At 69.3% G+C, this 57252-nt stretch carries 49 protein-coding genes (1 of these 49 only partly in view); 39 read left to right on the forward strand and 10 right to left on the reverse strand.

What is annotated here, in order from left to right; all coding sequences use genetic code 11:
• From D7X96_RS04130 to D7X96_RS04155, 6 genes are all read left to right on the forward strand, one after another.
• Nucleotides 1-714, forward strand: a 714-nt coding sequence (locus D7X96_RS04130) for an aspartyl/asparaginyl beta-hydroxylase domain-containing protein (protein ID WP_147468222.1), incomplete at its 5' end; no start/stop codon positions are given.
• Nucleotides 715-732: 18 nt separating this feature from the next.
• Nucleotides 733-1629: an ADP-ribosylglycohydrolase family protein gene (locus D7X96_RS04135; protein ID WP_120547522.1), complete on the forward strand. Its 897-nt coding sequence runs from the start codon at nt 733-735 to the stop codon at nt 1627-1629.
• Nucleotides 1630-1643: 14 nt separating this feature from the next.
• Entirely contained in the window at nt 1644-2696 is a 1053-nt protein-coding gene (locus D7X96_RS04140; protein ID WP_167510796.1) for a Gfo/Idh/MocA family protein, read from the forward strand.
• Between the two features lie 71 nt (nt 2697-2767).
• A complete protein-coding gene (locus tag D7X96_RS04145; RefSeq protein ID WP_121723449.1) occupies nt 2768-3172 on the forward strand; it encodes a DoxX family protein in 405 nt (134 codons plus the stop codon).
• An 87-nt stretch (nt 3173-3259) separates the two neighbouring features.
• Complete coding sequence (locus tag D7X96_RS04150; protein WP_120547517.1) at nt 3260-4201, forward strand: DUF808 domain-containing protein; 942 nt, start codon at nt 3260-3262, stop codon at nt 4199-4201.
• A gap of 127 nt (nt 4202-4328) precedes the next feature.
• Nucleotides 4329-6401: a PQQ-dependent sugar dehydrogenase gene (locus tag D7X96_RS04155; protein ID WP_121769044.1), complete on the forward strand. Its 2073-nt coding sequence runs from the start codon at nt 4329-4331 to the stop codon at nt 6399-6401.
• A gap of 55 nt (nt 6402-6456) precedes the next feature.
• Here D7X96_RS04155 and D7X96_RS04160 read toward each other — a convergent pair whose 3' ends face one another.
• Nucleotides 6457-8925 (reverse strand): phosphoketolase family protein, encoded by a 2469-nt coding sequence (locus tag D7X96_RS04160; RefSeq protein ID WP_121769045.1) that lies wholly within the window; start codon nt 8923-8925, stop codon nt 6457-6459.
• A gap of 169 nt (nt 8926-9094) precedes the next feature.
• Here D7X96_RS04160 and D7X96_RS40380 point away from each other — a divergent pair, with 169 nt between their 5' ends.
• A complete protein-coding gene (locus D7X96_RS40380) occupies nt 9095-10606 on the forward strand; it encodes a Cof-type HAD-IIB family hydrolase (RefSeq protein ID WP_208647264.1) in 1512 nt (503 codons plus the stop codon).
• Here the strand turns inward: D7X96_RS40380 and ppk2 are convergent.
• Nucleotides 10587-11393 carry a polyphosphate kinase 2 gene (gene ppk2, locus D7X96_RS04170; RefSeq protein ID WP_244219441.1) on the reverse strand — a complete coding sequence of 269 codons (807 nt, stop codon included), beginning with the start codon at nt 11391-11393 and terminating at the stop codon, nt 10587-10589. The genes D7X96_RS40380 and ppk2 overlap by 20 nt on opposite strands.
• Nucleotides 11394-11598: 205 nt before the next feature.
• On the opposite strand from ppk2, the gene D7X96_RS04175 reads away from it, so the two are divergent.
• The 16 genes from D7X96_RS04175 (at nt 11599) to D7X96_RS04250 (ending at nt 30235) form a co-directional block, all read left to right on the forward strand.
• Complete coding sequence (locus D7X96_RS04175) at nt 11599-13170, forward strand: efflux transporter outer membrane subunit (protein ID WP_244219442.1); 1572 nt, start codon at nt 11599-11601, stop codon at nt 13168-13170.
• Between the two features lie 10 nt (nt 13171-13180).
• Nucleotides 13181-14191 carry an HlyD family secretion protein gene (locus D7X96_RS04180; RefSeq protein ID WP_120547513.1) on the forward strand — a complete coding sequence of 337 codons (1011 nt, stop codon included), beginning with the start codon at nt 13181-13183 and terminating at the stop codon, nt 14189-14191.
• Between the two features lie 26 nt (nt 14192-14217).
• The gene (gene rbbA / locus D7X96_RS04185; protein ID WP_120547512.1) at nt 14218-17022 is read left to right on the forward strand and encodes a ribosome-associated ATPase/putative transporter RbbA; all 2805 of its coding nucleotides are present in this window, start codon (nt 14218-14220) and stop codon (nt 17020-17022) included.
• A gap of 2 nt (nt 17023-17024) precedes the next feature.
• Nucleotides 17025-18149, forward strand: a complete 1125-nt coding sequence (locus tag D7X96_RS04190) for an ABC transporter permease (protein ID WP_121769047.1) — start codon at nt 17025-17027, stop codon at nt 18147-18149.
• A gap of 100 nt (nt 18150-18249) precedes the next feature.
• Complete coding sequence (locus D7X96_RS04195) at nt 18250-19410, forward strand: zinc-dependent alcohol dehydrogenase (RefSeq protein WP_120547510.1); 1161 nt, start codon at nt 18250-18252, stop codon at nt 19408-19410.
• A 14-nt stretch (nt 19411-19424) separates the two neighbouring features.
• On the forward strand, nt 19425-19928 hold the full coding sequence (locus D7X96_RS04200) for a hypothetical protein (RefSeq protein WP_120547509.1): 504 nt from the start codon (nt 19425-19427) through the stop codon (nt 19926-19928).
• Between the two features lie 77 nt (nt 19929-20005).
• Complete coding sequence (locus D7X96_RS04205) at nt 20006-20773, forward strand: hypothetical protein (protein WP_121769048.1); 768 nt, start codon at nt 20006-20008, stop codon at nt 20771-20773.
• Nucleotides 20774-20881: 108 nt separating this feature from the next.
• Nucleotides 20882-22339, forward strand: a complete 1458-nt coding sequence (locus D7X96_RS04210) for a hypothetical protein (protein ID WP_121769049.1) — start codon at nt 20882-20884, stop codon at nt 22337-22339.
• 27 nt (nt 22340-22366) lie between these two features.
• Nucleotides 22367-23281, forward strand: coding sequence for a class I SAM-dependent methyltransferase (locus tag D7X96_RS04215; protein ID WP_121725539.1), 915 nt, complete (start codon nt 22367-22369; stop codon nt 23279-23281).
• Nucleotides 23278-23808, forward strand: a complete 531-nt coding sequence (locus D7X96_RS04220) for a hypothetical protein (RefSeq protein WP_120547506.1) — start codon at nt 23278-23280, stop codon at nt 23806-23808. The genes D7X96_RS04215 and D7X96_RS04220 overlap by 4 nt, the downstream gene beginning before the upstream one ends.
• A gap of 131 nt (nt 23809-23939) precedes the next feature.
• Nucleotides 23940-24161, forward strand: coding sequence for a hypothetical protein (locus D7X96_RS04225; protein WP_120547505.1), 222 nt, complete (start codon nt 23940-23942; stop codon nt 24159-24161).
• Nucleotides 24162-24196: 35 nt separating this feature from the next.
• A complete protein-coding gene (locus D7X96_RS04230) occupies nt 24197-24418 on the forward strand; it encodes a hypothetical protein (protein WP_120547504.1) in 222 nt (73 codons plus the stop codon).
• Between the two features lie 48 nt (nt 24419-24466).
• The gene (locus D7X96_RS04235) at nt 24467-27451 is read left to right on the forward strand and encodes a DUF1611 domain-containing protein (protein WP_121769050.1); all 2985 of its coding nucleotides are present in this window, start codon (nt 24467-24469) and stop codon (nt 27449-27451) included.
• A complete protein-coding gene (locus D7X96_RS04240) occupies nt 27451-29253 on the forward strand; it encodes a peptidase domain-containing ABC transporter (protein WP_233609913.1) in 1803 nt (600 codons plus the stop codon). The genes D7X96_RS04235 and D7X96_RS04240 overlap by 1 nt, the downstream gene beginning before the upstream one ends.
• A gap of 17 nt (nt 29254-29270) precedes the next feature.
• Nucleotides 29271-29540 carry a hypothetical protein gene (locus tag D7X96_RS04245; RefSeq protein ID WP_121723730.1) on the forward strand — a complete coding sequence of 90 codons (270 nt, stop codon included), beginning with the start codon at nt 29271-29273 and terminating at the stop codon, nt 29538-29540.
• Nucleotides 29537-30235 (forward strand): S8/S53 family peptidase, encoded by a 699-nt coding sequence (locus tag D7X96_RS04250; protein WP_120547500.1) that lies wholly within the window; start codon nt 29537-29539, stop codon nt 30233-30235. Before D7X96_RS04245 ends, D7X96_RS04250 begins: the two co-directional genes overlap by 4 nt.
• A 7-nt stretch (nt 30236-30242) precedes the next feature.
• Here the strand turns inward: D7X96_RS04250 and D7X96_RS04255 are convergent, their stop codons facing one another.
• Entirely contained in the window at nt 30243-32861 is a 2619-nt protein-coding gene (locus tag D7X96_RS04255; protein ID WP_158626546.1) for a carboxypeptidase-like regulatory domain-containing protein, read from the reverse strand.
• A gap of 171 nt (nt 32862-33032) precedes the next feature.
• Here D7X96_RS04255 and D7X96_RS39875 point away from each other — a divergent pair, with 171 nt between their 5' ends.
• The 3 genes from D7X96_RS39875 to D7X96_RS04265 all read left to right on the forward strand — a co-directional run bounded on the left by D7X96_RS39875 (nt 33033) and on the right by D7X96_RS04265 (nt 36261).
• On the forward strand, nt 33033-33485 hold the full coding sequence (locus D7X96_RS39875) for a hypothetical protein (RefSeq protein WP_158616179.1): 453 nt from the start codon (nt 33033-33035) through the stop codon (nt 33483-33485).
• A 131-nt stretch (nt 33486-33616) separates the two neighbouring features.
• Complete coding sequence (locus tag D7X96_RS04260) at nt 33617-35779, forward strand: xanthine dehydrogenase family protein molybdopterin-binding subunit (RefSeq protein WP_120547498.1); 2163 nt, start codon at nt 33617-33619, stop codon at nt 35777-35779.
• A 2-nt stretch (nt 35780-35781) separates the two neighbouring features.
• Entirely contained in the window at nt 35782-36261 is a 480-nt protein-coding gene (locus D7X96_RS04265; protein WP_121769052.1) for a (2Fe-2S)-binding protein, read from the forward strand.
• Between the two features lie 41 nt (nt 36262-36302).
• Here the strand turns inward: D7X96_RS04265 and D7X96_RS39475 are convergent, their stop codons facing one another.
• Together D7X96_RS39475 and D7X96_RS04270 are read right to left on the reverse strand one after the other, a co-directional pair.
• Nucleotides 36303-38030, reverse strand: a complete 1728-nt coding sequence (locus D7X96_RS39475) for a hypothetical protein (protein WP_158626547.1) — start codon at nt 38028-38030, stop codon at nt 36303-36305.
• A 363-nt stretch (nt 38031-38393) separates the two neighbouring features.
• The gene (locus tag D7X96_RS04270) at nt 38394-39509 is read right to left on the reverse strand and encodes an aldo/keto reductase (protein WP_121769053.1); all 1116 of its coding nucleotides are present in this window, start codon (nt 39507-39509) and stop codon (nt 38394-38396) included.
• 97 nt (nt 39510-39606) lie between these two features.
• On the opposite strand from D7X96_RS04270, the gene D7X96_RS04275 reads away from it, so the two are divergent.
• The 3 genes from D7X96_RS04275 (at nt 39607) to D7X96_RS04285 (ending at nt 42285) form a co-directional block, all read left to right on the forward strand.
• Nucleotides 39607-40509, forward strand: a complete 903-nt coding sequence (locus D7X96_RS04275) for a LysR family transcriptional regulator (RefSeq protein WP_121769054.1) — start codon at nt 39607-39609, stop codon at nt 40507-40509.
• 120 nt (nt 40510-40629) lie between these two features.
• On the forward strand, nt 40630-41007 hold the full coding sequence (locus D7X96_RS04280) for a hypothetical protein (protein ID WP_147442682.1): 378 nt from the start codon (nt 40630-40632) through the stop codon (nt 41005-41007).
• 30 nt (nt 41008-41037) lie between these two features.
• Complete coding sequence (locus D7X96_RS04285; protein ID WP_121769055.1) at nt 41038-42285, forward strand: hypothetical protein; 1248 nt, start codon at nt 41038-41040, stop codon at nt 42283-42285.
• Here the strand turns inward: D7X96_RS04285 and D7X96_RS04290 are convergent.
• Nucleotides 42242-44473, reverse strand: a complete 2232-nt coding sequence (locus D7X96_RS04290; protein WP_121769056.1) for a YfhO family protein — start codon at nt 44471-44473, stop codon at nt 42242-42244. The two genes, D7X96_RS04285 and D7X96_RS04290, sit on opposite strands and share 44 nt — an antisense overlap.
• Before the next feature lie 395 nt (nt 44474-44868).
• Here D7X96_RS04290 and D7X96_RS04295 point away from each other — a divergent pair, with 395 nt between their 5' ends.
• The 4 genes from D7X96_RS04295 to queD all read left to right on the forward strand — a co-directional run bounded on the left by D7X96_RS04295 (nt 44869) and on the right by queD (nt 46479).
• A complete protein-coding gene (locus tag D7X96_RS04295; RefSeq protein ID WP_120547491.1) occupies nt 44869-45435 on the forward strand; it encodes a hypothetical protein in 567 nt (188 codons plus the stop codon).
• A 63-nt stretch (nt 45436-45498) separates the two neighbouring features.
• Nucleotides 45499-45816, forward strand: coding sequence for an ArsR/SmtB family transcription factor (locus D7X96_RS04300; RefSeq protein WP_120547490.1), 318 nt, complete (start codon nt 45499-45501; stop codon nt 45814-45816).
• On the forward strand, nt 45813-46019 hold the full coding sequence (locus D7X96_RS04305; RefSeq protein ID WP_121769057.1) for an SRPBCC family protein: 207 nt from the start codon (nt 45813-45815) through the stop codon (nt 46017-46019). Before D7X96_RS04300 ends, D7X96_RS04305 begins: the two co-directional genes overlap by 4 nt.
• A 61-nt stretch (nt 46020-46080) precedes the next feature.
• Complete coding sequence (queD, locus tag D7X96_RS04310) at nt 46081-46479, forward strand: 6-carboxytetrahydropterin synthase QueD (protein ID WP_120547488.1); 399 nt, start codon at nt 46081-46083, stop codon at nt 46477-46479.
• A gap of 8 nt (nt 46480-46487) precedes the next feature.
• Here the strand turns inward: queD and D7X96_RS04315 are convergent, their stop codons facing one another.
• From D7X96_RS04315 to D7X96_RS04325, 3 genes are read right to left on the reverse strand one after another with little or no spacing between them, the layout of a single operon-like run.
• Entirely contained in the window at nt 46488-47189 is a 702-nt protein-coding gene (locus tag D7X96_RS04315; protein ID WP_121769058.1) for an SDR family NAD(P)-dependent oxidoreductase, read from the reverse strand.
• Nucleotides 47182-47682 (reverse strand): 6-pyruvoyl trahydropterin synthase family protein, encoded by a 501-nt coding sequence (locus D7X96_RS04320; protein ID WP_121769059.1) that lies wholly within the window; start codon nt 47680-47682, stop codon nt 47182-47184. Before D7X96_RS04320 ends, D7X96_RS04315 begins: the two co-directional genes overlap by 8 nt.
• Before the next feature lie 39 nt (nt 47683-47721).
• Nucleotides 47722-49338: an NADP-dependent glyceraldehyde-3-phosphate dehydrogenase gene (locus D7X96_RS04325; RefSeq protein ID WP_121722410.1), complete on the reverse strand. Its 1617-nt coding sequence runs from the start codon at nt 49336-49338 to the stop codon at nt 47722-47724.
• 143 nt (nt 49339-49481) lie between these two features.
• On the opposite strand from D7X96_RS04325, the gene D7X96_RS04330 reads away from it, so the two are divergent.
• Genes D7X96_RS04330 through D7X96_RS04350 form a run of 5 tightly spaced genes read left to right on the forward strand, consistent with a single transcriptional unit; the run spans nt 49482 to nt 55402 of the window.
• Nucleotides 49482-51713 carry a YfbK domain-containing protein gene (locus tag D7X96_RS04330; protein ID WP_502260778.1) on the forward strand — a complete coding sequence of 744 codons (2232 nt, stop codon included), beginning with the start codon at nt 49482-49484 and terminating at the stop codon, nt 51711-51713.
• A gap of 12 nt (nt 51714-51725) precedes the next feature.
• Nucleotides 51726-53558 (forward strand): sensor histidine kinase, encoded by a 1833-nt coding sequence (locus D7X96_RS04335; protein ID WP_121769060.1) that lies wholly within the window; start codon nt 51726-51728, stop codon nt 53556-53558.
• Nucleotides 53555-54256, forward strand: a complete 702-nt coding sequence (locus tag D7X96_RS04340; RefSeq protein ID WP_120547483.1) for a response regulator transcription factor — start codon at nt 53555-53557, stop codon at nt 54254-54256. The genes D7X96_RS04335 and D7X96_RS04340 overlap by 4 nt, the downstream gene beginning before the upstream one ends.
• The gene (locus D7X96_RS04345; protein WP_120547482.1) at nt 54253-54615 is read left to right on the forward strand and encodes a carboxypeptidase-like regulatory domain-containing protein; all 363 of its coding nucleotides are present in this window, start codon (nt 54253-54255) and stop codon (nt 54613-54615) included. Before D7X96_RS04340 ends, D7X96_RS04345 begins: the two co-directional genes overlap by 4 nt.
• 40 nt (nt 54616-54655) lie before the next feature.
• Nucleotides 54656-55402, forward strand: a complete 747-nt coding sequence (locus tag D7X96_RS04350; protein WP_121769061.1) for a type 1 glutamine amidotransferase domain-containing protein — start codon at nt 54656-54658, stop codon at nt 55400-55402.
• 9 nt (nt 55403-55411) lie between these two features.
• On the opposite strand, the gene D7X96_RS04355 is transcribed toward D7X96_RS04350, so the two are convergent.
• On the reverse strand, nt 55412-56281 hold the full coding sequence (locus tag D7X96_RS04355; RefSeq protein WP_121722407.1) for a hypothetical protein: 870 nt from the start codon (nt 56279-56281) through the stop codon (nt 55412-55414).
• A 249-nt stretch (nt 56282-56530) separates the two neighbouring features.
• Between D7X96_RS04355 and D7X96_RS04360 the strand changes: the two genes are divergently transcribed.
• A protein-coding gene (locus D7X96_RS04360) for a glycoside hydrolase family 19 protein (protein ID WP_121769062.1) crosses the window boundary here: on the forward strand, nt 56531-57252 show its 5' portion. Its footprint extends 490 nt past the window's final position; the window shows 722 of its 1212 coding nt (coding positions 1-722); the start codon lies at nt 56531-56533; its stop codon lies off the right edge, out of view.

Below are 57252 nucleotides of genomic sequence, written 5' to 3' on the forward strand. Positions count from 1 at the left end.
CCCACCATCTTCCCCCCGTTCCCCGGCCTGGACGAGCAGCCGTGGCGCGACCCGCCGCCCCCGGCCGCGAAGGCGCTGGAGGGCTGTCTGGACGCGGTGACGCGCGACCTGGAGCGGTTGGAGAACGCGGACCTGCTGCACTACGACTCTGGCATCGTCGGCACCGGCCGCTGGTCCGTGCACCCCATCTATTTCGGCGGTGAGCGCACCGACCGCCTCTTCTGGCCCCAGCTCGCCATGGAGGAGACGGCCGCGGCGGTGCGGTCGCTGGACGGCGAGTGCACCGACTTCCCGCTGGCGGACGTGCTCTTCTCCTCGCACGCGCCCGGCACCACGCTGACGCCGCACTGTTCGTGGGACGGCTTCCGGATGCGGCTGCACCTGGGGCTCAAGGTGCCGGAGGGCTGCGGCATCCGCGTGGGCACGGAGCGCCGGCACTGGCAGCCGGGCCGAGTGCTCACCTTCCACGACTCCTTCGAGCACGAGACCTGGAACCGGGGCACGGAGCGCCGCGTGGTGCTCATCGCGGACTGCTGGCACCCCGGCCTCACCCTGCCCGAGCGCGAGGCCCTGCTCGGCCTCACGCGCAAGTTCGAGGTCCGCGCGATGCTTGCGCAATTGCGCGTGCCGGAAGCCATGTCCGAACCGCTCCTCGTCCGCTTCGCGGAGCAGGAACGCACGGACGTCCAGGTGCGCCGCTTCTGGCGCATGTGAGCGCGAGGTGATGGAGCCATGACTTCAGAGCGGATGGCCCGCGCGCTCGTTTCGCTGGACGGCGTGTCCGTGGGAGACGCCTTCGGCGAGCGGTTCTTCGGCCCGCACGAGCTGGTGCAGCCGTGGGTGGAGGAGCGCATCCTGCCGAAAGCGCCCTGGGCCTACACCGACGACACGGAGATGACGCTGTCGCTGGTCCAGGTGCTGGAAGACCATGGCCACGTCGAACAGGACGCGCTCGCGGACCTCTTCGCGAAGCGCTACCGCAAGGACAAGAACCGCGGCTATGGCGGGACCGCGCACGACATCCTGTGGAAGCTGGGACTGGGGCTGCCCTGGCGTGAGGTGTCCGCGGAGGTCTTCGAGGGCCAGGGCTCCATGGGCAACGGAGCCGCCATGCGCGTGGCGCCCCTGGGCGCGTACTTCGCCGGAGACCTGAGCCGGGTGGTGGCGGAGGCGCGCGCGTCGGCGGAGGTGACGCACCTGCACCCGGAGGGACAGGCGGGGGCCATCGCCATCGCGGTCGCCGCCGCGTGGGCGTGCGACTGGCAGCGGACCCACGGCACCGCGCTGGAGCTCTTCGACACGGTGCTGGATTGCACGCCCGCCGGGACCACGCGGCAGGTGCTGGAGAAGGCCCGCGCGTGGCCGCTGGAGGCCAGCCCCTCCTCGGCGGCTCGCACCCTGGGCAGCGGGCAGAAGGTCATCTCCGAGGACACCGTGCCCTTCTCCATATGGTGCGCGGCAAGGCACCTGGATTCGTTCGAGGAGGCCCTCTGGTGCACCGTGGCCGGCTTCGGAGACCGGGACACCACCTGCGCCATGGTGGGGGGAATCGTCGCGCTGAGCGCGGGGCACGCCTCCATTCCCAGGCCGTGGCTCTCCGCCCGGGAGCCCCTGCGCCGGCGGGTGTGACTAGACTTGGTGCCGTGAGCGACTTCCCGAGCACCCTCCCCTCCGTCGAAGCCCTTCCCCTGCGCGGAGGGCCCACGCTGCGCTGGGGCGTGATTGCTCCCGGGCGCATCGCCGGAGGCTTCGTCTGGGCGCTGCACCGGCACACCGGCCAGCGCGTCCACGCCGTCGCCTCGCGCGACCCCGAGCGCGCCCATCGCTTCGCGTCCCAGTACGGCATCCCGCACGTCCACGCGTCCTACGAGCAGCTGGTGGCGGATCCAAACGTCGACATCGTCTACGTGGCCTCTCCCCACAGCCTGCACAAGCACCAGGCCCTGCTCGCCATCGCCGCGGGCAAGCACGTGCTCGTGGAGAAGCCGCTCGCGCTCGACGCCGCCGAGGCCCGGGACATCGAGCGGGCCGCTCGCGCCGCGGGCGTCTTCGCCATGGAGGCCCTGTGGTCGCGCTTCCTTCCGCAGTCGCTGGTCATCGAGCGGCTGCTCCATGACGGCGTGCTCGGAGACGTCCGGCTGGTGATGGCGGACTTCGGGGGCCGCTTCGACTTCGACCCGGAAGGCCGCGTCTTCAACCCCGCGCTCGGCGGCGGCGCGCTGCTCGACATCGGCATCTATCCCATCTGGCTCGCGCACTTCGTGCTCGGTCCGCGCGCGCACGTGCACGCCACGGGCTCCCTCACCCGGACGGGCGTGGACGGACAGGCGGCGCTCGTCCTCACCTACCCCACGGGCGCCCAGGCGCTCCTGCACACCACCCTCTTCGCGGAGACGCCCCAGGAGGCCGTCATCGCGGGGACGCACGCGCGCCTCCAATTGGAGTCACGCTTCTTCACCCCCACCCGCTTCACGCTGAAGGCCGCCCGGTCGGGCCAGCAACTGCACTGGAGCGACCCGTCCGGCATCCACGGCAGCGAGGGCCTCGCGTGGCAGGCCGCCGCGGTCGCGTGGCACATCGCCGAAGGACGCACCGAGTCCCCGCTGCATCCGCTCCAACACAGCATCGCGTTGCTGGAGACCATCGACGCGGCGCGCGCGCAGCTGGGCGTCGCCGGTTGTGCGGCGGGGGCATAGGCCCGCTGTTATGGTGCGCCGGCGCGTACCGGGACCTCCCCCATCCCCCGGGCGCATGCCCGGAGAACGCCATGGGTTTCCTGCGCCCCCACGCTGACCGCATCTACGCCCTGCTCCGCATCGCCGCGGGGCTGATGTTCATGCTGCACGGCATGCAGAAGGTCTTCGGCATGTTCGGCGGGATGCCCGCCGGAGCGCCGCCGTTCATCGTCTACGGCGCGGGAGGCATCGAGTTCCTGGGCGGGCTGCTCGTGGCGCTCGGGCTGTTCGCCGGCCCCGCGGCCTTCATCTCCAGCGGCACCATGGCCGTCGCCTTCTTCCTGGGGCACGTCATCCCCAACGGGGGCAACCTCAACCCCCTCAAGAACCAGGGCGAGCTCGCGGCGCTCTACTGCTTTGTCTTCTTCTATATCTCCGCGCACGGCTCCGGCATCTGGAGCGTGGACGCCGCGCGCAAGGGCGCACCGCGCGTGTGAGCGCCGGGCCGTGCCCTGGAGTCTCCGGTGTGCTAATTCGCGCTGGCAGCAGGGTGACGTCCCCACCCCCCAGCCCGGAAGACATCCATGGCAGGCAGCAGCCTGATTGCGCTCATCGACGACATCGCCACCATCCTGGATGACGTCTCCATCCTGACCAAGGTGGCGGCGAAGAAGACCGCGGGCGTGCTGGGCGACGACCTGGCGCTCAACGCCCAGCAGGTGACAGGCGTGAACGCGGACCGCGAGCTGCCCGTGGTGTGGGCGGTGGCGAAGGGCTCGCTGGTCAACAAGGCCATCCTGGTGCCGGCGGCGCTGGCCATCAGCGCGCTGGCGCCCTGGCTGGTGACGCCGCTCCTGATGGTGGGCGGCGCCTTCCTGTGCTTCGAGGGCTTCGAAAAGCTCGCGCACAAGTTCCTGCACAGCAAGGAAGAGGACGAGGCGCACCACGCGGAGCTGCGCCAGGCGCTGGAGAACCCGAACGTGGACCGGGTGGCCCTGGAGAAGGACAAGATCAAGGGCGCGGTGCGCACGGACTTCATCCTCTCCGCGGAAATCATCGCCATCACGCTGGGCACGGTGGCGGCGGCGGACTTCGCCACCCGCGTCACGGTGATGGTGGGCATCGCGCTCATCATGACCGTGGGCGTGTACGGGCTGGTGGCGGGCATCGTGAAGCTGGACGACGCGGGCCTGTACCTCAGCCGCAAGGGCAGCGGCTTCGCGCGCGGCCTGGGCGCGGGCATCCTCCGCGCGGCGCCGTGGCTGATGAAGTTCCTCTCCGTCGCGGGAACGGCGGCCATGTTCCTGGTGGGCGGCGGCATCCTGGTGCACGGCGTCTCCAGCCTGCACCACGCGGAGGAGTCCTTCACCGCGTGGGCCGGGCGCGTCCCGGGCGTGGGCAACATCCTGGGCGGCCTGGCCCCCATGCTGCTCAACGCCGCGGTGGGCCTGGGCGCGGGCCTGGTGCTGGTGGTGCTCTTCACCGCCGGCCAGAAGCTGTTCAAGGGCAAGGGCGCGAAGAAGTAGCGCGCGAACGGAATTGAACCCGGGTCCCTGTTGATAGACGCCCAACAGACGCGCATGCGCCCTGGAGAGTTCACTTGAGGGTTTCCAGGAATTTCCTGAAAAAGGAGGAATGCAAAGGAGCGTCTTGATGCACGTGCGTCACCTGGTGGCAGGAGCATTCCTGGTCGCCGCTGTGGGTTGTGAAGGAAGGCAGGAGGAAGGCCCCGAGCTCCAGACGCAGGCCGCCGCGGTCGTCTCCGGCAGCCGGCTCATTGGCGCGCAGTCCGGCCGCTGCCTCGACGTGGCGCAGAACAGCCAGACGCCGGGGCAGGAGCTGCACATCTACGACTGCAATGGTCAGGCGAACCAGCGGTTCCTCTTCACGCCCGAAGGCGAGCTGCGCGCGTTCGACGGCGCGCGGTGCATCCAGCCGGAGACCGCCAGCTCCGGGGCCCAGGCCGTCAGCATCCTCTGTGACGGGACGGCGAACCAGCGCTGGGTCCGCAACGCCAATGGCGCGGTGATCCACACCGCGACCTCGCTGTGCCTCGACGTGTCCGGCCAGGCCACGGCCAACAGCTCCAAGGTCATCGTCTGGACCTGCAATGCCCAGACGAACCAGCAGTGGACGCTGCCGCCCGACTCGCAGCCCCCCACCGTGCCCACGGGGCTCGCCCTGTCCAACGTGACGTGCAGCTCGGCCACGCTGTCGTGGTCGCCGTCCACGGACAACGAGGGCGTGGCCTTCTACGACGTCTACCATGACGGCCAGCTGATGAAGTCCGTGTCCGGCGCCATCGTGTCCACGCCGCTGACGGTGGTCCCCGGCGCGACCTGGGGCCTGTATGTGAATGCGCGGGACGCCCGGGGCAATGTGTCCCAGGGCAGCGCCACGCTCTCCATCACCCCGCCGCCGTGCCAGGTGGACACCCAGGCGCCCAGCATTCCCACGGGCGTCACCGCCACCGCGTCCGGCACCAGCGTGACCGTGAACTGGACCGCGTCCACCGACAACGTGGGCGTGAGCGCGTACGACGTGTTCCGGGGCGGCGTGAAGATTGGCACCGTGTCCGGCTCGCCGCCGGGGACGGCCTTCGTGGACAGCGGCCTGTCGCCGGCCACGGCCTACGCCTACGCCGTGCTCGCGCGCGACGCCCAGGGCAACGCCTCCGCCCAGAGCGCTTCCGTGACGGTCACCACCGGCACTGCCTGCGCGAACGCCGTGTGCTCCGTCATCCAGGTGGCCACCGACACGGACATCCCGTGGGGCCTGGTGAACCTGCCGGACGGCACGGTGCTCTACGGCCGCCGCGACGCGCAGAACATCATCCGGTTGGATCCGGCGACGGGGACGAAGACGTCCGTGGGGGCCGTCCCCAACGTGCAGAGCACGGACGGCGAGGGCGGGCTGATGGGGCTGGCGCTCTCCCCCACCTTCTCCACCGACCGCTGGCTGTACGTGATGCACACCTCCCCCACCGACAACCGCATCGTGCGGCTGCGGTATGAGAACGGCGCCCTCGACACCGCGTCGCTCCAGGTGCTGGTGCAGGGCATTGGCCGCAACAAGTTCCACAACGGCGGCCGCCTGCGCTTTGGCCCGGACGGCAAGCTCTACGCGTCCACCGGTGATGCCCAGAACGGCGCGTACGCGCAGGACATCAACAACCTGGCCGGCAAGGTGCTGCGCCTCAACGCGGACGGCACCGTCCCGTCCGACAACCCCTTCGGCAACTACGTGTGGAGCTACGGCCACCGCAACCCGCAGGGGCTGGCGTTCGACTCGCAGGGCCGGCTGTGGGAGCAGGAGTTCGGCAACTCCGTGATGGACGAGACCAACCTCATCCAGAAGGGCGGCAACTACGGCTGGCCCAACTGCGAGGGCACCGTGTCCCAGGGCGGCTCGGGCTGCGCCACGGCCGGCTACATCGCGCCGAAGCAGACCTACTCCACGGCGGAGGGCTCCTGCTCCGGCATCGCGGTGGTGCGCGACGTCCTCTACGTGGCCTGCGCCCGTGGCACGCGCCTGTACCGCGAGGTCATCAGCGGCACCAGCCTCACCAACGTGCAGCAGTTCTTCGTGGGCACCTACGGCCGGCTGCGCACCGTGGAGCCCACGGCTGACGGCAACTTGTGGATGACCACCACCAACCAGGGTGACAAGGACAGCATCCCCAACAACAGCAACGAGCGCATCTTCCGCGTCGTGCTGGGGCAGTAGCCGCCGCACGGCCCACGCATGGCGCCTGCTTGTGCCATGCGTGGGACGGCCTTGTTCAGTCCGGCCAGGTCCAGTCCGCGATTTCGGGGCGGTCCCGGCCGTGCTCGTGCGCGTAGGCCAGGTTGTCGAGGATGGCGTTCCTCATCTCCTCCTTCAGGTGCCCCGCCTTCGCGTGCAGCCCCGGCACCCGGTCGATGACGTCGATGACCAGGTGGAAGCGGGACGTGTCGTTGAGGATGGCCAGTTCGAAGGGCGTGTTGATGTTGCCCTTCTCCCGGTAGCCATGCACGTGCAGGTCCCTGTTGTCGATGTAGCGGTAGGCCAGCTTGTGGATGAGCGAGGCGTAGCCGTGGAAGCTGAAGATGATGGGCTTGCCCGGCGGGAACAGGCTCTCCAGCTCGCGCTGGGTGGACCCGTGCGGATGCTCCGCGGACGACTGGAGCTTGAACAGGTCCACGACGTTGATGAAGCGCAGCTTCAGCTGGGGTGCGCGCGCCCGCAGGATGGAGGCGGCGGCCAGGGCCTCCTGCGTCGCGACGTCGCCGCAGCAGGCCATGATGACGTCCGGCTCCGCGTCCTCGTCCGTGCTGGCCCGCTTCCAGATGCCGAGCCCCTTGGCACAGTGGGCGACGGCCTCGTCAATGCTGGTGAACTGCAGGTGCTTCTGCTTGTCCGCGACGATGACGTTGACGCAGTCGGTGCTGCGCAGGCACTGGTCCGCCACCACCAGCAGCGTGTTGGCGTCCGGCGGCAGGTAGATGCGCGTGACCGAGCCGGACTTGTTCGTCACCAGGTCGATGAAGCCCGGATCCTGATGTGAGAACCCGTTGTGGTCCTGACGCCACACCGTGGAGGACAGCAGGATGTTCTCCGAGGCGACGGGGGCCCGCCACTTCACGTGGTTCTTGCTGATGTCCAACCACTTCGCGTGCTGGTTGAACATGGAGTCCACGACGTGGGCGAAGGCCTCATAGGTGTGGAAGAGGCCGTGGCGCCCCGTGAGCAGATATCCCTCCAGCCAGCCCAAGAGCGTGTGCTCCGACAGCATCTCCATGACGCGGCCGTCCCGCGCCAGATGCCCCCCGTCCGCGTCCTCCGGCAGCAGCGCGGACATCCACGTCTTGCCGGTCACCTCGTAGAGGGCCTGGAGGCGGTTGGAGGCGGTCTCGTCCGGGCCGAAGACGCGGAAGGTCGTCGGATTGTCCCGCATGATGTCCCGCAGGAACTCGCCGAGCGGCCGCGTGTTCTCATGCAGCGTGGTGCCACGCGTGCCGACCTTGACCGCGTAGTCGCGGAAGTCCGGCAGCCTGAGCGCCTTGCGGAGCAGGCCGCCGTTGGCGTGGGGGTTCGCGCTCATCCGCCGGTTGCCCTTGGGCGCCAGTGACCGGAGCTCCGGCATCAGCCGTCCCTCCACGTCGAACAGCTCCTCGGGGCGGTAGCTGCGCATCCAGTCCTCGAGCGCCTTGAGGTGCGCCGGGTTGCCGCGCACGTCGCCGAAGGGGACCTGGTGGGAGCGCCAGGAGCCCTCCAGCCGGTGCCCGTCCAGCTCCTTCGGGCCGGTCCAGCCCTTGGGCGAGCGCAGGATGATCATGGGCCAGCGCGGGCGCGTGGGGGTGTCCGTCAGCCGGGCCTTCTTCTGCACGGCGCGGATGTCCTCCACGGCGCGCTCCAGCGTCTCCGCCATCTTCTGGTGCATCTGGGCCGGGTCGCTGCCCTCGACGAAGTACGGCTTGTAGCCGTAGCCGACGAACAGGGCCTCCAGCTCCTCCGGGCTGATGCGGGCGAGGATGGTGGGGTTGGCGATCTTGTACCCGTTGAGGTTCAGGATGGGCAGCACGGCGCCGTCCCGCACGGGGTTGATGAACTTGTTCGAGTGCCAGGCCGTCGCGAGCGGTCCGGTCTCCGCCTCGCCGTCCCCCACGACACAGGCGACGATGAGGTCGGGGTTGTCGAAGGCCATGCCGTAGGCGTGGGAGAGGCTGTAGCCCAGCTCACCGCCTTCATGGATGGAGCCCGGCGTCTCCGGGGTGACGTGGCTGCCAATGTGCCCGGGGAAGGAGAACTGCTTGAAGAACTTCCGCATCCCCTCCGCGTCCTGGCTCTTGTCCGGATAGACCTCCGAATAGGTGCCCTCCAGGTACACCGGCCCGAGCACGCCCGGGGCGCCGTGGCCCGGCCCGGCCACGAAGATGACGTCGAGGTTCTGCTCGACGATGAGCCGGTTCAGGTGCACCCAGGTGAACGAGAGCGCGGGGCTCGCGCCCCAGTGGCCGAGCAGCCGGTGCTTCACGTCCTTCGGCACCAGGGGTCTGCTCAGCAGCGGGTTGTCCTGGAGGTAGATCATCCCCACCGCCAGGTAGTTGCACGCGCGCCAGTACGCGTTCATCAACTCCACTTCCCTGGCGGTGAGCGGTCCGCCGCCGCGGGTGCGCTCCCGGCCTGGAGCGGAGGGCCCCGGGCCGTGCTCCCTGGCGGACACCGGCGGCCCATACTCAGACGCTTCCGTTCCTTCGGGGTGTGCCATGACATGCCTCCCGTGCCTGGAGAGCCAAACCTGAGGGTTGTCCCGGTGCGCCGACAACCAGCGATGGGGCGCTCGGCAACGGGGCTGCTTCCAGGCGGCGGGCGGCTTTCGTCGCGATGCCATCTTGAGCCCCGGGCCGCACTGTCATTGGCGGAGGGCGGAGGCAGCCATGACCATCAAGTTGCTCATCGCGGACGTCGACGGGACGCTGGTGACGAAGGACAAGGTCCTCACCTCGCGAACCCGCGAGGCCGTGGCGCGGCTGCGTGACAGCGGCATCCTGTTCACCCTCACGAGCGGGCGTCCGCCGCGTGGGATGGCCGGGCTGGTGGCCCCGCTGGGCCTCACCGCCCCCGTGGCCGCGTTCAACGGCGGCATCTACGTCAAGCCCGACCTGACGACGGTGCTGGCGCAGCGGCCCCTGCCTCCCGGCATCGCCAGCGACGCCGTCGACTTCATGCTCCAGGCGGGCCTGGATGTCTGGGTCTATCAGGGGGCGGGTTGGTTCCTGCGCGACCCCAATGCCTTCCGCGTGGCGCGCGAGCGGAGCACCATCGGGTTCGACCCGGCCGTCGTCGCGGACCTGCACGAGGTGCTCGACGCCGCCATCAAGATCGTCGGCGTGAGCGAGGACACGGAGAGGGTCGCGCGCTGCGAGGCGGAGCTCGCCGTGCGGCTGGGCGCGGACGCGTCCGCGGCGCGCTCGACGGCCTACTACCTGGACGTCACACACCCCGAGGCGAACAAGGGGATGGTCGTGCGTGAGGCCTCGCGCCTCCTTTCGCTTCCCCTGGAGGAGATCGCGGTCATCGGGGACATGGCCAACGACCTGCCCATGCTGAACACCGCCGGCCTGGGCATCGCCATGGGCAACGCCAGCGCCGAGGTTCAGCGCTCCGCGCGCCATGTCACCCGCACCAACGAGGAGGACGGGTTCGCCCACGCGGTGGACGCCTTCCTCCTGGGCCAGCCGCCTCTGGCACGCACGAAGCTGGGACTCCCGCCGCGCGCGCGCGCCTGCCTCTTCAGCGTGGACGGCGTCCTCACCCAGACCGCCAGCCTGCATGCCAGGGCCTGGAAGCAGCTGTGCGACTACTACCTGCGGCAGCGCGCGCGGTCCTCGGGGCAGCCCTTCATCCCCTTCGACCTGGTGCGCGACTACAGCCGCTGCTTCGATGGCAGGCCCTCCCTGGAAGGCATCCACGCGTTCCTCGACGCCCGCGGCATCGCGCTGCCGGAGAGCACGGTCCACGCCTTGAACGACCGCAAGGGAGAGGTCCTGCTGGAGCTGCTGCGGCAGGAGCGCGTGGAGACGTATGAGGGAGCGGTCCGCTACGTCCAGGCGGCGCGCGCGGAGGGACTCCGGACCGCGGCCGTCTCCGCCAGCAGGCACGGCGTGGAGATGCTCCGGTCGGCGGGCATCGCGGACCTCTTCGACGCGCGGATTGAAGCCACGCCGCCCCCGGAGCTCCACCTCGCGGCGGCGCGGGCGCTCGGCGTCACCTGCGACGAGGCGGTCCTCTTCGAGGACACCCCCGAGGGCGTCGCGGCTGGCCGGGCGGCCCACTTCGCGTATGTCATTGGCGTGGACCGGCCAGGCCAGCCCTCCGGACTGCGCCGCCACGGCGCGGACCTGGAGGTGACGGACCCCGCCGCCCTCCTCAGTACCTTTCCGGGATGAAGTGCTTGCCCTGAAGGGACGCCTCGTCGTCGTACGCGCCCTTCTTGGAGCGGGGAGGCAGCTTCACCTTGGGGCGCTTCACGCGCCGATGGGGAATCTTCTCCAGCAGGAAGCGGATGCAGTTGAGCCGCGCCTTCTTCTTGTTGTCGGAGCGCAGGATGTACCAGGGGGCGTACGGCGTGTCCGTCGCGGCCAGCATCTGATCCCTCGCCTGGGAGTAGTCGTACCAGCGCGTCCAGGACTTGAGGTCCATGGGGCTGAGCTTCCACTGCCGCAAGGGGTCGTCGATGCGCGCCGCGAACCGCCGCGCCTGCTCCGCCTTGCCGACCTCCAGCCAGATCTTCAGCAGGAGGATTCCGCTTTCGACCATGTACTTCTCGAAGACGGGACAGCCGATGAGGAAGCGCTCGTGCTCCTCGGGCGTGCAGAAGCCCATCACCGGCTCCACGCCGGCCCGGTTGTACCAGCTGCGATCGAAGATCACGATTTCCCCCGCCGCGGGAAAATGCGGCACGTACCGCTGCAGGTACATCTGGGATTTCTCCCGGCTGGAAGGCGCCGGGAGGGCCACCACGCGGAACACCCGGGGACTGACCCGCTCGGTGATGGCGCGAATCGTTCCGCCCTTCCCCGCCGCGTCCCGGCCTTCGAACACGACAATGACACGCATCTGCTCCTGCTTGACCCACTCCTGGAGCTGGCAGAGCTCGGATTGGAGCTTGCGCAGCTCCTTTTCATAGGCCTTGCGCTTCAGGGGCTCCGAGTGCGTGTCCTGTGCCATGGACATAGGGTTGCTACCGGATGCGGCAGGTGACAGCCCTTCTGCCCCCGGGTCCGTGTCTGGCTTGGGCCAGCGGACATCCGGCACTGCCCTCCAGGGCATTTGGACGCGTCTCACTTCCGCGCGGCGCCCCCCGTGTTGAATCTCCGCCCCCATCGAGGTGTCGCGGATGCGGGGGACGGACAACGCCATGCAGGGGATGAAGCCAGGATTGCCATCCTTCGTCGGCGCCGTGCCGCTGCTCGGCGCCCTGTCCGTGCTCTCCGGATGCGCGGTGGGCCCGAACTTCACGAAGCCCCAGGCGGAGATCGCCAGGGAATGGCACACCCAGGGGGATCCGCGCCTGTCGACGCAGGCCGAGGTGGACACCCGGTGGTGGAGGTCGTTCGGAGACCCCTCGCTCGACCGACTCGTCGAGCTCGCGGCCCGGCAGAACCTGCCGCTCCAGATTTCAGGGCTGCGCATCGTTGAAGCGCGCGCCCAGCTGGCCATCCTCACCGGCCGGCAGTATCCGCAGGCCCAGGCCCTGGTCGGCAGCGCCGCCGCGGTGGGGCGCAGTGAGAACTCCGCCGCGGCCAACCCCGTCGACTTCGACCTGGGCGCCATCGACCGGCACTTCCTGGAGTACCAACTGGGCTTCGACGCCATCTGGGAGGTGGACTTCTGGGGCAAGTACCGGCGGGGCGTGGAGTCGGGCACCGCGGGCCTGCTCGCGTCCGTGGCGGACTACCAGTCCTCGCTCGTGTCGCTCACCGCGGAGGTCGCGCGGACCTACGTCCTCATCCGCACCTTCGAGGTGCTCATCGAGCAGGCGCAGGAGAACGTGCGGCTCCAGGAGGAGGGATTCCGGATCGCCGAGGCGCGCTTCACCAACGGCGCCACCTCCGAGCTGGACATGACGCAGGCCGCGACCCTGCTGGAGAGCACCCGGGCCACCATCCCGCAGCTGGAGGCCGGGCTGGACCAGGCGCGCAACGCCATGAGCACGCTCTTGGGCCAGCCCACGGGCCAGGTGGAGGCGCTGCTGGCGGGCCCCAAGCGCATTCCGGTGGCGCCCGCGACGGTGGCCGTGGGCATGCCCGCGGAGATTTTGCGGCGGCGCCCGGACGTCCGCAGCGCGGAGCTGTACGCCGCCGCGCAGTGCGCCCGGATCGGCATCGCGGAGGCGGAGCTGTATCCCAGCTTCTCCCTCTTCGGGACGATTGGACTCCAGGCGAGCACCAGCGCCGGTGCGTCCGGCAACCTCTTCTCCCTGGGCAGCCTCTTCTATTCCGTGGGCCCGCGCATCGTCTTTCCCTTCCTCAACTACGGCCGCCTGAAGAACGGGGTGCGTGTGGAGGACGCGCGGTTCCAGCAGCTGCTCGTCAACTACCGCAACACGGTGCTCAAGGCGGGCCAGGAGGTGGAGGACGCCCTGACGGGCTTCATCCACGCCCAGCAGACCCTGGCCTTCCAGCAGGCCGCCGTGAAGGCCGCGCAGCGGTCGGTGGGGCTCGCGCTGGTGCAGTACCGCGAAGGCGCCGTGGACTACCAGCGCGTGCTGGACGCGCAGCGCTCGCTGCTGGAACAGCAGAACAACCAGGCCCAGACGAGCTCCTCCATCGCCACCCACCTGGTCGCCCTCTACAAGGCGCTGGGTGGCGGCTGGGAGGTCCGCCGCAATCAGCCTGTCGTCCCGGAGCCGATGCAAGCCGAGATGGAGCAGCGGACCCACTGGGGCGACATGCTGTCCAAGCCGCGGACACAAGAAACCAAGACGGTCTCGCAACCCGTCAAGCCATAGAGAGTCCGCCATGCCCTGGAAGCCGAAAGGGAAAACCAAGTGGATCATCGGGCTGGTCGCCCTCGCCGTCGTCGCGTTCATCGGCTTCCGGTACTGGAAGGGGAAGAAGTCCGCGCTGCCGGAGGGCATCGTCTCGGGGAACGGCCGCATCGAGGCGAAGCTCGCGGACGTCGCCGCCAAGGAGCCCCTGCGGGTGAGGGAGATCCTCGTCAACGAAGGCGACCTCGTCCGGCCAGGACAGGTGGTCGTGCGGCTGGACACCACCACGCTGGAGTCCAGCCTGGCGGAGGCCAACGCGAACGTCGCGGCCACGCAGGAGAAGCTGGCGGTGGCCCAGGCGGGCATCGTCCGGCAGAAGAGTGAGATCCAGCTCGCCACCATCGAGGTCGATCGCGCCCGGAGGCTGGTGGCGCGAGGCGCCGGCTCGCAGCGGGACCTGGACGTCCGGGAGAGCGAGCTGAAGACCACCCGGGCCAGCCTGGCGGAGGCCGAGGCCACGCTGAAGACCTCGCAGGAGGAGATTGAGGTCGCGCGGGCCAGCGCGGCGACCATCCAGACGCGCATCAACGACGCGACGCTCCGGTCTCCGGTGACGGGGCGGGTGCTCTACCGCCTCGCGGAGCCCGGCGAGGTGCTCGCCCCCGGCGGACCGGCGCTGACGATTCTGAACCTGGAGGACGTCTACATGGAGATCTTCCTCCCCGCGAACGAGGCCTCGCGCATCCGGATTGGCGCCGAGGCGCGCCTCACCGCCGACTTCGAGCCCGACCGCTCCGTGCCCGGCTACGTGTCCTTCGTGTCACCGGAAGCGCAGTTCACGCCCAAGCAGGTGGAGACGAAGAGCGAGCGGGAGAAGCTGGTGTTCCGCGTGAAGCTCCAGGTCCCCCGGGAGCTGGCCGGCCGCTACGTCGAGCGCATCAAGACGGGCATCCGCGGCGTTGGCTACGTCAAGGTGGACCCCAACGCGGCGTGGCCGTCCCGGCTCCAGAACGTCATCACGGCGGAAGCCGAACCCCACTAGCTGCAAAGACCCGGGAGGGCCTGGCCATGGTCTCATCCGCGTCTCCAGCATCGCCCGCCGGCGCTTCCGGCGGGCGCGTGGTCTCCATCCAGAACGTGGTCCACCGCTACGGCAAGGCCGTCGCGCTCGACGGCCTGTCGCTGGACGTCCCCAGCGGCATCCGGGTGGGCATCGTGGGCCCTGACGGCGTGGGCAAGTCCACGCTGATGGCGCTGGTGGCGGGCGCCAAGAAGCTGCAGCAGGGCCGGGTCCTGGTCCTGGACGGAGACATCGCGGAGGCGCGGCACCGGCGCGACGTGGGCCCGCGCATCGCGTACATGCCGCAGGGCCTGGGCAAGAACCTCTACCTGGAGCTCAGCGTCTACGACAACGTGGACTTCATGGCCCGCCTCTTCGGGCTGTCCCCGGAGGAGCGCAAGGCGCGCGTCCCGCAGCTCTTGGAGGCCACGGGGCTGGGCAGGTTCGCGGCGCGCCCCGCGGGCAAGCTCTCCGGCGGCATGAAGCAGAAGGTGGGGCTGTGCGGCGCGCTGGTGCACGACCCGGACCTGCTCATCCTCGACGAGCCCACCACCGGCGTGGATCCGCTCTCCCGGCGGCAGTTCTGGACCCTCATCGAGGACATCCGCGCCGGGCGCCCCGGCATGAGCGTCATCATCTCCACGGCCTACATGGACGAGGCCCAGCAGTGGGACTGGATCGTCGCCATGGACGCGGGGCGCGTGCTGGCCACGGGGTCGCCCGCGGAGCTGATGCGGCGCACGGGCACCCACGACCTGGAGAAGTGCTTCATCGCGCTCCTGCCGGAAGAGAAGCGCCGGGGCCACAAGGAGATCACCATCCCGCCCCGCGTGGCGGGCAACGCGGAGCTGGCCATCGAGGCGCACGGGCTGACCCGCCGCTTCGGGACCTTCACCGCCGTGGACCACGTCACCCTGAACATCGAACGCGGGGAAATCTTCGGCTTCCTCGGGTCCAACGGCTGCGGCAAGTCCACGACCATGAAGATGCTGACCGGCCTGCTGCCGCCCACGGAAGGGACGGCGAAGCTCTTCGGCAGCGCCGTGGACGCGGGCAGCATGGAGGTGCGCAAGAACCTGGGCTACATGACGCAGGCGTTCTCGCTCTACGGCGAGCTGAGCGTGAATGAGAACCTGGTCCTGCACGCCCGGCTCTATCACCTGCCCCCGGACAAGGCGAAGGCGCGCATCGAGGAGCTGGTGGAGCGGTTCGGGCTGACCGCGCACCTGGACGCGCCGGCCGGGGACCTGCCCATGGGCCTGCGCCAGCGGCTGTCGCTGGCCGTCGCCGTGCTGCACGGACCGCAGATCCTCATCCTGGACGAGCCCACGTCGGGCGTGGACCCGGTGGCCCGGGACAGCTTCTGGGAGCTGCTCATCGACCTGTCGCGCAAGCAGGGCGTCACCATCTTCGTGACAACGCACTTCATGAACGAGGGCATGCGCTGCGACCGCATCTCCCTCATGAACGCGGGCCGGGTGCTGGCGGCGGACACCCCCCAGAAGCTCATCGAGTCCCGGAACGCGGACAGCCTGGAGACGGCCTTCATCGGCTACATGGAGGACGCCATCGCGGAGAAGGAGCGCGCCGAGGGCAAGGCCACGGCGGCCACTCCCGCTCCCGCTCCCCAGGCGCCACCGCCCCCGTCTCCTGGCGAGCCCCGGGTGGAGCGGGCCGGACTCAAGCTGCGCGTTGGCCGGCTGATGGCGTATGCCGCCAACGAGGCCAATCAAATCCTCCGCGACAAGGTCCGGCTGGCGTTCGCGTTCATCGGCTCGGCGGTGTTGATGCTCGTCTTCGGCTTCGGCATCACGACCGACGTCGAGAACATCCGCTATGCCGCGCTGGACCTGGACCAGACGCCGGAGAGCCGCGCGTACCTGGAGCAGTTCAGCGCGGCGCAGCCCTACTTCGCCCCCACGCAGCCCGCCCGGTCCGCGGACGAGGCGCTGCGCCGGCTCCAGTCCGACGACGTCTCGGTGGTGATGGAGATTCCGCCCCGCTTCGGCCTGGACTTCCGCCGGGGCTCCGGCCCGGAGGTGCTGGCGCAGGTGGACGGCGCCATGACCTTCCGTGGCGACACCGTGGAGCAATACGTCCAGGGGGTCCACAACCGGATGCTGCGGGACCCCGCGAGCGGCTTCCAGTCCGCCAGGGCTCAGCAAGACACGGCCAACATCGAGGAGCGCTACCTCTACAACCCCACCTTCCAGAGCATCTACTCCATCGTGCCGAGCGTCCCGGCGCTGCTGTTGCTGCTCATCCCGGCCATCCTCATGACGGTCAGCATCGTGCGTGAGAAGGAGCTGGGGTCCATCATCAACTTCTACGTCACGCCCACGGGAAGGCTGGAGTACCTGCTTGGAAAGCAGCTGCCCTACGTCGCCATCGGGATGGCCAACTTCTTCATCCTGACCGCGCTGTCGCTGGTCGTCTTCGGCGTCCCCATCAAGGGCAGCTTCCTGACGCTGGTGGTCTGCGCGCTGTTCTACGTCATGGCGACGACCGGCATCGGGATGGTGACGTCCACGTTCACCGGCAGCCAGGTCGCGGCCGTCTTCGTCACGGCCATCCTGACCATCGTGCCGACCATCCAGTTCTCCGGCCTCTTGCAGCCGGTCTCCACGCTCCAGGGCGGAGCCAAGCTCGTCGGCTCCATCTGGCCGGCCACCTATTACATGCACGCCAGCCTGGGCGCCTTCACCAAGGGGCTGGGAGCGGGCCTCATCCTGAGGGACGTCGCCTTCATGGCCGTGTGCGTGCCCCTCCTTCTGGCCATCAGCGTCGTCGGCCTGAGAAAGCAGGAGAAATAGCAGTGAACTCGCTGCTGAACATCCTGTGGCTCGGGCTCAAGGAGATCCGCAGCCTGCTCAGCGACGCGGTCCTGGTCGTGTTCGTCGTCTATGCCTTCACCCTGGCCATCTACGTCCAGGCGACGGGCACCTCCAGCGAGGTGAACAACGCCTCCATCGCCTTCGTCGACGAGGACGGGTCCGCGCTGTCCAAGGAACTGCTCAACGCGTTCTACCCGCCGCGCTTCATGTCGCCGGAGATCATCAACGCGGATGACATCCAGCCGGACATGGACCGGGGCCGGTTCATGTTCGTCGTGGTGATTCCGCCCCGCTTCGAGCACGACCTGCGCGCGGGCCGCACCCCGGACATCCAGGTCAACATCGACGCGACGGCCATGCAGCAGGCGGGCATCGGCTCCGGCTACATCAAGAACATCATCAACGACCGCATCTCCTCTTTCATGAGGCGCACGGAGGCGACGGGCCCCAAGCCCGTCAACCTGGTCGTCCGCAAGCTCTTCAACCCCAACGGGGTGTCGTCCTGGTTCAAGAGCGTGGTGGCCATCATCAATCAAATCACCCTGCTGACGGTGGTCCTCACGGGCGCCGCGGTCATCCGCGAGCGCGAGCACGGCACGCTGGAGCACCTGCTGGTGATGCCGCTGACCTCGTTTGAGATCGCCATGGCGAAGGTCTGGGCCAACAGCCTGGTCATCCTCGTGGCCACCGGGGCCTCGCTGTTCCTGGTGGTGCACCTGGTGCTGAAGGTGCCCTTCGCCGGTTCGGTGGTGCTGTGGTTCGTGGGCGTCGTGCTCTACCTGTTCTTCGCCACGGCGCTCGGCATCTTCCTGGGGACCATCTCCCGTTCGATGGCGCAGTTCGCGCTGCTCATCATCCTGGTGGTCCTGGTGCTGATGCTGCTGTCGGGCGGCAGCACGCCGGTGGAGAGCCAGCCGAAGTGGCTGCAGTACCTCACGTACCTCCTGCCGGCCCGGCACTTCGTCAGCTTCTCGCAGGTCATCATCTACCGGGGCGGAGGGCTGTGGGCCGTCTGGCGCCAGTTCCTGATGGTGGCCGCGATAGGCGTGGGGTTCTTCGTCTACAGCCTGGCGCTGTTCCGGAAGTCCATCGCGGTGAGCAAGTAGGCCCCGGGCGCGTTCGAGGCGGCGGGGGCCTTCCCCCCTGCTCGCTTCGCATTGGACCCAGGTCCATGTTCCCCGTTTTCGCGATGCTTAGCGTCAGGGCATGCGTGCTCTGACCTATGAAGGCCCCTACCGGGTTTCGGTGCGGAACAAGCCGGACCCTCGCATCGAACATCCCCAGGACGGCATCGTCCGGGTGACGTCCGCGGCCATCTGTGGCTCGGACCTGCACCTGCTCCACGGGCTGGTGCCGGACACCCGCATCGGCTTCACCTTCGGCCATGAGTTCGTGGGCGTGGTGGAGGAGCTGGGCGCCACGGCCCGCAGCCAGGGATTGAAGAAGGGCGACCGCGTGATGCTGCCCTTCCAAATCTTCTGCGGCGGCTGCTACTTCTGCCAGCGCGGCCTCACGTCCTGCTGTGACAGCACCAACCCGGCGACGGACGCGGGCACGGGCATCTACGGCTATTCCCACACGTTCGGAGGCTACGACGGCGGGCAGGCCCAGTACGTGCGCGTGCCCTTCATCGGCGTGGACGCGGAGAAGGTGCCCGAGGAGGTGCCGGACCTGGACGCGCTGCCCATCACGGATGCCTTCACCACCGGCTACCAGGGCGCGGAGATGTGCGACCTGAAGGGCGGAGAGACGGTGCTGGTGCTGGGCTGTGGCCCCGTGGGCCTCTTCGCCATGTGGAGCGCCTGGGCCATGGGCGCGGGCCGGGTCATCGCGGTGGACAAGGAGGACTACCGGCTGGAGTTCGCGCGGCAATGGCTGGGCGTGGAGACGCTCAACTTCAACGACGTGGACCTCGTCACCACCGTGAAGGGAATGACCGAGGGGCGCGGCGCGGACGCGACCATCGAGGCGGTGGGCTGCGAGGCGGCGGGCTCCCCGGTGCACCGCACGTTCGGAGTGCTCATGAAGGCGGAGGCCGGCTCCCCGGTCGCCGTCAACTTCGCCATCCATGCGACGCGCAAGGGCGGCGTCATCTCGCTCATTGGCGCGTACGGGCCTCCGGCCGTGGGCGTGGACCTGGGCACGTACATGAACAAGGCGCAGACGATGCGCACCGGTCAGGCGAGCGTGAAGCGCTACATGCCGCACCTGATGGAGCACGTGCGAGCCGGGCGCATCCAGCCCTCGCGCGTCTTCACCCACCGCCTGCCGTTGGAGAAGGCGCCGGAGGGCTACCACACGTTCGCGCAGAAGAAGGACGGCTGCATCAAGGTCGCCCTCTTCCCCAACGGTGAACACCTGCACTGAAGAGGAGCCGTGTGATGAATCCCACGCCCGATGACAACACCGAATCCCTCCGGGAGAAGAAGCCCAGGCTCTCCACCCAGGAGGAGGTGGAGCGGCACTCCGCGTACCAGGCGCTGCAGCGCTCCGAGCGCCCGTCCTACTGGGGCATCGACCTGGACCCGGCGCGCCGGCCCGGCGTCCCGATGACGGGCCACGAGCCCCGGCCGATGCCCCACGCGCGCTTCCCACCGGAGCGCCAGCAGGGCACGTCCGCGTCGCCCATGCACGGACGGCCCAACAAGCCGATGCCGCCCGTGTTCGGCACCGCCACCCCGCTCCACGGCGTCTCCGGCCTCATCCGGCGCGCCGCGTACCGGAAGCCGGACCACGACCCCAGCCATTGGCTGCTCAAGATGTTCGCCGACCGCGTGGACTCCTGGGGCTACCACACCGGCAAGGTCCTGAAGGTGGTGGGCCCCGTCGCGGTGGTGGCCCTCCTGGTGGGCCTGGCGCGCGAGCGGTCCGCGTTCGCGAGATAGGCCCCAGAAGCCGCGCACGGGGTTTTTCTGGAGCGTCCAGGAGACTCGCATCGCGAGGAGGCCCTATCGTCCTCGCGATGCGACTGCTCCCTCGACTCCATCTCTTCGAGTTCCTCGACCAGTCCTGGCTCCCCGAGCTGTTGCGCCGGGGCGAGGTCGACTACCTGCACGTCGTGCTCGACAAGACACGGCCCTACGACGGCATGGCGACGCAGCTGGCGGCGCTCTTGCGCATGGCCGGCACGAACCGGATTGTCGACCTCTGCTCCGGCACCGGCGGCCCGTGGCGCACCCTGCTCCCGGTGCTGCGGAAGCTGAACGGCGAGGCGGAGGTGGTGCTCACCGACCTGCATCCCACGCCCGGGCTGGAGCTGCCCGAGGGCGCGCACTACCGCGACACGCCGGTGGACGCCACGCGCATCCCCGAGGAGCTGACGGGCGTGCGGACCCTGTTCGAGGCGCTGCATCACTTCCGCCCGCGGCAGGCCCGCGCCGTCCTCGAGGATGCCGTCGCGCGGCGAGTCCCCATCGCCGCCTTCGAGCTCACGCAGCGCTCGCTGCCGTACGTCCTGGTCCAATTGCTGCTCGTCGTGCCGCTGGTGTGGGGCTTCACCCCGCTCATCCGCCCCCGGCGCTGGTGGCGGTGGCTGTTCACCTACCTGGTGCCCATCATCCCCCTGCTGGTGCTCTGGGATGGCGTGGTGTCGTCGTTCAGGACCTACGCGCCGGAGGACCTGGAGGAGCTGACGGAGGGACTCAACGCCAACGGGTACTCCTGGCACCTCGGCGTCCACCGCGCGCGGGGCATGGCCATCACCTACCTCATCGGGCAGCCCGGCGAATAAGGGGCGTCACGCCCCGGACTCGCGACACTCCCACCTCCTTGGGGTACCCCTTGGAAGCCAAAGCCTCGCATCCCACCCTTCGCGCTTCTTGGACCGGGAGGCGTGGACATGAATGCAAGGAATTGGGGGGCCCTGCTGTGGTTCGGGCTGGCAGGGGTGGGCTGTGGGGGCGTGGCGGAGGCGGTGGAAGACGGCGCCCGTGACGTGAGCGCCCAGGCCTGCCCTCCCGGAGTGGCGGCCCGGGTGGCGTCCCTCATGCCCCCGGACGCCGGGGGCTTCATGGGCGAGCTCACGAACGTCCAGGGGACGCTCTTCTTCGTCACCTCCACGTTCGACGCCGGCTCGCTCCTGTGGCGCAGCGACGGCACGGAGGCGGGCACCTTCCCGCTGAAGACGTTCCCGGGCCCTCCCGGCGTCTATCAGCCCCAGAACCTGGTCGCGGTGGGCAACAGGCTCTTCTTCCAGACCCGCACCGACACCACCGGCAATGAGCTCTGGCTCAGTGACGGAACGGCGGACGGGACCCGGCTGGTCAAGGACATCACCCCTGGCGCGGAGGGCTCCGTGCTGACCAACGCCACGGAGCTCAATGGCCGCCTGGTGTTCTTCCGCTGGGTGCCGCTGCCGGGAGGCGGGGCGGGGCCGGAGCTGTGGCGGTCCGACGGCACCACCGCCGGCACGCTCCGGGTGCGCAACTTCACCAGCACCCCGGGCCTGGGCAACGACACCTTGAAGGTCAACAGTGTGCTGCTCTTCTTCTTCTCCGAGGACACGGGCACCACGATGTGGCGCACCGACGGCACGCTGGCCGGGACCACCTCCGTCAAGCGGCTGGACGCGGGGCCCACCTACCTCTCGGAGGTGAGCCGCCCGGGGGAGACGCCGTTGTTCATCCTGGAGGATGGCCCCAACTCGGAGGTGTGGAGGACGAATGGCACCGCCTCCGGAACCGTCCGCCTGGACGCCTTCGGCAAGCGGGTGAGCCTGCTCGGGACGCTGGGCGCGTACGTCTACGTGACGTCCGTGGACAGCCCGGTGACGAAGCGGCTGCGCATCGACCGGCTCTCGCTGAGCGGGGATGGCAAGACGCACATCACCACGCTGCCCAACCCCTACGGGGCCTACGAGTACACCTATCCCTCCGCGAGGAGGGCCGTGGTCTCCGGCAACGACATCTACTTCAACCTGAGCATCGGGAGCGACGCCCCCGTGCCCACCGCCGTGTCGCTGTGGGCGACGAACGGAACGGCCGCGGGGACCCGCCAGCTCTTCGACAACCGCAATGTGGAGTACGGGTATGGCTACCCGCTGTTCGCCACCGGCACGGGCCAGGTCCTGTTTGGCGGCGCACCGGACCAGAACGGCCCCGCCTTCCCCTACTTCACCCGGGGCACCCCGGCGACGCAGGGACGGCTGGCGGACGCCCGGTTTCCCAATTCGTTCACCCGCGTGGGCTCGCGCATCTTCTTCACCGCCTTCGACGCCGCCGGTGAAGGCCAGCTGTGGTCCGCGCCGGCCACCTTCAGCTGCCCGCCCGGGCTGACCGAAGCGGCGGAGTCGCGTTGAGGTACACTCCAGCGCGCAAGCGCTGGAATGCCCTCCGACCTGCTGGAAATCTCAGACCTCATCGTCGACTACGACGTCGCGACACTCCAGCCCCGGCCGGTGTCGCGCTCCGCCGTGGTGGCGCGGCTCATTGAGAACGGACAGCGGGGCGCCGCGCGGCTCGTGCAGCGGCTTCCCGCGTCCAATGACACGCTGGACTTCGAGGCGTGCAGCCTGGCCCTGCTGCGCGCCCACATCGAACTGCAGCGGCTGAGCGAGGAGTTCCTGCAGGCGGACCGCCTCCGCTGGGTGTTGCTTCCGCTGCTGCGGACGCTTCGCGACGCCGGCGTGAAGCCTCCGCTGCGCATCGTCGACGTGGGCTGCGGGCTTGGCTACGCCGTCCGCTCGCTCGCGGCGCACGGGCGGCTGGGGCGCGACGTGGAGCTCATCGGCTGTGACATGAACGTGACGCTGATTGAGAACGCGCGGCGGCTCGCGGAGGAGGAATCCCTCTCATGCGAGCTCAAGGTCGCGAACGCGTTCCAGCTGGAGCAGCCCGGCCACATCTTCATCTCCACGGGCGTCCTGCATCACTTTCGCGGCAACGACCTGAACGCGTTCTTCGCCGGCCAGCGGCAGGGGCACGCGTTCGTGCACTACGACATCCAGCACTCGGTGCTCTCCCCCTGGGGCTCGTGGATGTTCCACCAGGCCCGCATGCGCGAGCCGCTCGCGCGCCATGACGGCGTGGTCTCCGCGCGGCGCGCCCATCCCACGCAGACGCTGCTGTCGGCGGCCCGCACGGAGACGGGGTTCAGCTGCGCGTCGCTGGACGGCGCCCGCGACCTCCTGGGCGCCATGCTCCGGCCCATGACCGCCACGCTGGGGACCCGCGCGGAGCTGTGGGAATCGCTCCTGGGCCAGCTGGGTCCGCTGCGCTCACGGCTGGGGCCCGCGCGATGAACGCCGTCCTGCCGGTGCTGCTCGCGCTGCTCTCCGTCACCGACGCCGCGTTCTGCGGCTTCCGCGTCGCCGCGGGCCGGGATGCCCGCATCTTCAAGGCGGACTACTACCGGTCCGCCATCCGCCGGGGGATGGGGCGCGGACTCTTCACGGCCGCGCTGGTGGGCGCGGGCATCGCCGGGGCCTGCCTGTTCTCACCGGGCCTGTTCCCCCAGCTGCTCGTCTGCGCACGGGCGATGCTCTGGGTGCTCCTGCCGTACGCGACGCTGACCCTGGTGGGCATGGGCGTCTGGGCCGCCGCGGAGGCCGACGCGCGGACCCTGGCGAGCGTGGTGGTCCTGGGACCATTCACGCTGATCCGCCCCTGGGTCATCGCCGCGGCGGCCGCCGTTGGCGCGTGGAAGGCGCCGGGCTTCACCGCCGCGCTCGTCACGCTCGCGGCCTGCGGCGCCCAGCTCGCGCTCGAGCCCTGGCTCAACGCCGGCATGCGTCCCCGCATCCCACAGGTGGGTCCGGCGAGACCGTGAAACACAAATCCGCGCGGGTTTCCTGACACTTCCAATCCCCCCACCCTGCCCTGGCTTGCCCGCTCCACGGTCCCTTCCTAGGATTCTGGGTTCCGCCGGATCCCCCCTCATCACCCCCTGGAGCCATCACCATGCGGTACACGCGCAAGAACATCTCCGAGCTGCTTGGCACCGTGCAGGGCAGCCCCGACGTCATGGGCTTCTGGACGTCCACCATCGGCGGCTACACGTACAACATCACCCCGTCGGCGGGCGGCAACATCCTCCAGGACATCTACAATCCCAATCACCGGATCTGCGAGGACGGCGGCCAGACCGCCTTCGAGGACGCGGCGCAGATCGGCTGCTACTAGCAGCGTCCCCGCCACGCCACACCTGGAGCATTCCCATGCGTTACACGCGCAAGAACGTCAGCGACCTGTTGAGCTCGGTGCAGGGCAGCCCGGACGTCCAGGGCTTCGCCACCTCCAACTTCGCGGGCACCAGCTGGTCCATGGTCCCGTCCTTTGGCGGCGGCGTCGTCTGGCAGGCCACCTGGACGTATCAGTGGACCTGCGAGGACGGCGGCAGCGTCACCGCCGAGGACCGCTCCACGTTCGGCTGCGGGTAGTCCACCCCGCGCCGTCCTCCCCCGCTTCCCCCGTCTCGCGGTCCCCTCATGAACACGCGCCTCACCCTGATCCTCAACACCCACATGCCGCAGGTGTTGGGCGAGGGGCCCCTCTTCGATGAGCCGGAGAACTGGCTCTTCGAAGCGCTGACGGAGACATACCTCCCGCTGTTCCGGATGTTGGAGCGCTGGGACGCCCGGCGCTTCGCCGGCACGCTGGTGATGTCCTTCACCCCCTGCCTCGTGCAGCAGCTGGTCGCCTGCGAGGAGCGCTACACCGGCTACCTCCAGCTGCTCCAGCGCATCGCCACGCGCGAGCTGGAGCGCACGTCGCGGCTGGAGCTGTACAACCGCTACGAGAAGTTCCCCCAGGCCCTCTCGGACGAAGCGCTGGCGAGGGTCCACCGCACCGCGGGCATGTACCTGCGGCGCGTGGAGGACAGCCTCGCGTTCCTGCGCCAGCACTCCCTGCGGGACGTGTTCGCGTCGCTGGGGCGTTCGCGGCCGTCCAACGTGCAGCTGTGGACCTCCACGCCGCAGCACAACTTCCTGCCCTTCTTCCAGCCCGCCGTCGCGGACCGGCTGGTGGCGCGGGGCGTGGAGTCCTTCCAGGACATCTTCGGCGGAGAGCCGGACGGCCTCTGGCTGCCCGAGTGCGCCTTCCAGCCGGGCGTGGAGCGCATCCTCCAGCGCCGTGGCATCCGCCGCACCGCGCTCAGCCTGACAGGCATTGGCGCGTCCCAGCCCCAGGACCCCAGCGGCGTGTTCCGCCACGAGGACCTGGAGGTGATGGTCCACGACTACAGAATCGGGCTGCACCTGTGGAAGTCGCCCGAGTCCACGTACCCCGCGCACCCGGTGTACCGCGAGTTCTTCCGCGACGTGGGCTTCGACCTGCGCCCCGAGTACTTCGAGGAGCTGGGCGTGCCCGTGCCCGCGAACAAGCGGGGCCACGTGTGGACGGGCCTCAAGTACCACGCGGTGAGCGGGCAGAAGGTCGACCTGGGCCGGAAGGCGCTCTACGACGTGGAGGCCGCCCGCGCGCAGGTGCCCCAGCACGTGCGCCAGTTCTGGGAGCTTCTGGATTCGCGCCGCTCGCTCGTGCAGGACGGGCAGACGTTCGTGCTCGCGTTCGACACGGAGCTGTTCGGCCACTGGTGGCACGAGGGCATCGAGTGGATGGAGGGCGTCATGCAGCCCGCCGCGCCGCTGGAGGCCGCGAAGCCCCCGCGGGCCGCCGAGCCGCCGACGCTGCCCCGGCTCTACTATTCGACGTGGGGGCGCGACTTCTACAGCGAGCACTGGCTGACTCCGGGCAACGCCTGGATGTACGCGCTCATCAAGCTGGTGGAGGCGCAGCTGCCCCAGCCGGTGGACGCGGAGACGCGCGAGACGTGGCGCCGCTTCGAGGTCTTCAGCGGCAGCGACCTGCTCTTCATGATTCCGGACCCGACGCAGCGGGACCGGGCGCGCGCGCTGTTCCTCGCGCGCTACCAGGACGTCGTGTCGCGGCTGAAGGACTTCTCACCGGACCTGCTCACGTCCTTCCCGGTGGACCCCTTCAAGTGCGTGCTCCTGCACGTGAGCAGGGCCGAGGGGCAGGAGCAGCCGCCGTTCCTCCTGCGCCGGCTGTCGCTGGAGGGCGTGAACATCGGGGCGCGCCGGGAGCTCACGCTGGACGCGGAGGTGCTGGAGGTCGCGGGCCTGCGCGTCGCGTTCCAGTACTTTCTCTTGCACCCGCAGGGCCGCTACGCGCTGCGCGTGGAGGGCTCCGGGCGCGAGCACGTCTTCCAGATGCCGGACTACGGCGTGCCGCTGCTCATCGCGCCGGACACGCGCACGTATCCCAAGTACGACCCGGAGGTGCTGTACCGGAAGCTGGGGGAAATCTGGGAGGGCGACCAGCAGCTGCCCCTCAAGCAGAACCCCACGCTGCGCAGCCGCCACATGTACACGCGCGCGCACGTGATGGAGGTGCTCGCGGGCAAGCGGACCGCCCTCTTCAAGTACAACAAGGAGGGCTACGCGCTCTTGCGCTTCCGCGACCGCAGCCCGGCTCCGGCGTGCGTCGTCTTCGACGACACGGTGACGCTCAGCGACGCGGGCACGTACATCCAGGCCGGTGAGCTGTCCGTGCCCGTGGTGAGCAACCCGGCGGACATCGCGCGCCACGACTTCGACGCGGTCGTCTTCACCTGCTCGCTCAACTTCGAGTCAGAGGTGCCGCACGTCCGCGCGCTCCTGGAAGTGGCCACGCGCAGGAAGTTGCCCGTCGTGTCGCTGTACGACGACATCCTCTATTACGACCTCTTCGACGGGCTGGAGCCGGACCCGGACCTCTTCTTCCGCGTGGCCGTGCCGGAGCAGGACGCGCTCGCGAAGCCGGGCCCTGCGGACTACGCGCCGCGAAACCTGCTGGGCGTCTTCGGCACGGACACGGTGCAGGGCAAGTTCACCACGCAGGTCTATCTGCGCGAGGCGCTGGCCAGGCACGTGCGCGTGCGCCACCACGCCACGGAGCCCACGGGCATCCTGCTGGGCTCGGACACGGGCTACTCGCGCGTGCTGCGCGTGGAGGGCCCGGAGCGGCTGGCGTTCGAGCGCCGCGTCATGGCGGACCTGGCGAAGGACTGTGACGTCGTCATCACCGGCGGGCAGAACGGCCTGCTCTACGTGCCGCAGGGCCAGGACCGCCGGGCCAACGCCTCCACGCACATCTACGAGACGTTCCTGCCGCGCCTGGTGGTGCTGACCGTGTCGGTGGACACGAAGCCGGAGGACGTGGTCGCGACGCGCGAGTACCTGGAGCTGCTGGCCCGCGAGCACGACGTCCCCTGCATGGTGGTGGGCCTGGCGATGATGGGCGGGCGCAAGCTGCTGGGCAGCCGGTGGACGGAGACCTGGTTCCTGGGCGTCCGGGATGAGGTCCTGGAAGAGGCGCGGCGGAAGATGGAGCAGCACACCGGCCTGCGCGTCCACGCCATCCCCGAGGAAGCGGACGCGCTGGCGCGGAGCGTCCTCACGCACCTGTGATGGAAGCGGGCGGCGCGATGCAGGAGGAAGAGGCCCCCGGGCTGCGGCGGTCGGCGCGCTACCTGGCGGAGCTGCTGCGGCTGCTGCGTCCCGCGTGGGGCGCGCTCGCGAGGAGCGCGCTCCTGGGGCCGGTCATCACCGGGCTCCTGCTCATCCCGCCCTTCCTCACGCGGCTGTTGTTCGACCACGTGTCGTCCCCCCAGGACCTGGGGCTGTTGCACGTGCTGGTGCTGAGCATCCTCGCCGCGTCGGTGGCGGCGGCGGTCGCGGAGGCGCTGTTCGGTTACTACTCGTCGTACCTGACGGTGAAGCTGGAGAGCTCCGCGTCGCTCTACCTCTTCAACCACCTGCAGCACCTGCCGGACCGCTTCTTCTCCCGGCGCCAGGTGGGTGAGCTCACCAGCCGCTTCGACGACGCGAAGGCGGGCATCGCGCTGGTGGTGGGGCTCATCCGGCTCGTCTTCTCGCAGCTCACCTTCCTGCTCGTCATCCCCTTCACCCTGGCGTCGCTCCACTGGGAGCTGGCGCTGGCGGCGGTGGCCACGCTGCCCTTCGTGGTGGCGGTGCCGCTCGTCGTGGGCCGCGCCATGGGGCTCGCGTGGCAGGAGGTGATGGGCGTGCACGGCGCTCTCCAGGCGCTCCAGGTGGAGACGCTGCGGCAGAGCCGCACGACGAAGGTGCTGGCGCTGGAGCCGCACGTGTACCAGCGCGCGGCGGGGCTGATGCGCTCCGTGCTGCGGGCGCACCTCAAGGCCCACGGCGTGGAGGGGCTGCTGCGGCTGTTCGAGCGCACGGTGGAGGCCGCGCAGACGGCGCTCTTCACCTGGCTGGGCTGGCGGCTCATCCTCCAGGGCAAGCTGACGCTGGGCGGCTTCGTGGCCTTCGTGGCGTATGCCGCGTACCTGCGCGGGCCGGTCATCGAGGCCATCGGCTTCGTCACCGGACTTCAGCAGCGCGGCGTCCACCTGCGCCGCTTCTTCGAGTACCTGCACGAGGCGCCGGAGCAGGACCCGGCCCGCTCGCTGACACCCCCGCCCCCGCTGACGCAGCGGCTCTCCGGCGGGGTGGAGCTGGAGGACGTGTCCTTCGGCTACCTGCCCGGGCAGGACGTGCTGCGCGAGGTGAGCGCGCGCATCCGGCCCGGCGCCGTGGTGACCATCGTGGGCTCCAGCGGCTCCGGGAAGACGACGCTCGCGCGGCTCCTGACGCGGCTGGAGGAGCCGGGCCGGGGGCGCGTGCTGTACGACGGACAGGACGCGCGCACGCTGGCGTTGTCCGACCTGCGCCGGCAGATCGCCGTGGTGTGGCAGGACGTGGAGCTGTACCACGGCACCGTGCGCGACAACCTCACGCTGGGGCTCTCCGGCGTGAGCGAGGACGCCCTGCGGGAGGCGGTGCGGCTGTGCGCGCTGGAGCCCGTGCTCGCCGCGCTGCCGCAGGGCTTCGACACGCCGGTGGCCGAGGCGGGCGCGAGCCTGTCCGGTGGACAGCGGCAGCGGCTGGCGCTGGCCCGCGCGGTGCTGCGCGACGCGCCGGTGCTGCTGCTGGATGAAGCGACGTCCCAGCTCGACGTGGAGACGGAGTCCGCCATCGTGCGGGCGCTGCTCGGGCGGGCCCGGGAGCGCGGGCAGACGGTGCTGTTCATCACGCACCGGCTGGCCAACGCGCCCCTGGCGGACGAAGTGTGGATGCTCGCGGGAGGCCAGCTGGTGGGCCGGGGGCCTCACGCGGAGCTGCTGGCGCGGTGTGCTCCGTACCAGCGGCTGTTCCGCGCGGGCATGGGCGAGGCGGACGCCGCTTGAGCGCGGCGGATGGAAAGATGGCGAACGAGTCCCCACGTCCCACCCTGCCCCTGCTGGAGGACCCCGACCACGCGGGCCTCTTCGTCGTGCGGCGCATCGGCATGCTCACGGCCCTGCTCATCATCGTGCTCGGCGCGGGGATGGCGCTGGCGGGTTCGCTCGTGCACCTGACCGTGTCCGTTCCGGACGCCGTCCCGCCGCGCACGGAGTCCGTGTCGCTGGGCACCTATGTGTTCCGGCAGCTCCAGCAGTGGCGGCCTTCGGGGCCGGGAGGCACCGCTCCGTGAAGAAGGTCGGCATCATCGACAGCGGCGTGGAGGTGGCCTTCCTGCGCGAGCACGGGTTGCACCTGGCGGGCGCGGCTTCGTTCTCGCTCGACCTGGACGCGCAGGTGCTGGAGGCGCGCGAGTACGAGCGCGAGGAGCTGGAGACGTGGCGGTCCGGCACGGAGACCCATGAGCTGGAGGACACGCACGGGCACGGCACGGCCGTCCTGAGCATCCTCTACGACCAGGTGCGTCCCTGGCCGGACGTGGAGGTCTACGTCGCGCGCGTCCTGGACCGGAACATCCGCGGCCACTCGCTGTGCCTCGTGGAGGCGATGGGGTGGATGCTGGAGGAAGTGGGCGTGGACGTGCTCAACCTGAGCCTGGGCACGTTCCAGCGCGCGATGGAGGCGCCCATGCGGGAGCTGGTGGACCGCGCGGCGGCGAGGGGCGCCCTCATCGCCTCCTCCGCGGGCGGCGAGCCGACCCTTCCCGCGCAGCTGGAGTCGGTGGTGTCCGTGGGCGACCCCGCACTGATGGAGCGCGTGGGCGCGGACGTGAAGGTGGACCACGTCGTGAAGGAGCGCGAGGTGAAGCTCTACATGGGTGGCCGCTGGATGCAGGTACCCATGACGACCAGCTTCGCCTGCGCGGTGGCCGTGGCGGAGGCGCTGAGAGAGGGCGCGCTCCCCGGATGGCGGCGCGGGTCCGGCTGAAGGAGCCTTACGGCGTGGGCGACCCCGTGGGCACTTCCAGGGCGACGTCGCCCAGGTCCAGCACCTCGCCTTCCTTCAGCTTGAGCGTCAGGCGCCGCTGTCCGTGGGAAGGGCCTCCTGAGATGAAGAGGATGCGCTCGCCCGCGCGCACGCCATCGAGGGTGAAGCGGCCTTCCGCATTGGAGGCGCGGTTCGGCGAGGGCGGCTCATTCTCGAAGGAGATGAACGCGGAGGAGACGGGCGTCTTGGTGGGCCCGCTCACCACGCGGCCCCTCACGGTGGCGGGTGCCTTCAGGGGGATGTCCACTTCGAGCACCGCGCCCGTGCCGGGAGAGGCCGTGGCCTCGCCGACGGAGCCGTCCAGCGTGCGCGCTGTCAGCATCACCGGCTCGGGGGGAACATCGCGCAACTCGAAGCGGTCGCCGGAGAACTCGAGGGGCCCGGTCGCCTTCCCCTCGGGGAGAAAGCCCTTCTGGAGCTGGAGTGTCAGGGTGAAGCCGCGAACAGGCTCTCCCTTGCGCACCACGCGGCCGCGGAGGAAGGCCGCGGGCTTCAGCCGCAACACCACCTCCTTTTCGGGGGTGACGGGCACGGGCTCGCACGAGCGTCCTCCATTGCGCGCGCCCAGCATCAGCCGGCCATTCGAGGTGGCGTCTTCCATGCCGCTGACGGGAATGGCGAAGCGCCCCTCTTCGTCGGTGGGGAGCATGGCCATGGGGAGGTTCAAGCCGTCCGCCATCGTCAAGGTGATGATGGCGCGGGGTGACGGCGAACCATCCGGTTCCAGGACGACGCCCCGGTACGCGCGCTCCGCGGGCGGTTCCTCCCAGGTGAACTCGACCTGGACCGTCCGTCCCGGCTCCACGCGCACCTGCTCCTCCTTGCCTTTGATGAATCGGCCGCGCTCGGCGAGCAGGACCTTGTATTCGCCGGCGGGAATGGTCATCCGGAAGACTCCCTCCCCGCTCACGGAGACATCGCCTCTGACCAAAGGCGTGGTCGCGAACCGATCCGCTATCACGGCCGTCACCCCCAGCCGCCCTTCCTTGAGGGAGTCACGCGCCGCGCGCACCCTGCCCTCGATGGTCCCCGAGCCCTCCAGGGTGAAGTCCATCCGGGCCGTGCGGTTCGCCTCCACGGCGACGGTCTCGAGGGTGCCCGCCATCGTCCCATCCCTGCGCGCGGAGATGGCCAGGCGGCCCGCGGCGAGTCCCACGACGCGGTAGTAGCCGTCCGCATCCGTGCGGGCGTCGATGGGGCTCGCCGACATTCCCATTCCCTCGCTCCAGCCATGGACGGTGATGTGGGCCGCGGCCACCGGCGCTCCATTGCGGTCGCGCACGTGGCCCTCCACCGCGCACGTGCCGGAGAGCTTGAAGTCCACGGGAAAGCGTTCGCCCTGGGTGAGCGTCAGGCCCCGGCGGATGACGGGCTCGTAGCCCAGGGCCGTGACCTTCGCGTCGTAGCTGCCGGGAGCAAGCCCCTGGACGATGAAGTGCCCCTCGGCGTCCGACATGGCCACGCCGGACGCCGCGTCCATTCCGGAGAGGGTGGCCTCGATGCGCGCGTCAGCCACGGGAGCTCCGCCGGCCTCTTCCACGACCTGGCCCTCCAGCACCGCGCCCGGGCCCAGCTGGATGCGCACGCCGCGCACGGTGCTGCCCGCGACGCAGAGCACTGGCAGGTCGAGCGAGCCGGACTCCTCGCCGCGCCGGGCGGACAGGGGATGGGAGCCGGGCTCCACCTCCACGGAGAAGCCACCCTGCGCGCCCGTCGTCACCACCTGGGAGGGATTGCCGCCGACCTGCACCTCGGCGTCCGCGGCCGGCTGGCCCTTCGAGTCCACGACGAAGCCCTCGATGACGCTCGCCAGCCGGAGCGCCAGCGTCAGCGGCTCGTCCGTGGGGATGCGAAGACGGCTCAGCACCACGCGCGCATAACCGGGGGCGCGGGCCTCCAGCAGGTAGGTCCCCGGGGCGAGTCCGTCGATGCGGAAGTTCCCCCGCTCGTCACTCGTGGCATAGACGCGCTCTTCTTCGGGAGCCTCCGCGTGTTCCCAGGTCTCCAGCTCGCGGCCGTGCGCCGTGAGGGCGATCTCCACGAGCGGCAGTGGCTCATTCGTTCCGCGCACCACCGTGCGGCCCGTGAGCGATTGCGCGGGTTCCAGGGCGATGCTCACGGCCGTGCGCGACTCACCCAGAGGACGGACCACGGCGCGCAGCATGGGAGCCCGGCCCGGCGCGCGCACCGACACCAGGTAGCGGCCAGGACCGGAGGCGAGCAGGACGTGTCCCGCCGCGTCCGTGAGACCGAAGTCCATCAGTGTCCAGGCGGAGGCCCGCTCGCCCGGTGCGTAGAGCCGCACGGTGGTTTCGAGTGAAGGCTTCCCACCGGAAAGCACCTCCACGTCCAGGATGCCCGCCACCTTGCTCGGCGCCCGCTGCGTCGGGAGCAAACCCCCGTCCACGGATTCGGGATGCGCAGTTCCGGGGCTCGGGGTGCGATTGCTCGCGACCGGGGCGTCCGTGCGCTCCGGCGCGGCCGGTCCACGGGAGCGCAGGGCCCAGAACAACACGAGGCCGCACGCGACCAGGACCGCCACTCCACCGATGAGCCACTTGCGCATGACCGCTGTCCTCGCCCCCGCCTCCTTGGGGCACCGGCTGCCAGTATCGCCTGAAGCCGCGTGCAGGTCCCGCCCGGATCCCGCCCCCGGGGAGAGGCAGCAAAAAACCTGTCCGACTGTCGGACAGCTTTTCAGGAAGTCGTCCCCAGGCGCCTTGGGCATGATGCCGCCATGCTCCTGAGGCACCTCTACAGAATCAGCCTGGAAGAGCCGCCTCACTGGTGCTTCTTCATTGGCGTCGGCCGTGAGACGGACAACATGCTCGACGGGCTTCGCATCGAGCGGCTGGACGCGTACATCCACGGGTTCAGGAACGCGCAGCGTGAACTCACCGGAGAGGACCCCGAGGCCACGGCCTTCTTCGTCTGGCTGAGAGAGACGGGCGAGTTTCCGGGTCAGGGATGGCACCGGAAGTATTACGCGGATGAGCGCGGAGACGAGGCTCGCGCCATCACGAAGTTCTTCGGCCTGCTCCACAAGTACCTTCTTGAGCAACGGCCGGAGTGGTTCCGCGCCTTCAACAGCGAGCCGAGGGCCAGTCAGATCCACCGGGGCGATGGCGTTCCAGCACGCCCCGACATCCGCCTTGCGGCGCACAGGGAAGCGGTCCAGGGCGCACGCTGAACGCATGCAGCACGGCGCTCCAGGCCCCTCCAGGGTCCTGTCCCGGATGCTTCCGCGCGCCAGGTGACAGGTGCCGCACAGGGCTTGCCAGGTCGTTGGGTCCAGTCATGACCGCGTGACAGACTTTCTCCATGGCTGACACGCTGCCCACGGACGCAGCCCCTCCTCCCAGCGGACTCGACCGCCGCAAGTTCCTCACGTGGCTGGTGGCCTCGCCCACGCTGATGGTCGCGGCGCGGCTCGCGCTCGATGTGCCCTCCGCCCAGGCGGCGGAGCCGTCCGCGGCCCCGGAGGACACGCCCCTCAACCTCTACGTCGCCGTCCGCACCGACGGGCGCGTCATCGCCACCCTGCCCCGCACGGAGATGGGCCAGGGCATCACCACCGCCGTGTCCATGCTCGTCGCGGAAGAGCTCGACACGGGCCTGGATGCCGTGGACGTGCTCACCGCCGACGCGGATCCGCGCTGGCTCATCCAGCTCACCGGGCTCTCTTCCTCCATGCGCTATCTGGCCGGCCCGCTCCGCGCCGCCGCCGCGGAGGCCCGGGCACGGCTGGTCACCGCCGCCGCGCACCGCTGGCGGGTGCTGGCCCTCACGCTCACCACCGCCCAGGGAGAGGTCCGCGCTCCAGACGGCCGCAGGCTCGGCTACGGCGAGCTCGCCGAGGACGCCGCGCGTGTGCTGCTGCCGGAGGTCTCTCCGCTGCCGAAGCCCCCGCGCGAATACACCGTGGTCGGCCAGCCCACGGGCCGCGTCGACGCGCGGGCCATCGTCACCGGCGCTGCGCGCTTCACCCTGGACCTGGACATCCCGGACGCGGTGCCCACCGTGGTGGCGCGGCCTCCCACGCTGCTCGGCACGGTGCGGTCGCTCAATGCGTCCACCGCCAGGGCCATGCCGGGCGTGGTGGGCGTGGTGCAACTTCCGACCGGCGTGGCGGTGGCGGCCCGGACCTTCGCGCAGGCCTTCGCCGCGCGCGACGCATTGCAGGTCACCTGGGCACCGGGCCCGGCCAGTCACCTGTCCGACGCCAACATCCGCACCCGGCTGCGAGACGCCATCGGCCCCCGGCCATTGCCTCCGCTGTTCACGACCCGCGTCGTGGAGGGGAGGTTCGACTTCCCCTACCTCGCGCACGCGCCCATGGAGACGCAGAGTTGCGTGGCGCGAGTGACGAACGACGCCGCGGAGATCTGGTCCGGTGTCCAGGATCCGAAGTTCGCGCGGAGCCAGGTCGCCGGGGCGCTCGGCTGGGCGCTCACCCCTCAGCGGGTCACCGTGCATCCCATCCGCGCCGGAGGTGGCTTTGGCCGTCGCTTCTTCACCGAGGCCGCCGTGGAGGCCGCGCTCATCTCGCGGGCGCTCGGGCAGCCGGTGAAGCTGATGTGGAGCCGCAACGATGAGATGCGCCACGGGCACTACCGGCCCGCGAGCCACCACCGCATCCTCGCGTCCCTGGGGCCTGGCGGCTCCATCCTCGGCTGGCAGCACCGCGCCGCCATCCCCACCGTGGAGTTCCCGCATGGCTTCGGGGACCTGCTCACGTCGCTGCTGGGACAGGCCCTGCCGGACGTCACCAGCGCGGTGTTCTTCGCGCTGACGCAGCACGTGCCCTATCAGTTCGGCTGGGTGGCGCAGGAGCTAGCGGAGGTGCCGCTCCCCATCCCCACCGCGTCCTTCCGCTCCGTCTTCACCAGCCAGGTGGGCGTGGCCAACGAAATCTTCGTCGACCAGCTGGCCCGCGAGCTCCAGAAGGACCCGGTGGAGCTGCGGCGCTCGCGCCTCACGTCCCGGAGGCTCAAGGCCGTGCTGGAGCGCGTGGTGCTCGAAGGAGGCTGGGGCCGCGCGCTGCCCCCCGGCCTCGCGCAAGGCGTCGCGGTGCTGGAGGAGTGGGACAGCGCCATCGCCCACCTCGTGGAGGTGGACGTCACGTCCGGGACGCCGCGGGTGCTGCGCGTGGTCATCGCCGCGGACGTGGGCCTGCCCATCAACCCGAAGGGCATCGAGGCGCAGCTCCAGGGCGCCGCGCTGGACGCGATGTCCACCACGCTGAGCGCCGGGCTGCACATCGACGCGGGGGCGGTGCGCGAGGGCAGCTTCGCGGACTACCGCTGGCTGCGGATGAAGCACGCGCCCGCCTCCATCGAAGTGCACCTGGTGCGCTCCGACGACCGCGTGGGCGGCGTGGGAGAGCTGGGCTACCCCAGCGCGGCGGCGGCCCTGGCCAACGCCATCGCCCGGGCAACGGGCACCATGCCCACGCGCTTCCCCATCCTCGACGAGGGAGTCTGACCATGCCGGCCCATTCCTTCCTCCTCAACGGTCAGCCGGTGTCGGTGGAGTCGCCCGCGGACCTGCCCCTCTTGTGGGTGCTCCGCGACGTGCTGGGCGTCACGGGCCCCAAGTACGGCTGCGGCGTGGGCATCTGCGGCGCATGCACCAGCCACCTGGATGGCGAAGCCTTCCGTCCCTGCCTCCACCCCGTGGGCGACATCGCGGGCCACGACGTGACGACCATTGAAGGGCTGGCGGACGCCTCCGGACTGCACCCGGTGCAGGAGGCGTGGATCGCCGAGGACGTGGCCCAGTGCGGCTTCTGCCAGCCGGGGCAGATCATGGCCGCGGTGGCGCTGCTGCGAAGAAACCCGCAGCCGTCCGACGCGGACATCGACGCGGCCATGAGCGACAACGTCTGCCGCTGCGGCACCTACGTCCGCATCCGCGCCGCCATCCACCGCGCCGCGCTGCTGCTGCGGCACGGCGCGGTCCCCTGAGTGCGATAAGGGGACGCCAATTGGCTATCACGAACCGCTAATCAAACTCGCACGATGGCAGCCCCGTCCCGGCTAATGAGGACCTCTCCAAGAGTCGTGGGTCCATCGCGGGCTACGACATAACTCAACTCATCGTCTCCCACCTGATCAACCACATAATTTTTCGCATTAGGCTTGCGCGACACCAGCAATTCCAAGATGGTCGTCGCCACCACTCGAGCAGTTTGTTCATCCACGGCAGAAATTCTAAACTCCTGCTGTTCATCTGGACCAACAGGCAGCCAATGGATTGCTGCGCTAGGCGCCTCCAATGTCGCTTCCATCAACGACTGGTCCGTCTCGGTTTCCTTGATCCACGAGCCGATCGCCTCCACTTGGATCGGGTCAAGCGAAGAAAGGCGACGTCTGTTTTTTCTGCGGGTATTCGGACGCCTTCGCCAATACTTCTCCCAACGTCCCATCAGTGCGGTGACCCGAGGAGGTACGGCCTGAGCTATAGCGCCTGGGATTGTCGGTCTAGCCTCAACTGATTGCGCGTCCACCTCTGCATTTGGGATTGTCGGCCTAGTCTTAGCTGGTTGCGCACTTACCCCGGCACTTGGGATTGTCGGCCTAGTCCCAACCGGTTGCGCGTTCACCTTGGCGTCTTGGAATATCGACTCAGCCTCGTCCAATTGCGCACTCACAAGGTATTCCAGTCTCTCAGCATCAAAGGATGCCTCGGAAAACCGCGCCTTCACGTCCGAGACAATGTCCGCCTCAACTGCTGCCGCAAGAACATCCAGCAGATGCGCATCCAACGCATAGGCGTCATTGCCGCTCTGGCGCCCAGGAGCAAGAAGCGAAACAAGATGCTTCCACGCTGATTGAAACAACGTCTCGGACTTCGTCCAAACGGCGCTAGCGGCGAGCGCGTGAGCGCGAACGTAACCATCCAGATCATTCGGCGGCTTCAGGGGCTCAAGGATAACTTTTGAGTTGAAGAAAATGGGAAGCAACACGGGCATCCCTTTGCCATGACTGGACGAAACACACTCCATACATCGCAATGGTTTGCACGCTCGCGGAACTGAATGCTTAGACCAAGGCATCCCCGCCTCTGCAACTCGACCATCAATAAAGTATGGCGTCGCCACTGCGCTACGATGCGCAGGAACACGGGCGTGCCCTAAACTCAGCGGATTACCAACTGGCGGACGACTCTTTCCTGGGTGAACTATCAAGCCATTCAACTGCTCAATGCCATCCTGACGTCGGTCGCGCAGATGCGCGCACAGGTTGAACGAATGTCTACTTGTTCCAGAGCGTGTTGCGTTCCGGGTCAACTCCTCAAGCCTGCGAGCATTGACAGAGCCGGACTTCACTTCAATAGCGATCACTTCCGACCGCTTAGGGAACCAAGCAACGAAGTCTGGTCTGGGTAGTCCAGCAGCCCGGATGACACGAGCGATGCGGGTCGCCCCCTTCTGGCGAAGCACTCTTGCCGTCAGGAACTCTCCGAAATCCCCGACTAGCGTCGTTGGGAGATGTTGGTGATCCTTCCCATGCCAACGACCTCGGACGAACTGGCTGAAGAAATCAGGCAACGCTGAATATAAAGAGCCCCAGTCGCTCTCAAGCTGAGGCCTAAAAAGAGCTGCAGACTTCTCATCTAGCCGGACCGACAACTGCGGCAAGCTACCATTCTTTATCTTACTTGAAATTTCGTCCAGAGAATCATTCAGATGAAGCTCCGGCGCACGAACTTGAAATGTGAACGCGCTCATCATTGCTCCCCACGACATATCCGCTCAAAAGAATCCTAAGAATCATAGCTGAGCGGCCTCACAGTATGGAGGCACTGCTGAAAGTGAGCGATGGAAGCGGGAACGATGCAGTCCATCATGGATGGAGCTGGTCTTCAGGCATGGCCTGTAGCGCACCGTCAGGCCTCCCATGGTGACAGGCCATCAGCAGGGGAACGAGCCAAGAGCCGATGGGTTCGGAAAGACGCTTAATGGCCGCGTCTTCTGCACCTCGGTGTCGGTCGGCACGGACTTCAGACTCTGCGCAGCTGGCGACCGCCTCCAATCTAAACGCCATCCACCGCGCCGCGCTGCTGCTGAGACACGGCGCGGTCCCCCGGTAAGCCACTACCGGGGCGAGGGCCGGAACCAGGTGGGCTCCGCGCGGACCGTGGTGCCGCCCGTGAACATGCCTCCGGTGAAGAAGTCCGACTCGAAGAAGTGGTACGGGTGGACGAGCTCCGGACGGCTCACGGCCTCCAGGCGCGCGGCCAGCTCCGCGGGAATCTGGACGTCGAGCGCGTGCAGGTTCGCCTCCAACTGCTCCAGCCGCGTCGCGCCGATGATGGTGGACGCCACGCCCGGCCGGCGCGTCACCCACGCCAGCGCCACCTGCGCAGGGGAGCGGTCCAGCTCCTTCGCCACCTCGCGCAGCACGTCCACGATGGCCCAGTTGCGCTCGGTGAAGAGCTTTTCGAAGCCCGGGTTGCCTCCGCCCTGGATGGACGGCAGCCGGCCCTCGCCCTTCGCCTGCGTGCCTTCACGCGTGTACTTGCCGGACAACAGCCCCGACGCCAGCGGGCTCCACGGCGTGATGGACGCGCCCAGCGCCAGCGCCGCGGGGATGTGCTCGCGCTCGATGTTGCGCTCCACCAGCGAGTACTCCAGCTGCAACGCGACGACGCGCTCCCAGCCCTCCTGCTCCGCCAGCGTCTGCGCGCGAGCGAAGTACCAGGCCGGCACGTCCGACAGGCCGAAGTAGCGGACCTTGCCCTCGCGCACGAGCGCGTCGAGCGTGCGCATCACCTCCTCCATGGGCGTGATGCCATCCCACGCGTGCAGCCAGTACAGGTCCACGTAGTCCGTCTTCAGCCGCCGCAGCGAACCCTCCAGCGCGCGGCGGATGTTCTTGCGGCCGTTGCCGCCCGCGTTCGGGTCCCCGGGGGACGTGTTGATGGTGAACTTCGTCGCGAGGACCGCGCGGTCGCGGCCACCGGCTTGCGCGAAGTAGTCCCCGAGGATGGCCTCGCTGGAGCCGCCCGTGTAGCCGTCCGCGGTGTCCACGAAGTTGCCGCCCGCCTCCAGATAGCGCGCGAGCATGCGGTGGGCGGTGTCCTTGGGGCTGCCCCAGCCCCACTCGGTGCCGAAGGTCATGGCGCCCAGGCACAGCGGGCTCACCCGCAGGCCGCTGCGGCCCAGCAGGTGGTACTGCGCCAGCGAATCGATTCGACCGGTCGTCGTCATGGAGTGCGTCCTCCCGTTTGGATGCGCACAAGGTGCCGTCCGGCGGCCTCCAGCTGAAGACGCGGAAGTTGCAGGGACTGTTTAGACTTTCTTCGAAATGGCCCTGACACCCCTCAACGCCCTGACCGTGTTCGTCACCGTCGCCCGCCGGCGCAGCTTCAGCCAGGCCGCGAAGGAGCTGGGCGTGTCCTCGTCCGCGGTGAGCCAGGCGGTGCGTCAGCTGGAGACGAAGCTGGGACAGCCGCTGCTCGCGCGCACCACGCGCAGCGTGTCCCTCACCGACGCGGGACAGCGGCTCCTGGACGAAGCAGCGCCGGGGCTCCAGTCCGCTCTGGCGGCGCTCGAACACCTGGCCGCCGGGGACACGTCGCAGGTGACGGGCTCGCTGCGCCTGTCGGTGCCCACCTTCTCCGTGTCACTCGTGCTGGAGCCGGTGCTGCCGCGCTTCGCCGCGGCGTACCCGCAGGTACAGGTGCACGTGTCCGTTCAGGACGGGTTCGTGGACATCGTGAAGGAGGGCTACGACGCCGGCATCCGGCTCACGGAAGCCGTGCAGCGCGACATGGTCCAGGTGCGCCTGACGCCAGCCTTCCGCTTCCTCGTCGTGGGCGCGCCCGCGTACCTCGAACGGCACGGGACGCCCCGGCATCCCCGAGACCTGGCGAAGCACCGTTGCCTGGGCGTCCGCACGTCGACAGGACTGCCCTACCACTGGGAGTTCGAACAGGGGAGCAAGGAGCTCGCCGTACCCGTGAAGGGGCCGCTCACGTCGGACAGCTCCGCGCTGCTCCTCAACATGGCGCACGCGGGGCTGGGGCTCACCTACCTGGCGGAGATCCAAGCGGCCCCCGCGCTGCGCTCCGGCGCGCTGAAGCCCGTGCTGGAGGACTGGGCCCCCACCGTCCCCGGCCTCTTCCTCTACTACCCCCACCGGGCGCGGGCCTCGCGTCCCCTGCGGGCCTTCATCGAACTGGCGCGGGAGCTGCTGCCCTTGCGCTGAAGGGGGCGCGGCCGCTCGACTCCCGTGCGGACAGGCGGGCATGCTGCACGCCGCTGACTCCCTCGCCCGTGGACTGTTATGGCGGGGGACGGGCCGGTTCCACAGCGAAAGGACAGCAACATGGCGCAGCACGGAAAGCGTGTCGGTCTCCTGATGGCGTTCGCGGTGACGGCGGCCCTGCTGGGGGCTCCCGCCCACGCGGCGGACCCGGCGAAGAAGTCCAAGCCCGCGCCGGCGGCGAAGGCGGACGCCGGGGTGGAGGGCCAGGACGCGGGCACGGCCGCCACGCCGGACAAGGACGCCACCGCGTCCCAGGGCGCGGGCCGCTGCACGGGCAAGGCGAACTTCTGTGGCGTCTTCTCCCAGATGTACTGCAGCAGCCAGCCTGGCTGTGCCTACATGTTCGGGTCCAACATGTGCGGCGGCGTGGCCATCGCTTGCGAGAAGGCCACCAACGAAGCCTTCTGCAAGAAGATCAAGGGCTGCTCCTGGAAGTAGAGTCGCCCTCACGCACGCCGGGGGTCCGCCATGCCGAAGCGCGAATTCGACGAGGGCATCGACACCGCGACGCTCCCCCGCATCTCCATCCTGTTCATCCCCTTCGACGCCGCGAAGAAGTTCTACAAGGCCAACACCACCAAGGGCGTGAAGGGGCTGAGCGCGTCGTTCGATGACACCGGGGCGCGGGTGGACGGGGCGAACCTGGCCCACCCGCTGGTCCCCGGCATGGCCGCCAGCGACTTCCTGGCGGGGCCGGACATCGCGGCGAAGCTCGCGGACATCGTGCAGCAGGAGTGCGACCTCATCCGCAACGTGTACAACCCCGACTCCGACTACGACGACAACTACCAGTCCTGGCTGAAGAGCAACGGCCCCCAGGCGGCGGACACGTCCCAGTGGAGCGACCGGCGCAAGAACCGCATCGAGCGCAACCTGCGCGGCTACAAGCACTACCCCGTCTTCATCTTCCTGTCGGAGAACCCCACCGGCTCGCCCTTCCCGGACCGCATCGGCCTGTCTGGCCTGGGCATGTCCTACGTGCGTAGGCACCTCATCGACAACTCGACGGTCAAGGGCATCAAGCACGTCAACGAGATCGCCCTCTACCTGCGGGAGGACATCGACCGGCAGGTGGACAACACGAAGGAGGACGGCTTCTACCTGGAGGCCACCACCGTCACGCGCAAGACGGCGTCCATCCAGGCGAAGCTGAAGGCCAAGGACGAGTACATCCTCAAGGTGACGCTGGGGAACCGGTACGGCCATTGCGTGACGGTGGCCGGGGTGCACCTGCGCGCGTCACTCACCGGCTCCAACGCGCAGGAGCGCGGGGTGGAGCACAAGGCCCTGCAGGCGTTCTGCGTGGCCGAGGGCATCCAGGTGATGGTGGGCGACTTCAACATGGACCTTCAAGAGACGTCCCAGGGCAGCCGGGGCGTCTTCTTCGACGGCCAGCCGGAGTCCCGGCCCACGTACATGCTGCCCCACCAGAGCCCGGAGGCCATCCCGCTCTTCCTGCAGCAGTACTCGAACTCCTCCGGCAACGCCCACTACATGGGCTACTACCAGGCGGACACGGAGCACCTGGAGTTCGTCGGCCAGGGCATGTACGGCCTGATGGGCACCAGCGGCTCGCGGCACCTGAAGTCCGAGGGCAAGTTCTACTCGGACCACCCGTCCATCTACCTGCAGGTGAAGTCCACGCGCATCACCGAGCAGGCCCGCGACCGGATCATCGCGAGGAAGATTTTCCGCGTCGTGCGGCCCATGAAATGAGCCCCAGCCAGCCGAGCACCGACAGGGCCAACCCCAGACGGAAGCTCAGCGGGCGGTAGTCGAAGTGGACCGTGTGCACGCCGCGAGGGATGCGCACGGCGCGCAGCGCCAGGTCCGCCCGGTGGATGGGCGCATCCTGTCCATCCACGGTCGCGGTCCAGCCCGGGTAATGGCTGTCGGACACGACGAGGTAGCTGTCGTCGCAGGCGTCCACCTTCAGCTCCAGATGCCGGGCGCCCTGGCGCACCCACTCCACGCTGCCCGTGCACGCGGGCCGCTCCAGCGGCTCCCCCGTGGCGAGGAAGGCGGTGTGCCGGAAGGGCTGGGAGGCGTCCTCCACCGCCGCGAGCGCCTGTTCATCCGTGACGACGCGGGCCCGCTGGACGAGGAACGCGCGAGGCATCGCGGTGCGCGAGCGCGACAGGGTGGTGCCGTCCTCCGCCGTGTTGAGCAGCTCCAGGTCGTCGAAGGGCGGCGGCCCGTGGCGCAGGTAGTGGGTGACGCCCGTGAGGTCGAAGACGGTGCGCAGGCCCGCGTCGTGGAAGACGTCCGTGTACCGGGGCTCGGGGGCGCCAAAGCCCTCCAGCGCGGGCAGGCGCTCCTCCACGAAGCGGTTGGGCATGAGCTGTTCGCGGCTGCGCTCGATGGTGTTCCCCTTGCCCACGCGCGACGGGTCCTCCGGGCCCTGGATGTCCACGCTGATGCGGCCCGCGTAGGGCTGGGGCAGGAAGACGCGCAGGGAGAAGGGCCGCAGCAGCGCTTGCAGCGGCGTGTACTTCGGCCGCTCCAGCACCGCGTGGGACGCCGCAATCTCCAGCCCCACGAGCAGCGCGATGCCCTGGCGCACCCGGCGTGGACGCGTGAAGGCGCCGCGCGGCCAGAGCACCACGAGCACGGCCAAACCCAGCCACAGGGGCACCCACGGGGCGCCCGCATCGGCGGAGGCGCGCATGCCCAGGAGGCGGGCCATGGGGCCAATGACAGCCATGGCGCCCACCATGCTTGTCAGGGCCACGGCCGCGCGCAGACGTGAGGGGCGCAGGCGCCGCGTCAGCCGGCCCAGCGCGTCCACTCCGAAGGCGGACAGCACGGCCACGCAGAACGCGACGCCCACGAAGTACTTCACCGGGTAGCGGAAGAGTGAGAACGGCGGCACGTGCAGCAGCACCCAGGCCGAGGGCGCGAAGTGCCGGCCCAGGCTCAGCGCCAGGAGCACCAGCGCCCCCACGGTGAAGGCCCGCACCCGCCGGGGTCCCCGGACGGCGCCCAGGATGGCCAGCGCGCAGGGCAGCGTGCCCAGGAAGAGGCTGAGGATGAACCACTGGTCATCCCCCCAGTAGCTGCCCCGAGGCCAGTCCGCGAACGGCCACAGCGCGGACAGCACCTGCGGCCACGACACGGACCAGACGAGCCGCCACTTCCAGGCGTCATCCAGGCGCAGGGAGTTTCGCGCGAACTCGGCGGTGGGCAGCAGCGCCACCGCCGCGAGCACCGCTGCCAGCGCGAAGCCTCCCGCCACGCGCGCCACCGAACGCACGCGGGCCCGCTTCTCCTGTCGTGGCGCGAAGGCCGCCACCAGCACCGCGAGCATCCCCTGCCACAGCGTCGTCTCCGGAGAGCCGGCGAAGAGGGACAGCGCGCCGTACACGGCCAGCCGCGCCAGGGGGCCACGTCCCGGGCGGCGGGTGGCGTCATGCGCTGCGCTCAGGATGAAGCCGCTCCAGGCCGCGGCGTCCACCAGGTTCTGCTGGAGGCCCAGCCGGGTCATCATCGCGGACAGCCCGAACGCGGCGCCCGCGATGGCCGCCGCGATCCACGACGCGCGCAGCCTCCGGCACAGCAGGGACACGCCCACCGCCGCGAGCACGACGTGAAACAGCTGCATCAGCGTCATGGACGCGATGGGCCCCCCGAACAGCACGGCGATCCAGCGCGGCGGGTAGTACACCTGCGAGTAGAGCGTCGCCGCGAACGGCTGCCCCAGGCGCAGGTACGGGTTCCACAAAGGCACTTCACCCGCGCACAGCGACTCCAGCAGGAAGGCCGAGTCCGGGAAGAAGATGCGGAACAAATCCCGTCCCGCGAGCAGATGCCCGGTGAAGACGGGCCAATAGACGAACGCGAGCAGCGCCAGCAGTCCCACGACCGTGACAAGCCCTGCCCATCCTCGCGTTCGCGGCGCCGTCATGCCGGCGGCATCGTAGGCCGGATGGCCCTTCAATAGACGTACGGCGAGCGGCGCGCCCACTCCGTCTTGCCGTTTGCGGCTGGCACAGCAGCGCGAGGACAGCCGTCGTGGCCAGGAAGCCGCGCCGAGGTCCAGGGACCACGGGCGAGCGGGAGTGTTCGGGGAGCATCGCGGGCGGAGAGCCACGGCCGGGCACCCTGCCCGGCCGGTGTGATGACTCATAGCAACCCGTGCGCCAGGAACCCACGACCGCCCCGGTGAGCCCCTGGGGTTCAATTCCACCCCTTCCGAGCACTTCAGGACTACCCGGTAAGCCGTGGACACTGCATTCACGGCCGTGCTGAGCTTGGCGCAAAGGCAGACATCCCCGCCCGCTCCCCCGAGACGCCCGGCCCATGTCCTTCTTCGAAGTGCTCTCACCGGTCCCCCAGAAGATGGACATGGGGGGAAACCTCCCCCTGCGCTTCCACACGCGTCCGCTGGCGGGCCAGGTCGTGTGGCCGCTGCTGTCCTTCGTGCTGTTCGTCGTGATTCCCCTGGCCTACGCGCTGGACCAGGGCCTGTCCCCGGCCCGGCTGCGCGAGGAGTGGATGCTGCCCCTGGTGGTGGTGCTCGGCGGCTTCGTGTCCGTGACGTTCATCCTGCGGTGTGTCCGCACGCGGCTGGAGGTGGTGGTCACGGCCTCGGAGGTCTCCCTGCGCGGCGGCGGCGCCCTGAGCGCGTTCACCTGGAGCGAGCCGTTGGAGCACTACGTGGGGCTCGACTGCGAGCGGCGCCACCACCCGGACTGGATTGGCGCGCAGGACGAGTACGGCATCGCGCTGACGCACCACAAGGACCCGGACCGCAACGTCGTCGTGCACTGGGGCCGGGACTCCCGCCGCTTCGAGGACCGGCTCGCGCGCTACGCCCAGCTCCTGCGCCTCCCCGTCCGCCGGGAGCAGCGCGCCGCCCGCCGCTAGACGCGTCGGAGATTTCCGACGCCTCTTGATGTGTCGGAAGTTTCCGACGTATCAATCCGGGCCATGTCCGAACCGGATGTGTTCGCGGCGCTCTCCAATCCGGTGCGCCGGGAAATCCTGCTGCAGCTGCGCAAGGGGCCGCGCGCGGTGAACGACCTGGCGAGCGGCTTCAACCTGGGCCGGCCCGCCGTCTCCGAACACCTCCAGGTGCTTCGCAAGGCGAAGCTCGTCCGCGAGGAGCCGCGCGGCCGCGAGCGCTACTACCACCTGGATCCGCGTCCACTGTCGGAGGTGGACGACTGGCTCAAGGCCTTCACGCACTACGGGAAGCAGCGGCTTGCCGCGCTCGAGGACGTGCTCGACGAGGAGTCCCGAAAATGAATCCCCCCGCCGTCATCCAGCTGGACCACGTGTATGCCCATCCGCCCGCCGCCGTGTGGAAGGCTTTGACGACCCCGGAGCTCCACGCGAAGTGGTGGGCCGCGGGCGACGTGCGGCCCGTCGTGGGCCGCCGCGCCTTCGAGGGGATGAAGCCGGGCTGGCCGGGCGTGCTCGCACGGCTGGGAGCCGCACTCGGCGTCTGAGTGCCCGCCCGCCGAGACGAGCCGTGGACGCACGGGGGGAACGCGGATACAAGGCCGCCGAATGGAGGCCGTCCCCGTGAAGAAGCCCACCCTCGTCACCGAAATCTCGAAGGAGTTCACCTTCGAGGCCGCGCACCGCCTGCCCAACGTTCCGGAAGGGCACAAGTGCTCGCGGGTGCACGGCCACAGCTACCGCATTGAAATCACCCTCCGCGGCCCCGTGCACCCGCACTTCGGCTGGATCGTGGACTTCGCGGAGCTGAACGCCGCCTGGCAGCCGCTGCACGCCCAGCTGGACCACCGGCTGCTCAACGACGTCCCGGGCCTGGAGAACCCCACGAGCGAGCTCTTGGCCGCGTGGCTCTTCGAGCGCGTGAACGTGCCCGGCACCACCGTCGCGCGCATCCGCGTGGCGGAGACGTGCACGTCGTCGTGCACCGTCTACGCGCAGGAAGGCTGAAGCAGGCGCTAGCGCTCGATCTGTCCCAGGTTGGCGTGGATGACCGCGCCATTCAGGACGGGGGTGGTGGCGCAGAGGTAGAGCACGTTGGCGATCTCCTCCGGGGTAATCAGCCGCCCGAAGGTCGTCATCCCCGCCACGCTCGCGCGGACGGCGGGGTCGGCTCCCAGGTGCTCGCGGAGCATCTCCGTGTCGGTGAAGCCCGGGCAGACGGCGGCGGTGTGCACCTGCGTCCCCGCCAGGTCCTGGCAGGTGGCCCGCATCATCCCGATGAGCGCGTGCTTGGTCGTCACGTAGGACGCCACGCCCTTCACGGCCTTCTCCCCCAGCGTGGACGCCACGTAGAGCAGGGACGAGCCGTCCGTGAGCAGCGGCCGCGCCAGGCGGTTGAGCACCAGCGGCGCCACGACGTTGACCTCCAGCACGCGGCGCAGGTGGTCCGCGTCCATGGTCAGCGCGTCGTCATGTTCGTAGAGGGCGGCGTTGTGGATGACGCTCAGGCGGCCCTGTCCGGCGCCGTCGCGCAGCGCCTTCTCCACCGCGGGCTCCCAGCCCGGCACGGCCAGGTCCACCGGGACGTTCACGACGTCCGGCACGATGCACGGGCTTCGCGACACGTTGATGACGCGCCAGCCCTCCTTGCGGAACCGCTCCGCCGCCGCCCGGCCAATGCCCCGGCTGGCGCCGGTGATGAGGACCTGATCAGACATCGCGTTTCCACTCCCAGGAGGCCCACTGGCCGGGGCCCGAAGCGCACTTCACCACCAGCCCGGTGATGTGGTCGCGGGCCATGGCGCTGCCGTCGCCCACCAGCTCCTCGCCGAAGACGCGCGCCAGCTCCTCCAGCGACACGTTGGCCACCGGCAGCACCGTGACGTCGCGCTGGAGGAAGCGCAGCTCCTCGCCGTTGAAGTGCGCCACGTGGTTGCCCTTTTCGTCCCGCTCCAGCCGCAGGTGCTTGGAGTGGCCGGGCAGGAAGAACGTCTCGTTCCAGGCCTTGCAGCGGGCGATGATGGCCTGCTTGAGCGGACCGTAGTCCGAAAGCAGGCCGTCGTCGGACACCTCCCCCGTCAGCGCGACGTAGACGGAGAAGTTGTGCCCATGCAGGTTCTCGCGGTGCGTGGCGGAGAAGATGGTGAAGTGCCCCGCGGAGAACTTCATCTCTTCCTTGTGCAGCTCGAGGGTCGTGGTGCGCGGCGCCATGGGATGGCCCAGGGCATACCACCCGGGGCCAAGGCGGGACTAGAAGAGGAAGTCCGTGGTGAGGAAATCCGACTCTCTGCGGGTCAGGATGGATTGGACGAGCGCCGTGTTGTCCGCCGTCGTCTTCGTCGCCACCAGCGTGCGGATGGAGAACACCCGCAGCGCGTCCGCCACGGACAGCGTCCCCTCCGCGGAGTCCTTGCGGCCGTTGAACGGGAACGTGTCCGGCCCGCGCTGGCACTGGCAGTTGAGGTTGATGCGGCCCACCTGGTTGGAGAACGCGTCGATGAACCGCCCGATGCGCGCCGAGTCCTTCCCGAACAGGCTCAGCTGCTGGCCGAACGGCGAGTCCACCACCAGCTGGATGGCCTCCGCGTCGTCGTCGAAGACCATCACCGGCACCACCGGGCCGAACTGCTCCTCGGTGGCCAGCCGCATCTCGCGCGTCACCGGGTACACCACCGTGGGTGAATAGAACGACTTGGACGCCTGCCCGCCCGTCGCGTTCACCACGCGCGCGCCCTTCCCCACCGCGTCGTCCACCAGCCCCTGGAGGTAGGTCCCCTTGCCCGGCTCCGGCAGCGGCGTGACGGCGACGCCCGGGTCCCAGGGCATGCCGGGCTTGAGCGTGTCCACGGCGGCGGTGAACTTCGCGAGGAACGCGTCCACGACCTTCCGGTGCACCACCAGGAGCTTCAGCGCCGTGCACCGCTGGCCGTTGAAGGACAGCGTGCCGGTGATGCACTCCTTCACGGCGTTATCCAGGTCCGCGTCCTCCAGGATGATGGCCGGGTTCTTCGCGTCCAGGCCCAGCACGGACTTGAGCCGGTGCGGACGCGGGTGCATGCGCTTCAATTCGCTGGCGCCCTTGTTGGTGCCGATGAACGCGAACAGGTCCACCTGCCCGCTCTCCATCAGCGCGCCCACGGTCTCCCGGCCCCGGCCGTAGATGATGTTGATGACGCCGGGCGGGAAGCAGTCCCGGAACGCCTCCAAGAGAGGCCGCACCAGCAGCACGCCGAACTTCGCCGGCTTGAACACCACGGTGTTGCCCATCAGCAGCGCGGGGAAGAGCGTGCTGAAGGTCTCGTTGAGCGGGTAGTTGTACGGCCCCATGCACAGGGCCACGCCCATGGGCGCGCGGCGGATCTGCGCCATGATGCCCTGGTCCTGCACGAAGCGGGACGACGTGCGGTCCAGCTCCTTCAGCGCGCGGATGGTCTCCACGATGAGGTCCACCGTGCGGTCGAACTCCTTCTCCGAGTCCGGCTGCGTCTTGCCAATCTCCCACATGAGCAGGTTCACCACGGCGGTGCGCTGGGCGCGCATGGCGGTGAGGAAGCGCTCCACGTGCTCGATGCGCTCGGCGACCTTGAGCCCAGGCCAGACGCCCCGGCCGGAGTCGTAGGCCTTCACCGCAGCCGCCAGTGCGTCCAGCGACTCGCGCGAGGTGAGCAGCGGGGTGGCGCCGATGACCTTCTGCTTCAGCCCTTCCGGGGTCCGGACGAACACGGGGCTTAGTACCGGATTCAGCTCACCGGCCCAGGTGCGCAGCTCGCCGCCCACCAGGTACTCGCGCTGCTCCAGGTACGCGGGCAGCCGCACGCCGGGGGGAATCTGCTCTTCGGAGGGAAAGAGGGTGTCGAGTGCCGTCATGGACGGCCTTTCTAATGGGACACCCGGCCCCCGGCACGATTTCCCGCCATGATGAAACCATGATGAGGAGACGAGCCCGCCGTGCGGTTCGATGCGGGGCGCATCTGGATGATGGCTCCACCCTGATGCGCGAGAGGTGGTTCATGCTGAAGTCCCTCCTGAGAAGCACGCTGCCGCTGTTCCTGATGATGTCCGCCGCGCCCGTGGGAGCCCAGCCCGACGCGGGCACAGCCGCCACGAGCGTCATCATCGGCACGGTGATTGACGTCGAGACCAAGAAGCCCGTGGGGGACGTGGTCGTCATCGCGAGGTCGCCGAGCATGGAAGGCGAACAGGTCGTCGTCACGGACGCCCAGGGGAACTACCGCATCCCTCAGCTTCCCGCCGGCACGTACGTCTTGCGGTTCGAAAAGGAGGATTTCAAGCCTTACGCCCATGAGATCCAGTTGCTCCCCAATCGCACCCTCCGCGTGAACGCGGAATTGCGGCCGGATCCCTTCCCACAGGTGGAGACCATCATCGGTGCGCCGCCCACCATCGACGTGGGCTCGTCGAACATGGGCGTCAACGTGGACCAGGAGTTCGTCAAGCGCATCGCGGTGGCGCGCCCGGTGGGCAAGGGCGGTGCAAAGCGTGAGTTCGAGTCTCTGGCCGAGGTCGCTCCGAGCGCCAGGTCCGACCAGTACGGCGTGTCCATCAACGGCGCGACCTCACCCGAGAACGGCTACGTGGTGGACGGCCTGTCCACGAACGACCCGGCCTTCGGCGTCAACAGCAGCCCGCTCGACAAGAACGACCGCGCGCGTGCTCCGTCCTGGGCCCTGCCGTACATGCACATCGTCGTCCCGGACGGCACGCCGCAGACGACGTACCGCGCGCCCCAGGCCTCTGCGGTCCCCACGCCGCAGCCCGCGCCGGAGCGCACCGTGGCCCCGCAGGGCCAGCGCTTCTTCGACATGTACTTCAAGGGTTACGGCGTGAACCCCACCGTGGACACGGAGGAGGAGCGGTTCTCCACCTTCTCCGTGGACACGGACACGGCGTCGTACACGCTGACGCGCGCCTACCTGGAGCGCGGCGCGCTGCCGGATGAACAGGCCGTGCGCGTGGAGGAGTTCGTCAACACCTTCGACTACGACTACGCCAACGCTCCGGACGCGCCGTTCAGCGTGAACGTGGAGGGCTTCCCCTCCCCCGCGCGCAAGGGCTACCAGGTGGTGCACATCGGCGTGAAGGCGCGCGACGTGAGCCGAGCGGAGCGCAAGCCGGGGCACCTGGTCTTCGTCATCGACGTGTCCGGCTCCATGGATATGGAGAACCGGCTGGGCCTGGTGAAGCGCTCGCTGCGCCTGCTGGTGGACGCGCTGGATGAGCGCGACTGGGTGTCCATCGTCGTCTACGGCACCACCGCCCATCAGGTGCTGGCCCCCACCAACGCCACGCAGAAGGCCGCCATCCTGAGCGCCATCGACAGCGTCCAGTCGGAAGGCTCCACCAACGCGCAGGCCGGCATGGAGCTGGGCTACGCGCTGGCCGCGAGCCACATGATCAAGGGCGGCATCAACCGCATCATCCTCTGCTCGGACGGCGTGGCGAACAACGGCATCGTCGAAGCGGACGGCATCTGGCAGCGCGTGAAGGAGCAGGCGGCGGCAGGCATCACCCTGTCCACCGTGGGCTTCGGCATGGGCAACTACAACGACGTGCTCATGGAGCGGCTGGCCCAGGTGGGTGAAGGCAACTACTCCTACGTGGACAAGCTGGAGGAGGCCCGCCGCATCTTCGTGCAGAACCTCACCGGCACGCTCCAGGTCGTGGCCAAGGACGTGAAGCTCCAGGTGGAGTTCGACCGCAAGACGGTGTCCCGCTACCGCCTCATCGGCTACGAGAACCGGCTGCTCACCAAGCAGCAGTTCAACGACGACCGCGTGGACGCGGGTGAAGTGGGCGCGGGCCACGCCGTCACCGCCCTGTACGAAGTGAAGCTGCGCGACCCGTCGCAGACGAACTTCGGCACGCTGCGCATCCGCTACAAGGCCCCGGAGGGCGGCAGCTCGAAGCTCATCGAGAAGGCCATGCCCGTGACGCTCCTGCGTCCCGCGTATGAGAAGGCCGCCTCCCCCACCCGCCTGTCCTACGTCGCCGCGGCGTTCGCGGAGAAGCTGCGCGGCTCCTACTGGGCGCGCCCGCTCACCTACGACGCGCTCGTATCGCTCTGGGAGGAGTTGGGCACGCCGCTGAAGGCGCGCAAGGACGTGGCGGAACTGGGCGACCTCATCCGGCTGGCGAAGAAGCTGGACCGCCGCGAGGACCGCTTCGAGTCCATCGCGCCGGTCCGCACCATGGACGCCGACCGCGTCCCGACCATCAAGTAGGAACGGATCCGGATGCCGCGCAGGCTGCTGCCCACCCTCGTCGCCCTCGTGCTCGGCCTCGCCGGGCTCGGGGTTGGCCTGGGCTATCTCCACCGCATCTTCGCCGCGGAACGCGAGGACGCGCGGGCCTCGCTCCGCTCCCGGCGCGAGGCCCTGGAGCAGTACGCCCGCGCGTCGTTGGGACAGGCGCTGCGCGAAGGCCTGGAGGGTGCGCGCGGCACGCTGGCGGCGGCGAAGGAGGATCCGCTCGTGGCCACGCCGGGGCTGTACCTGCGGGAACAGGGGGAGCAGGTCCTGCCCCGGCTGGCGCAGTTCGACACGGCCGGGGACGCGCCCGCGAAGGAGCGCTACGCCAGGCTGCGCGCGGGCACCGAGGTCGCGGACGAGGACGAGGGTCCGTGGAGCGAGCGGCTGGAGCGGATGGCACTGGTGGAGCAGGCGCTGAAGGCGAAGGACCGCAAGGCCACGCTGCTGTCGTTGATGGCGCTGCTCCAGCACCGCGCCCGCTTCGTGCTCGCGTCCACGCGGGACCTTCCGTCCTTGCTGGTGGTGCTGGAGGACGTGGCGGCGCGAGGCGATGTGGTGCCGGACCTGATGCGCGGACTGGTGCGCGACGGGCTCCTGGATGGGCAGGGCGGCGGGCGGCTGGAGGGATTGCAGCGGCTGTTGTTGCTCAAGCGCTCACGCTTCACGCCGGAGGACTTCGAGTTCCTGCGGGAGAAGGTGTCGGCGCTCTCCGCGCGAGTGGGCGTGCCGGTGGGGGACTTCGAGGCGCGGGCGCGCGAGCTGGCCACGACGCCGCTGCCGCTCCCGGAGGCCGTGCGCGAGCCGCTGCTGGTCAGGTCCGGCTGGTACCTGGAACCGCTCCAGGGGGCGGACGTGCGCGGACTGGCGCTGGACCTGCCCGGGCTGCTGGCGGGGCTCACCCGTGAGATGCGCGAGCGCGGCCTGCTGGAGTCGGACGGGCGCGTGGCCCTGCCGGGAGACGCGCCGGTGATGACGCTGGCGTCGCTGCCCGTGGCGGTGGAGTCGTCCGCGTGGGCTCGGGGCGAAGATGCGCTGGAGAGCCGCTACCGGCTCAAGACGCTGATGCTGGCGCTGTGCGCGGCGCTGGCGCTCGTCATCGCGGCGTTGGCCTTCGTGGCGCAGCAGCGCAAGTACCGTTTCCTGGAGCTGAAGAGCGACTTCGTGGCCACGGTGTCGCACGAACTGCGCACGCCGCTGGCGTCCATCCGGCTGCTCGCGGAGACGCTGGAGTGGCGGGTGGCGGAGGGCGCGGACGCGAAGGACTACCCCTCGCGCATCATCCGCGAGGCGGACGGGCTAGGCTTCCTGGTGGAGAACCTGTTGTCGTTCAACCGCATCGACAAGGGGCGCTGGGCGCCGAAGCTCGCGCCGGTGCGGCTGGATGAGCTGGTCTCCCACCTGCGCCGGGACCTGGAGTCCAGCGCGCCGGTGCCGGTGGAGCTGACCGCGGACGTGGACGCGCGCGAACTGAACGCGGACGCGCAGCTCTTGCGGCTCCTCCTGGCGAACCTGGCGCGCAACGCGTGCGCGTACAACACCCGCAGCCCCGTGCGGCTGCACGTCCAGACGCTGTCCGGAGGGCGCGTGCATTTCACGGACAACGGCACCGGCATCCCCAAGCCCGAGTGGGAGCGCGTCTTCGGAGAGTTCTACCGGCTGTCCGGCCGCGACGGCCGCGAGGTGCCCGGCAGCGGGCTGGGGCTCGCGCTGTGCCGGCGCATCGCAAGGCTTCATGGAGGCACGCTGCGCGTGGCGGACTCCAGCCCCGAAGGCACGACCTTCGAACTGACCCTTCCCGAGTACCGGAGCACCGCATGACCACCGCCGCCCCCACCGTCCTCGTCGTGGAGGACGACCCGAACCTGCGGCTCGCGCTGCGGGACAACCTGGAGCACCAGGGTGGCTACGCCGTGGAGGAGGCCGCCACGGTGAAGGAGGCGCGCGAGCACCTGTCCCGCCGCGACTTCCAGCTCATCCTCCTGGACGTGATGCTGCCGGACGGAGACGGCTACGCGCTCTGCCGCTCGCTGCGCGAGGAGGGCATGGGCGTGCCGGTGCTGATGCTCACCGCGCGCACGCTGGAGGAGGACGTGGTGCGCGGCTTCGAGTCCGGCGCGCAGGACTACCTGGGCAAGCCCTACCGGCTGCGCGAGCTGCTGGCCCGCGTGGGCGCGCACCTGAAGCGCGGCGGGGGTGTCGCTCCGGCGAAGCTGCTGCGCTTCGCGGGCTACAGCGTGGACCTGGACCGGCGGCGCGTGGAGTCACCGGAGGGCGCGGAGGTGGAGCTGACGCGCAAGGAGTTCGACCTGCTGGCCTTCTTCGTGAAGGAGCGCGAGCGGGCGCTCAAGCGCGACGAAATCCTGGACGCCGTATGGGGCACGGACGTGGTGGTGGATCCGCACACCGTGGACAACTTCGTCTCCAGCCTGAAGCGCAAGCTCAAGTGGACCAGCGCGTCCCGCTTCTCCATCCAGACCGTGCGAGGAGTAGGCTACCGGATGGAGATCGAACGATGAGATTCCTTGTCCTGCCGTGCCTCGCGTTGTTGCTGGCCTCCGCCCCCACGAGCGCCCGGTCCGATAGCGCCATCTTCGGCACCGTCATCGACGTCGGCACCCGGAAGCCCATCCCGGACATGGTCGTCACCGCGGCCTCCCCTTCCCTCCAGGGAGAAGAGGTCGTGGTCACGGACCTCCAGGGGAACTTCCGCATCCCGAACCTGCGGCCGGGGCAATACACGCTGCGCTTCGAGCGGCTGTACTACCACCCGTATTCGCGCACGGATCTCCAGCTCCAGGCGGGACATTCCCTCCGGGTGCACGCCGAAGTGGTTCCGGACCCGAACCAGCCCGACATGGGATGCGGCCCCATGTAGCCCGCTTGTCAGCCCCGAGGCCCCGGGAAACACTCCCCGAATGGCCTCCGCCCGCCGCGTCCTCGTCCCGCTGCCTGACCACGACTTCGACGTCACCGAAGTGGCCGTGCCCTGGCGCATGCTCACCGACGCGGGGCACGAAGTGGTGTTCGCCACGGAGAAGGGCCACATGCCCGCGGCGGATCCGCTGCTGCTCACCGGCGTGCTCTTCGGACAGCTGGGCGCGGACCCGGAGCCCAGGCGCTTCTACGGCGACCTCACGCTGACGCAGGCCTTCCAGAAGCCGCTCACCTGGGACGCGGTGAAGCCGTCGGACTTCGACGCGCTCCTGCTCGCCGGAGGCCACGCGCCGGGCATGCGGCAGTACCTGGGCAGCGGACTGCTCCAGTCGAAGGTGGCGGCGTTCTGGGCGCTCCAGCGGCCCGTGGCGGCCATCTGCCACGGCGTGCTGGTGCTGGCGCGCACGAAGGACCCCGCCACCGGGAGGAGCGTGCTCCACGGCATGCGCACCACGTGCCTGCCCAAGTACATGGAGCGCTCCGCGTACCTGCTCACGGCGTGGAAGCTGGGGCGCTACTACCGCACCTATCCCGCCTACGTGGAGGAGGAGGTCGCCGCCGCGCTCGCGGACCCGGGCCACTTCGAGCGCGGCCCGCGCGTCCTGTCCAAGCGCGGCACCGCGACGGACCACACGCCCGCCTTCGTCGTGGAGGACGGGCGCTACGTGTCCGCGCGGTGGCCGGGGGACGCGTACCTCTTCACGGAGCGCTTCCTGAAGAGGCTGTGAAGCGGTGGCTCAGGACTCGTCGCCGCTGCTGTCGGACATGTAGCCGCCGACCTTGTCGAACTGTGTCGGCTTCTCCGGCGGCTTGGTCTGCTTCGTGCCGTCGTAGTTGACCGTGCGGCGCATGTACGTCGGATTGTCCGCCATGGGGAACGTGGGCGTCTTCCCCGTGAAGGCCTGCTCCAGGCTGATCTCCCCGGCCTGCACCATGCGCAGCGTCGCGCGGCCCGCCTTGCCGGAGCCGCCCACGCGCATGGGCTCGGACACATTCATGATGGCCAGGAGCTTGGCGGCGGCGTTCTTGGACTTGTTGTCCGTGAGGTGCTGGGGGTCCTTGCCCTCCAGGCCGTTGAGCAGGTCGGTGGCGATCTCCTTGTCGCTCTTGCCCCCGGCCTTCAACGCCGTCACCAGGTCCGAGTACTTGTGCCCCACCGGCTGGTTTCCGTAGTCCTTCTTCGCCTGGGTGGTGATCTTGAAGGCCGGGTCCTGCGTGGGGAACTTGCTCGCGTTCACCGGGCCAAAGGGTGTGTCCACCCGCTGCTTGCCGTCCGTCTTCGGGTTCATCTTCTGGAAGCCCTGCGAGGTGCCCACGAAGCCGCTGCGGCCGTCCGCCGAGCCCACCGCGTCCGCGGACGACTGACGGCGCTCCTCGCGAATCTTCGCCCGCTTCAGCCGCGCCTCCGTCGTGTTGTCCTTGAGGTCCGTCTTCGCCAGCTTGTTCGGCTCCGACGACGACGCCTCGTCCAGCGGGCGCTTCTTGCTGGTGCTCGCGGTGCTCGAGGAGGGCGTGGAGACGCTGTTCGGCGCCTTGGGGGTGGTGGAAGGCGGCGACTTCGGCACCGACGGCGCCTTGAAGCTGGAACCACCAATCGACTTGGGCATGAGGGGCCTCCTGGGGGAACAGGGGAACGAACCAGGGCCGCAGTCTAACCAGGGCCGGACCCGCACGCCCGGTGTCCTCCCCTTCCCTGTTCACTCCGGGCTCTTTCGGATTCCCTGGATTGACTGGATACCTCGGACAATGGCATGACGCCAGGGACTTTGTTCTCTTGAAAAACAAAGTTGGCCTGAGAGGTTTTATTTGCCTCTTGGGAGTTCCTTCACCTGCTGGCGGTACCCAAGGGAGACGTCATGAGCCACAAGGGGATGATCCGCGGTCTGTCGTTGCTGGGAGCCATGGGCGCGCTGGCCGGCTGTTCCGGGCCGGAGGCCGGAGGAGACGCGCCAGACACGCTGAGCCAGGTGGAGAGCGCCGCCGTCGTGTCGACCATCACGGAGGGCGACTACGTCATCCGCTCCGTGCGGACGAACAAGTGCATCGACGTGGCGTCCTCCAGCACGGCGGACGGCGCGAAGGTGCAGCAGTGGGACTGCAACGGCACCAACGCGCAGAAGTTCCACATCTCGCCCACGTCGGGCGGGTTCTGGAAGATCATCAACGTCAACAGCGGCAAGGCCCTGGACATCCAGGGGGTCAGCACCGCGGAGAACGCCGTCCTCCACCAGTGGACCTACGTGGACGGCGCCAACCAGCAGTTCCAGTTCATCAACCGGGGCGGCACGCAGTTCAGCTTCCACCCGCGCCACACCGGCATGGCCATGGACCTGTCGTGGGGCTCGTTCGACAACGGGACGCAAATCGTCCAGTACCCGTATTACGCGGACCGCGACAACCAGCGCTGGACGTTCGACAAGGTCTCCGGCGGCGGGAGCGGCGGCACGGGCTTCGGGGCCATCCTCACCCGCGACATGTTCAACACCATGTTCCCCGGCCGCAACGGCTTCTACACCTACGACGCGCTCATCGCCGCCGCGGCCACCTTCCCCAGCGTGGGGACCACGGGCGACACGGA

The sequence above is a fragment of the Corallococcus interemptor genome, assembly GCF_003668875.1.
Lineage (GTDB): Bacteria > Myxococcota > Myxococcia > Myxococcales > Myxococcaceae > Corallococcus > Corallococcus interemptor.

Bases quoted from the DNA above. Each gene is read 5' to 3' on its own strand.
- D7X96_RS04135 (WP_120547522.1), top strand. From the start codon at position 733: ATGACTTCAGAGCGGATGGCCCGCGCGCTCGTTTCGCTGGACGGCGTG.
- D7X96_RS04145 (WP_121723449.1), top strand. From the start codon at position 2,768: ATGGGTTTCCTGCGCCCCCACGCTGACCGCATCTACGCCCTGCTCCGC.
- D7X96_RS04150 (WP_120547517.1), top strand. From the start codon at position 3,260: ATGGCAGGCAGCAGCCTGATTGCGCTCATCGACGACATCGCCACCATC.
- D7X96_RS04155 (WP_121769044.1), top strand. From the start codon at position 4,329: ATGCACGTGCGTCACCTGGTGGCAGGAGCATTCCTGGTCGCCGCTGTG.
- D7X96_RS04160 (WP_121769045.1), bottom strand. From the start codon at position 8,925: ATGGCACACCCCGAAGGAACGGAAGCGTCTGAGTATGGGCCGCCGGTG.
- D7X96_RS40380 (WP_208647264.1), top strand. From the start codon at position 9,095: ATGACCATCAAGTTGCTCATCGCGGACGTCGACGGGACGCTGGTGACG.
- ppk2 (WP_244219441.1), bottom strand. From the start codon at position 11,393: ATGTCCATGGCACAGGACACGCACTCGGAGCCCCTGAAGCGCAAGGCC.
- D7X96_RS04180 (WP_120547513.1), top strand. From the start codon at position 13,181: ATGCCCTGGAAGCCGAAAGGGAAAACCAAGTGGATCATCGGGCTGGTC.
- rbbA (WP_120547512.1), top strand. From the start codon at position 14,218: ATGGTCTCATCCGCGTCTCCAGCATCGCCCGCCGGCGCTTCCGGCGGG.
- D7X96_RS04195 (WP_120547510.1), top strand. From the start codon at position 18,250: ATGCGTGCTCTGACCTATGAAGGCCCCTACCGGGTTTCGGTGCGGAAC.
- D7X96_RS04200 (WP_120547509.1), top strand. From the start codon at position 19,425: ATGAATCCCACGCCCGATGACAACACCGAATCCCTCCGGGAGAAGAAG.
- D7X96_RS04205 (WP_121769048.1), top strand. From the start codon at position 20,006: ATGCGACTGCTCCCTCGACTCCATCTCTTCGAGTTCCTCGACCAGTCC.
- D7X96_RS04210 (WP_121769049.1), top strand. From the start codon at position 20,882: ATGAATGCAAGGAATTGGGGGGCCCTGCTGTGGTTCGGGCTGGCAGGG.
- D7X96_RS04215 (WP_121725539.1), top strand. From the start codon at position 22,367: ATGCCCTCCGACCTGCTGGAAATCTCAGACCTCATCGTCGACTACGAC.
- D7X96_RS04220 (WP_120547506.1), top strand. From the start codon at position 23,278: ATGAACGCCGTCCTGCCGGTGCTGCTCGCGCTGCTCTCCGTCACCGAC.
- D7X96_RS04225 (WP_120547505.1), top strand. From the start codon at position 23,940: ATGCGGTACACGCGCAAGAACATCTCCGAGCTGCTTGGCACCGTGCAG.
- D7X96_RS04230 (WP_120547504.1), top strand. From the start codon at position 24,197: ATGCGTTACACGCGCAAGAACGTCAGCGACCTGTTGAGCTCGGTGCAG.
- D7X96_RS04235 (WP_121769050.1), top strand. From the start codon at position 24,467: ATGAACACGCGCCTCACCCTGATCCTCAACACCCACATGCCGCAGGTG.
- D7X96_RS04240 (WP_233609913.1), top strand. From the start codon at position 27,451: ATGGAAGCGGGCGGCGCGATGCAGGAGGAAGAGGCCCCCGGGCTGCGG.
- D7X96_RS04245 (WP_121723730.1), top strand. From the start codon at position 29,271: ATGGCGAACGAGTCCCCACGTCCCACCCTGCCCCTGCTGGAGGACCCC.
- D7X96_RS04255 (WP_158626546.1), bottom strand. From the start codon at position 32,861: ATGCGCAAGTGGCTCATCGGTGGAGTGGCGGTCCTGGTCGCGTGCGGC.
- D7X96_RS39875 (WP_158616179.1), top strand. From the start codon at position 33,033: ATGCTCCTGAGGCACCTCTACAGAATCAGCCTGGAAGAGCCGCCTCAC.
- D7X96_RS04260 (WP_120547498.1), top strand. From the start codon at position 33,617: ATGGCTGACACGCTGCCCACGGACGCAGCCCCTCCTCCCAGCGGACTC.
- D7X96_RS04265 (WP_121769052.1), top strand. From the start codon at position 35,782: ATGCCGGCCCATTCCTTCCTCCTCAACGGTCAGCCGGTGTCGGTGGAG.
- D7X96_RS39475 (WP_158626547.1), bottom strand. From the start codon at position 38,030: ATGATGAGCGCGTTCACATTTCAAGTTCGTGCGCCGGAGCTTCATCTG.
- D7X96_RS04270 (WP_121769053.1), bottom strand. From the start codon at position 39,509: ATGACGACGACCGGTCGAATCGATTCGCTGGCGCAGTACCACCTGCTG.
- D7X96_RS04275 (WP_121769054.1), top strand. From the start codon at position 39,607: ATGGCCCTGACACCCCTCAACGCCCTGACCGTGTTCGTCACCGTCGCC.
- D7X96_RS04280 (WP_147442682.1), top strand. From the start codon at position 40,630: ATGGCGCAGCACGGAAAGCGTGTCGGTCTCCTGATGGCGTTCGCGGTG.
- D7X96_RS04285 (WP_121769055.1), top strand. From the start codon at position 41,038: ATGCCGAAGCGCGAATTCGACGAGGGCATCGACACCGCGACGCTCCCC.
- D7X96_RS04290 (WP_121769056.1), bottom strand. From the start codon at position 44,473: ATGACGGCGCCGCGAACGCGAGGATGGGCAGGGCTTGTCACGGTCGTG.
- D7X96_RS04295 (WP_120547491.1), top strand. From the start codon at position 44,869: ATGTCCTTCTTCGAAGTGCTCTCACCGGTCCCCCAGAAGATGGACATG.
- D7X96_RS04300 (WP_120547490.1), top strand. From the start codon at position 45,499: ATGTCCGAACCGGATGTGTTCGCGGCGCTCTCCAATCCGGTGCGCCGG.
- D7X96_RS04305 (WP_121769057.1), top strand. From the start codon at position 45,813: ATGAATCCCCCCGCCGTCATCCAGCTGGACCACGTGTATGCCCATCCG.
- queD (WP_120547488.1), top strand. From the start codon at position 46,081: ATGGAGGCCGTCCCCGTGAAGAAGCCCACCCTCGTCACCGAAATCTCG.
- D7X96_RS04315 (WP_121769058.1), bottom strand. From the start codon at position 47,189: ATGTCTGATCAGGTCCTCATCACCGGCGCCAGCCGGGGCATTGGCCGG.
- D7X96_RS04320 (WP_121769059.1), bottom strand. From the start codon at position 47,682: ATGGCGCCGCGCACCACGACCCTCGAGCTGCACAAGGAAGAGATGAAG.
- D7X96_RS04325 (WP_121722410.1), bottom strand. From the start codon at position 49,338: ATGACGGCACTCGACACCCTCTTTCCCTCCGAAGAGCAGATTCCCCCC.
- D7X96_RS04330 (WP_502260778.1), top strand. From the start codon at position 49,482: ATGCTGAAGTCCCTCCTGAGAAGCACGCTGCCGCTGTTCCTGATGATG.
- D7X96_RS04335 (WP_121769060.1), top strand. From the start codon at position 51,726: ATGCCGCGCAGGCTGCTGCCCACCCTCGTCGCCCTCGTGCTCGGCCTC.
- D7X96_RS04340 (WP_120547483.1), top strand. From the start codon at position 53,555: ATGACCACCGCCGCCCCCACCGTCCTCGTCGTGGAGGACGACCCGAAC.
- D7X96_RS04345 (WP_120547482.1), top strand. From the start codon at position 54,253: ATGAGATTCCTTGTCCTGCCGTGCCTCGCGTTGTTGCTGGCCTCCGCC.
- D7X96_RS04350 (WP_121769061.1), top strand. From the start codon at position 54,656: ATGGCCTCCGCCCGCCGCGTCCTCGTCCCGCTGCCTGACCACGACTTC.
- D7X96_RS04355 (WP_121722407.1), bottom strand. From the start codon at position 56,281: ATGCCCAAGTCGATTGGTGGTTCCAGCTTCAAGGCGCCGTCGGTGCCG.